This window comes from Paenibacillus sp. TCA20 (genome assembly GCF_000732325.1).
Lineage (GTDB): Bacteria > Bacillota > Bacilli > Paenibacillales > Paenibacillaceae > Paenibacillus > Paenibacillus urinalis.
Genome location: NZ_BBIW01000010.1, coordinates 1 through 54817, shown reverse-complemented (window position 1 = coordinate 54817; position 54817 = coordinate 1). Strand labels below are relative to the sequence as shown.

General features: G+C 40.2%; 80 protein-coding genes and 1 tRNA gene (1 of these 81 cut by a window edge). All 81 read left to right on the top strand.

From position 1 onward, the window contains the following. Positions 1-277: the 3' portion of a hypothetical protein gene (locus tag TCA2_RS18240; RefSeq protein WP_047913048.1), read on the top strand. It extends 149 nt beyond the left edge of the window; 277 of the gene's 426 nt are visible here — the last part of the coding sequence; its start codon lies beyond the left edge, outside the window; it ends in the stop codon at positions 275-277. Between the two features lie 35 nt (positions 278-312). Then, positions 313-678 (top strand): hypothetical protein, encoded by a 366-nt coding sequence (locus tag TCA2_RS18235; RefSeq protein ID WP_047913047.1) that lies wholly within the window; start codon positions 313-315, stop codon positions 676-678. Between the two features lie 62 nt (positions 679-740). After that, the gene (locus TCA2_RS18230) at positions 741-974 is read left to right on the top strand and encodes a hypothetical protein (RefSeq protein ID WP_047913046.1); all 234 of its coding nucleotides are present in this window, start codon (positions 741-743) and stop codon (positions 972-974) included. Positions 975-1060: 86 nt separating this feature from the next. Further along, the gene (locus TCA2_RS18225; RefSeq protein WP_047913045.1) at positions 1061-1315 is read left to right on the top strand and encodes a LysM peptidoglycan-binding domain-containing protein; all 255 of its coding nucleotides are present in this window, start codon (positions 1061-1063) and stop codon (positions 1313-1315) included. A gap of 550 nt (positions 1316-1865) precedes the next feature. Further along, the gene (locus TCA2_RS18215) at positions 1866-2102 is read left to right on the top strand and encodes a hypothetical protein (RefSeq protein WP_047913043.1); all 237 of its coding nucleotides are present in this window, start codon (positions 1866-1868) and stop codon (positions 2100-2102) included. A gap of 209 nt (positions 2103-2311) precedes the next feature. Next, positions 2312-2584 (top strand): hypothetical protein, encoded by a 273-nt coding sequence (locus TCA2_RS18210; RefSeq protein WP_047913042.1) that lies wholly within the window; start codon positions 2312-2314, stop codon positions 2582-2584. 1 nt (position 2585) lies between these two features. Continuing rightward, positions 2586-2837, top strand: a complete 252-nt coding sequence (locus TCA2_RS18205) for a hypothetical protein (protein WP_047913041.1) — start codon at positions 2586-2588, stop codon at positions 2835-2837. Between the two features lie 96 nt (positions 2838-2933). After that, positions 2934-3143 carry a hypothetical protein gene (locus tag TCA2_RS18200; protein ID WP_047913040.1) on the top strand — a complete coding sequence of 70 codons (210 nt, stop codon included), beginning with the start codon at positions 2934-2936 and terminating at the stop codon, positions 3141-3143. 531 nt (positions 3144-3674) lie between these two features. Next, complete coding sequence (locus TCA2_RS18195) at positions 3675-4202, top strand: DUF2493 domain-containing protein (protein WP_238546448.1); 528 nt, start codon at positions 3675-3677, stop codon at positions 4200-4202. Beyond that, a complete protein-coding gene (locus tag TCA2_RS18190; protein WP_047913039.1) occupies positions 4199-4684 on the top strand; it encodes a hypothetical protein in 486 nt (161 codons plus the stop codon). The genes TCA2_RS18195 and TCA2_RS18190 overlap by 4 nt, the downstream gene beginning before the upstream one ends. Next, positions 4677-4901: a hypothetical protein gene (locus TCA2_RS18185; protein ID WP_047913038.1), complete on the top strand. Its 225-nt coding sequence runs from the start codon at positions 4677-4679 to the stop codon at positions 4899-4901. Before TCA2_RS18190 ends, TCA2_RS18185 begins: the two co-directional genes overlap by 8 nt. 66 nt (positions 4902-4967) lie before the next feature. After that, positions 4968-5348 carry a hypothetical protein gene (locus TCA2_RS18180; RefSeq protein ID WP_047913037.1) on the top strand — a complete coding sequence of 127 codons (381 nt, stop codon included), beginning with the start codon at positions 4968-4970 and terminating at the stop codon, positions 5346-5348. A 223-nt stretch (positions 5349-5571) separates the two neighbouring features. After that, on the top strand, positions 5572-6087 hold the full coding sequence (locus TCA2_RS18175) for an RNase H family protein (protein ID WP_047913036.1): 516 nt from the start codon (positions 5572-5574) through the stop codon (positions 6085-6087). A gap of 13 nt (positions 6088-6100) precedes the next feature. Beyond that, on the top strand, positions 6101-6322 hold the full coding sequence (locus TCA2_RS18170) for a hypothetical protein (RefSeq protein ID WP_047913035.1): 222 nt from the start codon (positions 6101-6103) through the stop codon (positions 6320-6322). Continuing rightward, entirely contained in the window at positions 6322-6579 is a 258-nt protein-coding gene (locus TCA2_RS18165) for a hypothetical protein (RefSeq protein WP_047913034.1), read from the top strand. The genes TCA2_RS18170 and TCA2_RS18165 overlap by 1 nt, the downstream gene beginning before the upstream one ends. Beyond that, positions 6549-7010: a hypothetical protein gene (locus TCA2_RS18160; protein WP_047913033.1), complete on the top strand. Its 462-nt coding sequence runs from the start codon at positions 6549-6551 to the stop codon at positions 7008-7010. Before TCA2_RS18165 ends, TCA2_RS18160 begins: the two co-directional genes overlap by 31 nt. Positions 7011-7064: 54 nt before the next feature. Continuing rightward, complete coding sequence (locus TCA2_RS18155) at positions 7065-7346, top strand: hypothetical protein (protein ID WP_047913032.1); 282 nt, start codon at positions 7065-7067, stop codon at positions 7344-7346. A gap of 142 nt (positions 7347-7488) precedes the next feature. Continuing rightward, complete coding sequence (locus tag TCA2_RS18150) at positions 7489-8496, top strand: hypothetical protein (protein ID WP_047913031.1); 1008 nt, start codon at positions 7489-7491, stop codon at positions 8494-8496. A gap of 138 nt (positions 8497-8634) precedes the next feature. Continuing rightward, complete coding sequence (locus TCA2_RS18145; protein ID WP_238546453.1) at positions 8635-10500, top strand: DEAD/DEAH box helicase; 1866 nt, start codon at positions 8635-8637, stop codon at positions 10498-10500. A gap of 11 nt (positions 10501-10511) precedes the next feature. Next, positions 10512-11327 carry a hypothetical protein gene (locus tag TCA2_RS18140; protein WP_047913029.1) on the top strand — a complete coding sequence of 272 codons (816 nt, stop codon included), beginning with the start codon at positions 10512-10514 and terminating at the stop codon, positions 11325-11327. A gap of 43 nt (positions 11328-11370) precedes the next feature. Further along, entirely contained in the window at positions 11371-11718 is a 348-nt protein-coding gene (locus TCA2_RS18135; RefSeq protein ID WP_047913028.1) for a hypothetical protein, read from the top strand. Then, positions 11718-12059 (top strand): hypothetical protein, encoded by a 342-nt coding sequence (locus tag TCA2_RS18130; protein WP_047913027.1) that lies wholly within the window; start codon positions 11718-11720, stop codon positions 12057-12059. Before TCA2_RS18135 ends, TCA2_RS18130 begins: the two co-directional genes overlap by 1 nt. A 14-nt stretch (positions 12060-12073) precedes the next feature. After that, on the top strand, positions 12074-12601 hold the full coding sequence (locus TCA2_RS18125; protein ID WP_047913026.1) for a hypothetical protein: 528 nt from the start codon (positions 12074-12076) through the stop codon (positions 12599-12601). Continuing rightward, positions 12573-13244 (top strand): hypothetical protein, encoded by a 672-nt coding sequence (locus tag TCA2_RS18120; RefSeq protein ID WP_047913025.1) that lies wholly within the window; start codon positions 12573-12575, stop codon positions 13242-13244. Before TCA2_RS18125 ends, TCA2_RS18120 begins: the two co-directional genes overlap by 29 nt. 11 nt (positions 13245-13255) lie before the next feature. Continuing rightward, positions 13256-13681 (top strand): hypothetical protein, encoded by a 426-nt coding sequence (locus TCA2_RS18115; protein ID WP_047913024.1) that lies wholly within the window; start codon positions 13256-13258, stop codon positions 13679-13681. A gap of 7 nt (positions 13682-13688) precedes the next feature. After that, positions 13689-14504: a ThiF family adenylyltransferase gene (locus TCA2_RS18110; protein WP_047913023.1), complete on the top strand. Its 816-nt coding sequence runs from the start codon at positions 13689-13691 to the stop codon at positions 14502-14504. Positions 14505-14588: 84 nt separating this feature from the next. Further along, positions 14589-15806 (top strand): glycosyltransferase family 2 protein, encoded by a 1218-nt coding sequence (locus tag TCA2_RS18105; protein ID WP_052512170.1) that lies wholly within the window; start codon positions 14589-14591, stop codon positions 15804-15806. 194 nt (positions 15807-16000) lie between these two features. Beyond that, positions 16001-16723, top strand: a complete 723-nt coding sequence (locus TCA2_RS26290) for a 3D domain-containing protein (RefSeq protein ID WP_052512168.1) — start codon at positions 16001-16003, stop codon at positions 16721-16723. 48 nt (positions 16724-16771) lie between these two features. Continuing rightward, complete coding sequence (locus TCA2_RS18095; protein ID WP_047913022.1) at positions 16772-17008, top strand: hypothetical protein; 237 nt, start codon at positions 16772-16774, stop codon at positions 17006-17008. Continuing rightward, a complete protein-coding gene (locus TCA2_RS18090; protein WP_047913021.1) occupies positions 16995-17336 on the top strand; it encodes an OB-fold nucleic acid binding domain-containing protein in 342 nt (113 codons plus the stop codon). The genes TCA2_RS18095 and TCA2_RS18090 overlap by 14 nt, the downstream gene beginning before the upstream one ends. Beyond that, a complete protein-coding gene (locus tag TCA2_RS18085) occupies positions 17333-17512 on the top strand; it encodes a hypothetical protein (protein WP_047913020.1) in 180 nt (59 codons plus the stop codon). Before TCA2_RS18090 ends, TCA2_RS18085 begins: the two co-directional genes overlap by 4 nt. 64 nt (positions 17513-17576) lie before the next feature. Continuing rightward, positions 17577-18341 carry a hypothetical protein gene (locus tag TCA2_RS26990; protein ID WP_052512166.1) on the top strand — a complete coding sequence of 255 codons (765 nt, stop codon included), beginning with the start codon at positions 17577-17579 and terminating at the stop codon, positions 18339-18341. A 23-nt stretch (positions 18342-18364) separates the two neighbouring features. Then, positions 18365-18751, top strand: a complete 387-nt coding sequence (locus tag TCA2_RS18075; RefSeq protein ID WP_047913019.1) for a hypothetical protein — start codon at positions 18365-18367, stop codon at positions 18749-18751. Next, the gene (locus tag TCA2_RS18070) at positions 18729-19919 is read left to right on the top strand and encodes a hypothetical protein (protein ID WP_052512164.1); all 1191 of its coding nucleotides are present in this window, start codon (positions 18729-18731) and stop codon (positions 19917-19919) included. The genes TCA2_RS18075 and TCA2_RS18070 overlap by 23 nt, the downstream gene beginning before the upstream one ends. Positions 19920-19935: 16 nt before the next feature. Then, on the top strand, positions 19936-20505 hold the full coding sequence (locus tag TCA2_RS18065) for a uracil-DNA glycosylase family protein (RefSeq protein WP_047913018.1): 570 nt from the start codon (positions 19936-19938) through the stop codon (positions 20503-20505). Further along, complete coding sequence (locus TCA2_RS18060; protein WP_047913017.1) at positions 20502-20744, top strand: MerR family transcriptional regulator; 243 nt, start codon at positions 20502-20504, stop codon at positions 20742-20744. The genes TCA2_RS18065 and TCA2_RS18060 overlap by 4 nt, the downstream gene beginning before the upstream one ends. 139 nt (positions 20745-20883) lie before the next feature. Continuing rightward, a complete protein-coding gene (locus TCA2_RS18055) occupies positions 20884-21285 on the top strand; it encodes a Na-translocating system protein MpsC family protein (protein WP_047913016.1) in 402 nt (133 codons plus the stop codon). A gap of 283 nt (positions 21286-21568) precedes the next feature. After that, on the top strand, positions 21569-22207 hold the full coding sequence (locus TCA2_RS18050; protein ID WP_047913015.1) for a hypothetical protein: 639 nt from the start codon (positions 21569-21571) through the stop codon (positions 22205-22207). 22 nt (positions 22208-22229) lie between these two features. Further along, a complete protein-coding gene (locus tag TCA2_RS18045; protein WP_047913014.1) occupies positions 22230-22835 on the top strand; it encodes a hypothetical protein in 606 nt (201 codons plus the stop codon). 21 nt (positions 22836-22856) lie between these two features. Then, a complete protein-coding gene (locus TCA2_RS18040; RefSeq protein WP_047913013.1) occupies positions 22857-23321 on the top strand; it encodes a hypothetical protein in 465 nt (154 codons plus the stop codon). 63 nt (positions 23322-23384) lie between these two features. Next, entirely contained in the window at positions 23385-23936 is a 552-nt protein-coding gene (locus TCA2_RS18035) for a hypothetical protein (protein ID WP_047913012.1), read from the top strand. Between the two features lie 71 nt (positions 23937-24007). Further along, on the top strand, positions 24008-24733 hold the full coding sequence (locus tag TCA2_RS18030; protein WP_047913011.1) for a hypothetical protein: 726 nt from the start codon (positions 24008-24010) through the stop codon (positions 24731-24733). 189 nt (positions 24734-24922) lie between these two features. Beyond that, positions 24923-25771, top strand: a complete 849-nt coding sequence (locus TCA2_RS18025; RefSeq protein WP_047913010.1) for a 4Fe-4S cluster-binding domain-containing protein — start codon at positions 24923-24925, stop codon at positions 25769-25771. Continuing rightward, complete coding sequence (locus TCA2_RS18020) at positions 25771-26952, top strand: hypothetical protein (RefSeq protein ID WP_047913009.1); 1182 nt, start codon at positions 25771-25773, stop codon at positions 26950-26952. The genes TCA2_RS18025 and TCA2_RS18020 overlap by 1 nt, the downstream gene beginning before the upstream one ends. A 28-nt stretch (positions 26953-26980) precedes the next feature. Beyond that, entirely contained in the window at positions 26981-28633 is a 1653-nt protein-coding gene (locus TCA2_RS18015; protein ID WP_052512162.1) for an AAA family ATPase, read from the top strand. A gap of 12 nt (positions 28634-28645) precedes the next feature. Next, entirely contained in the window at positions 28646-29008 is a 363-nt protein-coding gene (locus tag TCA2_RS18010; RefSeq protein WP_047913008.1) for a hypothetical protein, read from the top strand. Between the two features lie 100 nt (positions 29009-29108). Beyond that, complete coding sequence (locus TCA2_RS18005) at positions 29109-29507, top strand: DUF1257 domain-containing protein (protein WP_047913007.1); 399 nt, start codon at positions 29109-29111, stop codon at positions 29505-29507. Positions 29508-29543: 36 nt separating this feature from the next. Continuing rightward, entirely contained in the window at positions 29544-29750 is a 207-nt protein-coding gene (locus TCA2_RS18000) for a DUF2997 domain-containing protein (RefSeq protein ID WP_047913006.1), read from the top strand. A gap of 300 nt (positions 29751-30050) precedes the next feature. After that, complete coding sequence (locus TCA2_RS17990) at positions 30051-31637, top strand: FAD-dependent thymidylate synthase (RefSeq protein WP_047913004.1); 1587 nt, start codon at positions 30051-30053, stop codon at positions 31635-31637. 65 nt (positions 31638-31702) lie between these two features. Further along, complete coding sequence (locus TCA2_RS17985; RefSeq protein WP_047913003.1) at positions 31703-31918, top strand: hypothetical protein; 216 nt, start codon at positions 31703-31705, stop codon at positions 31916-31918. A gap of 87 nt (positions 31919-32005) precedes the next feature. Continuing rightward, on the top strand, positions 32006-33031 hold the full coding sequence (locus TCA2_RS26280) for an ATP-dependent helicase (RefSeq protein ID WP_052512160.1): 1026 nt from the start codon (positions 32006-32008) through the stop codon (positions 33029-33031). Then, a complete protein-coding gene (locus TCA2_RS26275; protein WP_052512158.1) occupies positions 32970-33995 on the top strand; it encodes an ATP-dependent helicase in 1026 nt (341 codons plus the stop codon). The genes TCA2_RS26280 and TCA2_RS26275 overlap by 62 nt, the downstream gene beginning before the upstream one ends. Positions 33996-34070: 75 nt before the next feature. Further along, entirely contained in the window at positions 34071-35126 is a 1056-nt protein-coding gene (locus TCA2_RS17975) for a hypothetical protein (RefSeq protein ID WP_047913002.1), read from the top strand. 56 nt (positions 35127-35182) lie between these two features. Further along, complete coding sequence (locus tag TCA2_RS17970; protein ID WP_047913001.1) at positions 35183-36550, top strand: CHC2 zinc finger domain-containing protein; 1368 nt, start codon at positions 35183-35185, stop codon at positions 36548-36550. A gap of 387 nt (positions 36551-36937) precedes the next feature. Then, positions 36938-37168, top strand: a complete 231-nt coding sequence (locus TCA2_RS17960) for a hypothetical protein (RefSeq protein ID WP_152557786.1) — start codon at positions 36938-36940, stop codon at positions 37166-37168. A 42-nt stretch (positions 37169-37210) separates the two neighbouring features. After that, positions 37211-37888 carry a hypothetical protein gene (locus TCA2_RS17955; protein ID WP_047912998.1) on the top strand — a complete coding sequence of 226 codons (678 nt, stop codon included), beginning with the start codon at positions 37211-37213 and terminating at the stop codon, positions 37886-37888. 13 nt (positions 37889-37901) lie between these two features. Then, positions 37902-38252: a hypothetical protein gene (locus tag TCA2_RS17950; RefSeq protein WP_047912997.1), complete on the top strand. Its 351-nt coding sequence runs from the start codon at positions 37902-37904 to the stop codon at positions 38250-38252. After that, a complete protein-coding gene (locus tag TCA2_RS17945; protein WP_047912996.1) occupies positions 38227-38463 on the top strand; it encodes a hypothetical protein in 237 nt (78 codons plus the stop codon). The genes TCA2_RS17950 and TCA2_RS17945 overlap by 26 nt, the downstream gene beginning before the upstream one ends. A gap of 185 nt (positions 38464-38648) precedes the next feature. Next, a complete protein-coding gene (locus TCA2_RS17935) occupies positions 38649-39035 on the top strand; it encodes a hypothetical protein (protein ID WP_047912994.1) in 387 nt (128 codons plus the stop codon). Positions 39036-39072: 37 nt separating this feature from the next. Continuing rightward, positions 39073-39234, top strand: coding sequence for a hypothetical protein (locus TCA2_RS27270; RefSeq protein ID WP_193746082.1), 162 nt, complete (start codon positions 39073-39075; stop codon positions 39232-39234). Positions 39235-39237: 3 nt separating this feature from the next. Beyond that, positions 39238-39495 (top strand): hypothetical protein, encoded by a 258-nt coding sequence (locus tag TCA2_RS17930; RefSeq protein WP_047912993.1) that lies wholly within the window; start codon positions 39238-39240, stop codon positions 39493-39495. A gap of 324 nt (positions 39496-39819) precedes the next feature. Then, complete coding sequence (locus TCA2_RS17925) at positions 39820-40152, top strand: hypothetical protein (protein WP_047912992.1); 333 nt, start codon at positions 39820-39822, stop codon at positions 40150-40152. After that, positions 40145-40372 carry a hypothetical protein gene (locus TCA2_RS17920; protein WP_047912991.1) on the top strand — a complete coding sequence of 76 codons (228 nt, stop codon included), beginning with the start codon at positions 40145-40147 and terminating at the stop codon, positions 40370-40372. The genes TCA2_RS17925 and TCA2_RS17920 overlap by 8 nt, the downstream gene beginning before the upstream one ends. A gap of 3 nt (positions 40373-40375) precedes the next feature. Continuing rightward, positions 40376-40708, top strand: coding sequence for a hypothetical protein (locus tag TCA2_RS17915; protein ID WP_047912990.1), 333 nt, complete (start codon positions 40376-40378; stop codon positions 40706-40708). Then, on the top strand, positions 40701-40934 hold the full coding sequence (locus tag TCA2_RS17910) for a hypothetical protein (RefSeq protein WP_047912989.1): 234 nt from the start codon (positions 40701-40703) through the stop codon (positions 40932-40934). Before TCA2_RS17915 ends, TCA2_RS17910 begins: the two co-directional genes overlap by 8 nt. A 12-nt stretch (positions 40935-40946) precedes the next feature. Further along, the gene (locus TCA2_RS17905; RefSeq protein ID WP_047912988.1) at positions 40947-41189 is read left to right on the top strand and encodes a hypothetical protein; all 243 of its coding nucleotides are present in this window, start codon (positions 40947-40949) and stop codon (positions 41187-41189) included. An 8-nt stretch (positions 41190-41197) separates the two neighbouring features. Beyond that, positions 41198-41869: a hypothetical protein gene (locus TCA2_RS17900; protein ID WP_047912987.1), complete on the top strand. Its 672-nt coding sequence runs from the start codon at positions 41198-41200 to the stop codon at positions 41867-41869. 87 nt (positions 41870-41956) lie between these two features. Continuing rightward, on the top strand, positions 41957-42469 hold the full coding sequence (locus TCA2_RS26270; protein ID WP_052512156.1) for a hypothetical protein: 513 nt from the start codon (positions 41957-41959) through the stop codon (positions 42467-42469). 103 nt (positions 42470-42572) lie between these two features. Then, positions 42573-43037: a hypothetical protein gene (locus tag TCA2_RS17890; protein ID WP_047912986.1), complete on the top strand. Its 465-nt coding sequence runs from the start codon at positions 42573-42575 to the stop codon at positions 43035-43037. Between the two features lie 14 nt (positions 43038-43051). Beyond that, positions 43052-44314 (top strand): DUF6094 domain-containing protein, encoded by a 1263-nt coding sequence (locus tag TCA2_RS17885; protein WP_047912985.1) that lies wholly within the window; start codon positions 43052-43054, stop codon positions 44312-44314. 11 nt (positions 44315-44325) lie between these two features. Continuing rightward, positions 44326-47571 (top strand): DEAD/DEAH box helicase, encoded by a 3246-nt coding sequence (locus TCA2_RS17880; RefSeq protein ID WP_047912984.1) that lies wholly within the window; start codon positions 44326-44328, stop codon positions 47569-47571. A 184-nt stretch (positions 47572-47755) separates the two neighbouring features. Continuing rightward, positions 47756-48229, top strand: coding sequence for a hypothetical protein (locus TCA2_RS17875; RefSeq protein ID WP_047912983.1), 474 nt, complete (start codon positions 47756-47758; stop codon positions 48227-48229). A gap of 373 nt (positions 48230-48602) precedes the next feature. Next, positions 48603-49496 carry a hypothetical protein gene (locus TCA2_RS17865; RefSeq protein WP_047912981.1) on the top strand — a complete coding sequence of 298 codons (894 nt, stop codon included), beginning with the start codon at positions 48603-48605 and terminating at the stop codon, positions 49494-49496. 32 nt (positions 49497-49528) lie between these two features. Continuing rightward, entirely contained in the window at positions 49529-49834 is a 306-nt protein-coding gene (locus TCA2_RS17860) for a hypothetical protein (RefSeq protein WP_047912980.1), read from the top strand. Positions 49835-49899: 65 nt separating this feature from the next. After that, on the top strand, positions 49900-51237 hold the full coding sequence (gene dnaN, locus TCA2_RS17855; RefSeq protein WP_047912979.1) for a DNA polymerase III subunit beta: 1338 nt from the start codon (positions 49900-49902) through the stop codon (positions 51235-51237). Between the two features lie 99 nt (positions 51238-51336). Beyond that, positions 51337-51555, top strand: coding sequence for a hypothetical protein (locus tag TCA2_RS17850; RefSeq protein WP_047912978.1), 219 nt, complete (start codon positions 51337-51339; stop codon positions 51553-51555). A gap of 5 nt (positions 51556-51560) precedes the next feature. After that, positions 51561-51794: a hypothetical protein gene (locus tag TCA2_RS17845; RefSeq protein ID WP_047912977.1), complete on the top strand. Its 234-nt coding sequence runs from the start codon at positions 51561-51563 to the stop codon at positions 51792-51794. A gap of 558 nt (positions 51795-52352) precedes the next feature. Further along, a tRNA-Ile gene (locus TCA2_RS17840) sits at positions 52353-52424 on the top strand. 816 nt (positions 52425-53240) lie between these two features. Further along, the gene (locus tag TCA2_RS17835) at positions 53241-53528 is read left to right on the top strand and encodes a hypothetical protein (protein ID WP_047912976.1); all 288 of its coding nucleotides are present in this window, start codon (positions 53241-53243) and stop codon (positions 53526-53528) included. A 51-nt stretch (positions 53529-53579) separates the two neighbouring features. Further along, positions 53580-53810: a hypothetical protein gene (locus TCA2_RS17830; protein WP_047912975.1), complete on the top strand. Its 231-nt coding sequence runs from the start codon at positions 53580-53582 to the stop codon at positions 53808-53810. Between the two features lie 63 nt (positions 53811-53873). Further along, entirely contained in the window at positions 53874-54707 is an 834-nt protein-coding gene (locus TCA2_RS17825) for a hypothetical protein (RefSeq protein WP_047912974.1), read from the top strand. Positions 54708-54817 lie beyond the last annotated feature (110 nt).

Here is a 54817-nt window from a genome sequence, read left to right as displayed (position 1 = left end):
TAGGTCGGCTCGTTCTCGTATTATTCAGAGCAAATATGATTCTATTCAAGAGAAGAAACAACGAGCTGTTTGTGCTGTCTTCTCCGGAACTCTTGTTGCTATTGATTCAGACAAGTCTGCAGATCTTAATGTTCAAGTAAGATATAATCCTTACCGTTCTCGAGAATTTCATACTCTTGATGGATCCGTAATTGATCAAGCTGAGCTTATTCATTTTGAGGATCAATGCGGTTGGATTAGCACTGCCAATCAGAATGATTCTATGCTATTGTTTTAAAGGTAAATTATTCTATTTTGAGGGGACGGATTCTTTTGACAGTAAGCAATTTAGATTTAGATTATTTCCTGCATGACTTGATTGATGAATACCTAAATCATGGTCTAACTTCCCACGATGGAGCTACTGTAATAACTGTTGATCCAATTCATAAGTATTTCGAAGAAGTTGTAAATAAGCTCATTCCATTCATAGAATATGACATCATAGATCGCCTGGATTATATTGTTTTGACCAGAAAAGATAATGGTGATGATGAGATTGTTATTTTCGAGAAGCGCAATATGTTCAGAGCATTTCCAGACTCGCCTGCCAAATTTAATTATAAATTATTAAGCGTTCCAATATATCGATATGAGATATCAACAGTAACTGTCGATATTGGCGAGATGGATGAATAGTTTTACCTTCGGCTGCCACTTAGGCAGTCTTTTTTATTTCTAATTCAAAGGAGATTTTCTACATGCAACCACCTATTCTACACCCAGTAAACAAAGTTCTCATGATTCCAGGACGACTATACAACATCAAGGACACCAAAGAAAGAAACATTCAGGCGTCTTTTTCTAAACGAGAAGGTGAAAACTTTCACTTTGATTATGCTATCTCTTTCGATTTAGCTTCTGGGACTACTCTTCTCATTGATCTTCTTCTTCATGAGGATGAAATTATCTCTTGTGAGCAATATCATTTCTAGGCTATCTAACGATAGCAAGGGCTTTATGAGGACTGTCTATATAGCAGTCCTTTTTCTTATTCAATCATAAACTGGAGGTTTTACCTATGAAAACTAAATCACTTGCTATCGCATTCTTTATCACTCTCTGTACTACTATTGGCATTATTGCATGGCAGCCTGATCCTGCATATGTTGACTATGTTGTTGATTCTGGCGATACACTTTGGAGTATTGCTGAGCAAAGTGACATTGATACAGATAAACGTGCCATCGTCGCCTATATGATTGATAAAAGCAACTTACATAATCCAGGTGATCTTAAGCCAGGTATGATCGTTCGTATACCAATGCAAAAATAAGGGGGGCCTCTCCCCTATTCTGTCTGCGGTAATCAAACCGTACTGATGAGCTGTACTAGCAGCGAAACAGAATATGATTGGAGGTTATAATCATAGATATAAACCAGACGTATAATACAATTGCTGTTATCATATTCGAGCTGTTTCTTTTCCTATGCTTTATCATCGCTATTCCCGCTCTCAGAAATCCTAAAATCCCGCTAAAGCGCAAGTTTGAGGTTATAGGAGCAATTATACTTATGATGTTCTTTATTTATTCGGCTTATCTAATGGAGCTATCTGAATCCGCTCAATAGTATTTCATATGATTTATAAGATATTTCATATGATTTAAGTCTTATATCATATGCGATAACAGTTATATCGTATGATATATTATATAATTCCTATTTCATATGATATATTAAATACTTATACGATGCGATTAGGTAATTAAGCTTGGCTCTTTCATTTATCAGGACGTGTTTTCGTACTATTGATTAGTACTATTAATATGCTTAACACAATTGTATAATTCTAGCAAACTACTAGAAGGAGGAATTATATGTAGATGCCAAAAGATCCTAAGATTCAGAAGGAAATTGAAAGAATAAATAACGCCTACGATTTAATACTTGGTATGATAGGTGGCGAGCTTTATCAGCGAGGACTCGATTTTGAAATTCGCGAGTATCTTCTCGGAGTTCCTATGCTAGTTGTTTTTAATGAAGAAGGCACAGTAATAGATCGAAAGTTTGAATACGAGTTTGATGAATACTATAACGAGTTAGAATCAACCACAAATTAAACCTAAGCCTGTTCCTTAATGGAGCGGGCTTTTTTATTAGGAGGAAGACTTATGAAAAATGTATTTATTTTCGACGATCCGGAGTTCCAGCAGATGCACTGGGATTTCGATCCGACTGGCTATGAGCAAGACATTCATACATACAAACCATGTGGATGCATAGATGACCATTTCTGTTTAGAATGCGTCCCTTTCTAAGGAGACTAATTATGTTTAATTACACTAGCTTAGATGATCACATCTATTGTTTACAGCGCACCCCTCTCCCCGCCCAGCTCAGTATTGATTTAATCAGAGCTGATACATTCTATCTTCAAGATAAGGATGACGAATGCCGTCAAATCCTAGGTGAGATCGAACAAAAGTGTGCTGAACTAAACATCAAGATTTATCGTCCGATGCCGATCAGCTTTAAAGCAGCCGACTGGTATCGACAACAAGCTTTAGAAGCATATCAAACTCAAATAGATTGGAGCGAATAAAATGTTAACTGCTGTCGCACAAGAGAAAATGACCGATGATCAAGCCAAACAATACCTTGATAATATGTCCGCTTATATCGAGAATGCTTCATTTGATATCGAAACTGAAAGTAATTTGCTTACTCATTGGGTGTCCGAACAGATCAAAGATATTCCTGAAAGCGCACTCAAATTAATGCTCGTTGACTTATTTGTCAAAAATCAGCATCTCAAACAAGAATGCATCAGACAATCAGCATCCCTCTTTTTCTAAGTCGGCTTGGCGACTATAAATAGGCTTTTGGCCAAGCGCGGGCTCCCAACTCGGGAGTATAGCAGTACCATACTATATTTAAAGGAGTGTCATATCATGGATAATAAACAGATCATCAGATATTTTATGAAGCCTATTCAGAATAACTTTGCTTTGGTTGTCGCTACTCGGAGTAAAGGAGATATCATTATCGAGGAAGGCCCTAAGCCTTTCGTGAAAGGGAAGTATACTTTCTATTCCCGTGATCGCCAGGCTCTCGAAAATAAAGTAGAGGAGGTGCTGTCATTAGAGACTGCTCACTCCTAAAGATTCGTTTCCCTATATGGGATAACTAAACCATTGCATAGGGTTTTAAAGGTTTTATGCTCTGCCTCATTTGGACAGACCTCTCCCGAAGGCCGATTATTTATGTATCTTACTAATGAATGTTACTCTCAATAGAATGAACTGACGATTCTATACGATAGCTCATTCTATTAAAGGTAGCTGCCGTTTTTGCTCCACCTTTTTATTTTTCTATCTACATCAGAAGTAAGCTAACTCTTGAATTGAATGTAATCTATCTATTCTTAAGTAAGCTTGCTTCTATATATAAAGAATTACCGGAAAACATAGGGTATATACACCCAATCCTAAAACGTTCACAAATTGTACACATACTGTTCGTGTAATGTTCTATTCCAGTGGAGGGAGGCTAACTAAATTGACTGTTTTCGGTATCGTGCTTGGTATCTATGTAGCATGCCATTTAATCGGTGACTATCGCAAAATCCGTCGTTTTGTACTAAAATGTAAGGCAATACAACAAAAATATATGAATTGAGGAGACATTTTTCGATGTATCTTGTACAATACAGAGACGACACCAACTATAGCGAACTTAAAGTGCAGTACTGCAAGGATCCATTAGACGTAGAGAAGATGTGGAATCTGGATGATTCGGCCATATCTATCGTGGATGTTATTGAAGTGGATGAATACTTCAGACTTGTTGTAGCCGGGTCACGCGACTTCGATGATTACGCACTGCTTAGCAGACATTTGGATCATCTCTTGCAACACAAGAAGAACATCGTGATTGTTTCAGGAAATGCTATAGGTGCAGACATGCTAGGAGAGCGATATGCCAATGAAAGAGGATACTTTATAGATACATACATCCCTAATTGGCGCCCTAGGGGTCCGAGAGGTCCTGTTGATCGTTCTGCTGGACATAGGCGAAATGCTGATATGGCCGATAATGGCGATGCTCTTGTGGCCTTCTGGGATAGCATTAGCAAAGGAACAGCAGGCATGATTAATATCGCTAAGAATAAAGGATTACAGGTTCGTGTAATACATTACAATAAAGAAGGTGTCGTATGAATAACAACCTTAAAGAATGGCTGAGATCACGCCCTTCGGGCTATCCTGAACTTTCTCATGATTTCCACGTTAAATTCCAAGCTGGTCTTGGAATATTCGCTACATATGTATCAGAAGATTTCTTTGATATTCAAGAGCAGCCAATGGATCGAATGGATGTTTCTAATCAAGATGGATATTATTATTCTATCCCTTACTTTCATGGTGATTCGTTTTCTTCACACAGTGGCGAAATACCTCTACTTTATGTACTTAGAGTCAAAGATCGTGGGTTTTTCTACCCGCTTCGATTCGACTTTAATGCGACAGTAGTCGAGCGTGATCGTGTCGATTTTTGGATCAAGGTCTATGATCAGACAGGTTCTCGTACTACGAGTCGAGAACTGGCGTATCATGAGAAGGGTGTAAATTATACGATGATACCCGACCATGACAAAATGAAGCTTTCTGACTTTATTAAGGAGGTGGAGTCTGGTGGATGAGAATCTTTATCTTATTGATTCCCTGGCTTATCAAATTAACGGTAAGAGTGGATTGCTTCTTGGACATATGATGGCCACACATCAGCATATTGCAAGATCTGAAGCTGTTCATCAAGCGAATAAGAGGGAAGCCAAGGATCCCAAGCTTAACCGTGCCAACTATAGAAATGCCGTTCGTAATGTACTTGAGGATCGTCGCACTAGACGTTTCAAATAAGCAGTCTAACGACTGCGGGGGCTTTTTGAAGTTAAATAATAAAACATACTTTGGAGGAATTTAATCATGCAAGCTAACATCACAATCAAAGGTCTATCTATCCATGTCGTTAACCCAGTAGAAGGTTCAGATAAAGAAAGTCAGTTTAATCTTAAAGCTGATGAGATTTCAGTTTCTTTGAAAGAAGCAACTGTCGATAGTATTGGAGATACTTTTAAATTAATCATTCAAGAGCAGATCAAGGAAGCTAAGAAGGCTAAATTCCAAGAGCTTAAAAAAATGCCTTCACCTTCTAACAAAGAAGAGAGCTTTGACCCATTCCAAAAACCTGAATTAAGCAGCTATGTCAATGTATTTGGTGGAAACATTGATGATATGCCCAAGGAAATCTTCGACCAGCTTCCAGATCATGTCAAAGATTTATATCATCTTTTTCGGAAAAAATGATGCTCCACTCTACTAAATACTATATATGAAATACGATTTAGACTCATATCATATGATGTGGGTCTTTTTCTATTTCTTGAGCACTCAAATCATATGTAGTATGAAATATGTCATATTAAGAATGCAAAATCAGGCAATTTGTTGATAGATTTGGTGATTCAAATATTTTGATTTATCAAATGTTTCAGCAAATATCATTATTTTATATAGGAGGTCGCTTAAGATGAGTGGCACAAAAGGAAAGAAAGAATTTGACTGTTTGCGCATTGAAATGTGGGTATCCGGTACTGCTAACACCAATAAGGATGGAGGCTATTGTGTCATGCTTCATTCTGCTATGGGTGGCCAGCATTATAAAAAAACTCTTGGTGGCTATGGCAAGGATACAACTGTAACTCGAATGACGCTTAAAGCAGTTCTTGAAGGACTTAAAGAAATAAAGAAAAAAGCCTTTGTCCATATCTATACCGGCATTCCGCAAGTCAGTGCGGGGCTAAATAAGCTGATTCATCAATGGGCTAAAAATGATTTCAAGAAAGCTAATGGCGATCAGCTCAAACATGAGGATTTATGGCGTCAAATTCATGCTCTTTTGGAGTCAAAGACTATAAGCTATAAAGTCCATTATATGGCCGACAGTCCAGCTCCTGAGAATAATATCGAAGCTATTCATATTTCAAGTGAATATGCAATGAAAGCAAAACAAACGATATATGAAACAGCAATGGCGGTTTCATAAGAAGGAGGGCAATATGCTGCCACAAGACAAGAATCGTCCAGGATGGGCAAGAATTAATGCTCGTGTTGAGTTTATTTATTTTGGAAAGCTCTATTTGGGTGTAGTAGAAGACACAAGCTATACATTCTGTACTTTTAAGAATGTTATCGATCTTAAGACAAATAAGCCTGCAAACATTCCTTTTACGATCGCGTTTGCTTATATTCAGAATCCGATTGTAAGGGCGGTTGTCTAATGAAAAGATCATTTATGGATGTTGTTGGTCCTGGATTAGATTTCATTGCAGACAGATTACTGGTTTGCATATTAATAGGTGCTTTCCTTGCGACTTTAGCTATTTTACTGGAACCCTTCGGAATCCTAATAATCTTAGCTCTTGTCGCTTTATTTGCATTTTATATTAGATGGGATCTTCGAAGACAAAGTATTGAGGAAATCATTATAGAGGAGGAAGAAATTCAATGGGAAGACAAGTCAAAACAACATGCCTAAAATGTAACGAGACTGTAACAATAGATTTTGGTAACTCTAATTACTCTGAAGCCTTAAAGCTTGCAGATCAGCTAGATAAGACGCCAATGGAATGTTCCGGCTACCATGTTGAGGTAGGCGGTTGGAAGAAATATTGGCAATTAAATCAGATTATCGAAGAATTATATACTGAGGTAGAAAAGGATATATGTGGTGATATTGCAAGGCGTATCACTGTGCAACTATTAGATAGTGAAAATCCGGAGAAGGAGTACGAATTTAAGACCGAATTAGAGACGGATCAATTCATACGAGGGCTTATAGATGGCGGTTTCAGCAGTGATTCATCCCTAAAAGTAACGTATTACAATTATATAAAAGAGAAGCTTGGAAGCTATGTAGCTCCTGCGAAAACATCACTGCTTTATTTGGCTGAAAGTCTCGCGCGCTGATTGTCGCTTACGCTCCTATGGCTTTTTAGAATTAAATTTACGGAGGGAATTTTTATGCTTATCAATATCGTTAATAAAATTGTCAATGCAGGTACCTTAAATGCTATAACAGAGGCGGTTAAGCCCCTTGCGCCAATGCAAAGATATGAGGCGCTTCGCGCTGCCTCAGAAGAGCTTTCTGATCAAGTAGAAGCTCAGATCGCTTCTAAGAGCACGCTTCTTGCTATGTGGACGATGTCAAAGCTTGCTATTATTGATGATTTGGCTCTGCAGGAGGAAAGAAGAGCACATAATGTATTGCATTACGATCGAATCAAGGAAGAAGTGGCTCTATGATTTGGTATTTCATTTTCGGTTTCTTTGTTCTTATAGGGCAGTTTTGGCTACTGCCCGCTGTTATTTTATTTGCCCTGATCAATCACTTTTGGAAGACTCAAGTAAAACTACCTAATCCTAAAAACAATCGGAGGAAATTTTAATGTTAGATAAAATCAAAAATGATATTCAAAACGCAATTTCTGTTGAAGTCGGCATGATGACTGGAAATGGCACTTATCCTGTAATGGTGCAAGATATCGCTGAAGGATCCATTACAAAAGGATGGTCATTGACGTATTACCCAAAACTACTGAATACCAATGGTCCTGAGCGCTTATATGACGGAAGAGAAGCCTTTACGACACTTCGAATTGCTAATTTCGGTTCATTATACCAGGCTATCATGGGCATTGATCAACGCTTCCTGAATGGCGATTCGGTTGAAATCGGAGGGAATAATCGCAAGCGTGCCACTTATGAACTGCATGGCGCTCGGTTCTCAGCAGTAGAGTATGAAAATAGTGTATCCATTTCACTCACAATTACTCATGATAAATCTCCTCTACATATGCTTAACATCAATTTTCGAGTAGTGGATAGCAACAAAGCACCAGGTAGTCGCTATTTAATCGGCATGGAGGACCATTGGGATCGCAATACAGATGTATTTACTGAAGAAAATGCTTCACTCACACCGAAAAAACGACGCATGCTTCAGGTTCACCAAGATAGGGCTAATGGACAAGTAACGCCTTACATTAAGACGATAGCACAACAAGGAAATCTTCCGAATACTTCGTTTGTTCATCCGGATGTGTCCCCATTCGAATACGTGCAGGATGTTCGAAATAAGTACAAGGCACTTGCCTACATTCAAGAGCAAACCATTATAGAAATTGCAATGGAAAAAGCTCTTCAAATTGTGAATCAGCAATCGAATCAGCGGTCTCAGCATCAATCTTTTGGCTTTGGATCCCAAACATTCGGCTCTCAGCCTCCTGCTTTTAGCGCTCAGCATCCTTTTGCAGCTCAACCACTCTTTGGTCAGCAGTCGTCTTCGCAAGCGCCACAGGCTCAACCACAAGGCTCTGCATCCCCAAATAGCTTTCAGGCGCAGTCTATGCAGTGGGGTGCTCCGGTTGATTCTGCAGGAAAGCAAATTTTCTAACTAGACATTGCAACTCAGGGTTCCGATGATTATTTAAAATCGGGCCTTGCATGCAGTGCCTAATTGTTTAAAATAGTATTGAACAATGGGTTAACGTGATATAATGTAGGATAGAAGGGAGGTTTCCTCTTGATACAAGTGCGCAGCCAATACGATAACGTATATATTAAAATATTGGATAACATAGATACATTCGAATATACTTTGTCCAGAGTTCGATCTTTGCCTGGACGTGCGTTCAACATGGAAACTGGCGAGTGGATGATCTCCCGTGACAATGTTGGTGCTCTTTTGTTTAATTTTAACAATCAGATTATCTGGATGACCCCGCTTAACGAAATCGTTGCTGGATTAGACATCTATGACGAGATTGTACAGAAGCACTTACAATGGGAATCCGAAACAGAGTTCAAGAAATTTAAGCTGTTGCTATATCCATATCAAAAAGTGGGTGCAAACTTTCTTCTTGATCGAGGATCCGCTGCCGTTTTTGATGGTTGCGGTCTTGGCAAGACTCCGCAATTGATCGGCGCTTTTGAGAAAATTTTTGAACGTGGTGGCAAGCGCGGACTGATCGTCACACTTAATTCTCTTAAGAGGCAATGGGCTAAGGAAATTGAGAAGTTTACGGGTAAGCCAGCTATTCCAGTAACAGGCACATCCAAGCAGAGAGAGAAGCTCATACGTGGCTTCGCTTCACATAAGAAGACACAATATTTGGTGATCAACTATGAAATCCTGCGGGATGAAAAACTTCGCAAACTTATTACTAGTATTCCTTTTGATGCCGTTGGATTAGATGAGGCTCAAAAAATAAAGAATGGTGTAACAGATACCTTTTTGGATCTCAAGCCAAGCCAGATAGCTTCCGCCACTTATGAGCTAAAATATATTCCTCATCGGTTTATTGCTACTGCTACACCTATGCAGGGTAAAGCAGAAGAGGTGTGGAGTCTGTTCTACTTCGTTAATGAACATATACTCGGTGATTGGTATGCTTTTCGTGAAAGATACTGCGAGTATAGCAAGCGATATGGGATTACAGGCTACAAAGAGCTTGGAGAACTTTATTATCGCATTGCGCCTTACTTTATACGGAGAACGAAAGAGAACCCAGAAGTACAACAGCAATTGCCTAAAGTTACAGATGATCCAATCTTCCTTGATATGACCGATAAGCAAGCACAACTTCATGATTATCTTCTGGATAAGTACATGGAAGTTAAAGAGACAGCTAAGAAGATTTCCTCTAGCCCGGATCAGTATCATTTTATCGCCGGCAAAAGCATGTCTAAAGAGGAGGCGAAGGAATATTACGATGCATTAGCTCAAGGCTATCAAATATTTATGCTGAGTGCTTGTGATTCTCCGCAGCTTCTTACAATGTCCGATTCATCCATGGCGCAAGGCATACTGAAGGATATCTCTTTGTCCGAGAAAGACCTTAAATCACCAAAGGTGGATCATATTGTTCAGTTCTATGAGCAAATGCTTTATGATGAGCCAAAGTCTAAGGTTGTTATATTCACTCAGTTTGCTCGTATGGCTGAGCTTATTCATAGCAAGCTCAAGCAATCGGTGGTATTCCATGGAAAGATGAATGACAACGCGAAGGAATTTGCTAAAGAGCAATTCGTTAATAATCCGAACATTAAGGCCATTGTGTGTACCGATGCTGGAAGCACTGGACTGAATTTGCAGGTTGCCAACTATATGATTCATGCTGACTTGCCTTGGGATCCTACTTTAGTTGAGCAGCGGAATGGCCGCATTGATCGCACAGGCAATAAGTTTAGCAACATCAACATCTATTATTTGATCATGAATAACGGATACGACGAGCATCTGCTGAATATTCTCGAGCGTAAATCATCGATGGCCAATACAGTTATTGATGGCGGCAAGTCAACCGCCTCATCAAAGAACATAAGCAAGCTTGCAATGGAAAACATGATCAAGGAAAGAAAAAAATCTTCTCAGGGTCTTGTAACTGTTGGAGGTTAGGAGGAATCTTTATGAAAGGAATGCCGGTTGTTGTAAAGAAGGTCCCATATTTATATGGGCCTGAAAAAGAGAAGGTTTACTTCGCTCACCAATTGATTCACTTAGAAGCAATGGGCAGGTCAGATTATTGGGGTGAAGAATTTATTCCTGATGGAAACTATAGCTTTAAGGTCGAGCCCGATACTTTTTATAACTTGTATAATTACACCGGTCGTCTTGATCATAAGCGGGTTCACTACTATGATAAGCGCCAGAAGCGTAGAGTCTGGCGCTCTCTTTATGACCTGCATCTACAGTTTAATCAGCATGGCCAAGTGCATGTGCTTTGCAAAACAAGTGGTGTTACTAAGCAGCAGGCTAGAAAGATAATTGTCCGTGAAGTTATTAAATTTGAGAAGACTAGCTATGTTCGCAAACATATATGGCCAAAGGTTATCCATAAGCACCGATTAACTCATATATTTAAGAATTTTGGGGATCGAGGTCATTTATGGGTCTCATCTACCTGGGGAGAACCTATTGATACCATATGTGAAAAAAGGTTCGGGCGGATTACAAAATCGCCTCTTGGCATCGGCAAATTCTATACATATAAGCCGAAGTTCAAAGTAAATTTTAGTTCTTGGATAAATTCCAGCTCAAGTGATTTGAAAGGTGAGTATCAGAACCCAGACATTTCTTATATTAATTACAGTGGAGGATCATATTCGAGATCAAGTTGTCATGACAATGATTTGCTTTTAGAAATTGAAGCCCAGCTTGATCTTAATAACTTGATGAAGAAGTACCACGATCAGCAACGATACGAATCTATATTCAACACATAAAAATTATCTCTTTTGAAATTAATGTTTATTGGGGTGAACATTCATGGAATTAATGACAGCCTATCATTATCGAGACCCCGGTGAGTTTCAGGCTTCAATCAATTTGCAGAAGGCTAAAAATGGGGATTTCATTGGCTTCTGGACTACAGAAAAGGGGTTAGTTATTCGGCCTGCCAATATGACAGATAGTCATCTTTTAAATTGTATTCGCCTAACTGAAAGAAGAGTGCAGGATATTGATCTTCGCGAGCTTGCTTCTCAAATTATGAGTAAAAAATACAGGCGCAATAAAGCTAAAAATATAAGGATGGATGTTATTGCTGAATATCTTCGCAAATCCAAAACTTATTTATTGATGATTGAAGAAGCAAAAAACAGGGGGTTGATCTAATGCCTAAAGAACAATTTTTTAATTATAGTAGTGTACTAGAAATCGCATTATCTACTCAGTCAATTAATAGCAATAATATCCAGTATCAAGAAGAAGAATTGAAAGTTGCAAATGTCATTTTTAATAACAACTCAGTATCTGATGAGCAGCTTGATAACATTAGCTTTGAAGGCATTAAACGACTATTCGAAGAGATTAATTATACTGCCACCCTTGAAGATGGGGAGGAGTATACTCCCAATATGCTGAGAGACAGTATTTATCAACATGTATATATGCGCGAATTTATATTTGAGCTAAAAAAGATGCAGCGAGTTCGACAACCAGTAAAATTTTTTTAATAGAGGTGTGATCCATGCACGAAGTTACCCCTTTGTTCGGAGCTGAAGAACGTGATTATTGGCTTAATCAATTAGATATTCTTGCACTCTTGAAAATTCGAAGGATTAATAATTTTGAAACTTCATCGGAATTTAATAACTTAACAACTCAGCCTGGTGATGGATTAGTTCAAACATTATTTCGCCTAACTCTTCACGATCTTATATTTCCCTACGGAGCAGTATTTGGCTATTCCGATGATGATCATGAAGATACAATTGCGAGAATCGAGTTTTATTTTCGTGAAGATTTAACAGAAACAGAATTAAAAATACTAGCTCCCATCAAAAAGAAGTTTGAAGATATTCTTGATGATATTTCAGGTTTTGATTTTGATGCCTCGTGGGAAATCGAACAAGAAGATATATTGCATATTAAATATTATTATTTTGTTGGTGTGGGGTTGGGTGCTATAAATTTTATGAACTTACTTAAAGAAATAAAGCCATATTTAACAGAAGGAGGCAATGGAAATGTCAGTCAAGATCGAGCTTCATCCTGAAAAGATGCCGCTTTTAATTATTGAAGATAATGGAGTTAAAACGACGAAATATGTTTATGCGGATCAAATTATTGATATGCTTCAATCATCAACAGGAGGGAAAGAATTTACATCTGATAGAGTGGTTCTTACTTCTCCTGCGCTTCCACAAAACACAGCCAAATATGCTCAATCTGAAAAAGGAACAAACTATTTATTTATTACAGTAGAAGAAACTACCCATGATGTTAAATATCATGATTTTAGTTTCGAATCGATACCATATCCAAAAATGGTTTTTGCTTTTGCTGTTGCTGGTAAAACACTCATATCGGCATATGTTGCAGCTTATAAAGACTTAAGCCTTAGAGACACGTCTGAGCTATACCGATTCCCTTATTCTAATGTTTACGATAGTGGAAAGCTCTGCTACTGGACTAATGAGTTGGTTCATGATCTTGTGCAGTTGCAGACATTCCCTTATCAATGGCGTGAAGTGCCTAATAATGATCATATTTATTTTTCCGGAGAAACCAACAAAATTAAAGACACCTTGTATAATGTCTTTGACATGTTTAAAAACAAGCCATTTGATTACGATATCCTAACACCAATGAATACGACATTTGGTGATTGGTCTAGATTATTTATTAATAACAACTAGGAGGAATTATCATGGATTTTATTCAAGAGCAAGAAAACAATGAGGAATTAGAAAAACAAAAGCAGCTCGATTATATGATGAAATCAGTGGAGCCAGAAGAACCAGAAGACGAGGCAGAAAGCAAAGACGCTAATGTTGAGTATGATCTCTTTGGTGAGCCTATTGCTGCAGCAACTCCAAAATCAAAATCTTCAAAGCCTAAAGTCAATGCTACAAAGCCATCACCGACTGATCCTGTCAAATATGATACGAATTGGGTATGTCTCGTTTACGATAAGCGCATTCCCGTTCCAGAAGACGGATTAACATTGGAAAAAGTGCGACAGTACTTGGAAATGGAGTATCCTCAATTTTCTAAAGACCGCACTGAAATGATGATTGATAAGGAGCAGAAATATATCATTCCAAATGTAACCAAAGCACCGAAAAAGGGGTGATTATATTATGATCAAGGAAATCAATGTAGCTGATTCTTTATCAGGATTTTCTATTGTTCAGATTGGCGTCGGAGGTAATGGAGGATATTTAACCCAGCGTCTTTCAAAAATGCTTAAATCTTTCCTGCAGACGAATCCAGTTTTTCGCTTTACTTATACGCTTATTGATGGGGATCGATTTGAAGAGAAGAATCTCCTGCGGCAACCATGCATCGAAGAAGATATTGGTTTTGTAAAGTCTCAAGTGTTAGCTGATCGTTATGGGAATGTTTATGACTTTCCGATTCATTATAAGGATGAGTACATTGAATCTATTCAAAGTATTGAAGAAGCATTTAGCATTGGGGGTCATCGGGTAAAGATTCTTATCGGCTGTGTTGATAATCATGCAACACGCAAGATCATGCATGAATACTTTCATAGCTGCACAGGCGATATTATCTACATTGATAGTGGAATTGATCCTTACGATGAAGATGATCCAGCTTCAGGATATTCTGGACAGATTGTTTGCGGTCTTAAATTAAGCGGAAAAGTAGTGCTACAGCCGGTTGGAGATCTATATGAAGATATCTTAACAGATACGGAATCAAAGCTCCCTACAGAGTCCTGCGGGGATATTGTGGCTAATCAACCGCAGCGCATGATGACAAATGAAATGGCAGCTCTCGTTATGGCTGGCTATCTAAATAACATATTAGGCTCACGCACTCTTATCAGTCATGTAACAAATTTCAACGCAAGACTATTATCAACACGCTCTGAATATATTACTGCAGGACAATTCGCTTTAGCAGAAAATGTCCGTTTAGTTACAGCATAATACACAATAAAAGCCGGTGGCTCTCATTTTGAGGGCTGCCGGCTTTTTTATTTCTCAATTCTTATAACAACGGAGGTTAGTTCATTGAAGACTTTTTTCGAAGTGATGCAGATTGTCATTTTCCTTTGGTTAAGCTATTGGTTTGTCATTGGTCTATTCGGCTTCGGCAAAGCAAAGAAGTTAGCGAATCATGCGCCTGAAAACCGATTTTTGCTTCTAATTCCTGCGAATAACGAGGCGGCTGTCATATCTGACATCTTGGAAAATCTTAAGCAAATAGACTATCCTGATCATCTATATGATATCTGCTTAATTGCTGACAACTGTCAAGACAACACAGCAGAGATAGGTAGATCCAAGGATGTAATGGTCCTTGAGCATTTTTATCTCCCAGGGGAGAAAAAAGGAAAGCCCTATGCTATTCGTTATGCGATTGAAACAGTCGATCTGAATCAGTATGATGCAATCTGTGTATTTGATGCAGACAATCTTGTTTCGAGAAATTATCTTGAACAAATGAACAATCACCTTTGTGCTGGAGAGAAAATCGTTCAATGCTACATAGACACGAAAAATCCTACAGACAACTTTGTAACGATCGCATTCGATACAAGCTTTCGTGTAATGAACAGATCATGGCAATTGGCCAAATCACGTCTTGGACTCAGTAACGTGATCGGCGGCACTGGATTCTGTGTAGAGATGAACGTATTTCGTGAAGTAGGCTGGACAGCTAAGAGCTTGACTGAAGACCTAGAATTTACAATGCAGGCTCTCCTTAGAGGCGTGAAAACAACGTGGTGCCACCATGCTAAAGTATACGACGAGAAGCCTACTGGCTTTAAAGACAGCTGTATTCAGCGTCTTCGCTGGTCGAGAGGGCATTGGGATGTATGCTTTAAATATACTGCCCCCCTGCTTAAAAGAGCATTCATAAAGGGAGACCTATCTGCATTTGACAGCGTTCTTTATCTGCTTAATCCAGGAAGAATTGCTGCCGCTTTTATCATGTCTTCATTTTTCTATATAGCTTTGGTTTTTGGCCACACTTTATACGATACGATTATTCCTATGTGGGTTTACACATTTATGCTTCTTTCTAATTTTATGTATATCCATATCTCATTAAAGGATGCAAAACATAAGGTGAATACCTTTAAGGCTTACTTCTATTTAAACCTAATTAGCCTATCTAATATTCCGCTTTATTTTTGGTCATTCTTGACTTTTTCTAAGAAAGTTTGGGTGACAACAAAACACACAAAGTCCTCAAGCCTTCAGCAAGTGGAGGATCTTGTTTAAATCTGTAATATTAATTCGTATAACAGAGCATTTTTGACCTATTCTAATATCACAACCTAATATCTCCAAGATTATCGCCTATATTGTAACGCATTACATTATATGTAGTACTTTTATTTTGTAATGCATTGCAAAACATGGGGTATAATGCTATGATATCTTACGACAACCGAACAAAGCGAGGTGGAAACAGAATGAAACATCGTAATTTTTATACGATGGGCGTCATTAATGTCCTACTTGCTGCCGCACTTGTTACTAGCGTTCAAAGAGCGGATAGTAGCTTGCAAGAAAAGAGAAACACGATACATGACTTAAACCAGACTGTAGCTAACCAGAAGCTTCTGATCGACACTCAGCAGGAGGTGCTGAACGATCAGGAAATTTTGAAAAAGCAGAACAATGAATTGGCCTATCAGCTCAATACCGTTAAGGAAAAAAGAGCAGAAGAAAATGAGCAGTTCAAGGAGCAGCTGGAAGTGCAAAATCGTTTGTTCACTCAGAAAATTGAGAAGCTTTCGAGCGAAAAAGAACAAGCAAAGCAAAGTGCTAATTCCCAGACCAGGCAACTGAATTGGGATGAAGGCACCGGTTCGTCTTACATTGCCACGTACTATGATGCAAACGAGGCATCTACAGGTAAGGGACCCGGCCATCCGGCTTATGGAGTGACATTCTCCGGTCGGAAAGTAGAGGCTGGTGTTACGATTGCAGTAGACCCGAGATTGATCCCAATTGGATCGTGGGTCGAAGTCATGTATCCAGACGGCAGAGTAGAGAAGCGGCGCGCTGACGATACTGGTGGGGCTATTAAAGGCCACAAAATTGATATCTATGTGCCCGATGCTTCTGACCGTACTAGATACGGAAAGCACGAAGTCAAGGTGAGGATTATCTCTACACCAGAGAAATTATAATCACTGCAAATTATGAGGAGAGGGCGATCTGCCCGAGGAGGAACTAACATGCCTATAGATGGACAGGGTGATTTGTTTGACAATCTTATACCTGCATCAAGAGAAGAGAAACCTTTCGTATCTCTTAGAAGAGAAGATCTGCTTCAATCTTCTTATGTAATCAGCAATGTATTACTCAACGTTCTCATTAAACGAGGAATCATTCGCGAAGATGAATTGAATGATCTGCTTGACGAAGCATGGAAAACATACAACGAGCAGGTGAGATTGCATGGCAACAATTAATAAGATACAGTCTGTGGTTACGCATTTTTCTGAACAATTAAAAGACGGTGAGTACCTCAGTGAAGTTAAGATTGCTGGCAAAATTACTTCTGTCAGTTTGACGCCTTTATTACCTATTTTCGATAATGAATCTTCGATTCGATCATTTGTTATTGACGACTACATAGGTGAGATCCGAGTGATTATCGCTGATGATGTATATCAGAATTTCAAAGATATCATCGAAGTTGGCAGCTACCTGTGTATTGACGGAATTTTAAACGTAATCGATAAGCTGCCTAAAAAAGAGTTTTCAGTTGTTGCCTATGATATGGAGCTACTGGTATGAGAAATGTGTTTGTTTTGCCAGACGGCACCGAACAGCACTTCATGTATCCTGTTGAACGAGATATAGAAATTGGTGATCGCTTCGCTGCACATTTTAGCGATAATTCAGATCACATACTTACTTTAACTTCTATTGTTCATGAGGAAAAACGTATTCTCTACAAGCTTTCGTATTAGGTCGCTAACGCTCCATAGGCTTTTTGAAATTATAAATTAAATTACTCTTGAGGAGGACTTTCACATGTCTAACTATCAAAATAATGGTCAAGGTCAACAAGGAAATAACAATCAGGGGAACAGCATGCCTTCCCACGCAGAAATCGAGCTCATCGTTAATTTGGCTACTGTAAAGGATCCAAACAATCAAAACGGCGATCGCGTACATGCTTATGCAAGAGCTGTTGGAGATTCTAAAGTTGCTAATGCAAGTGTAGCTGTTAATCACCAAGGTCAATCTGAACCGGATTATTGGAATCTTGAAGTTTGGGCGAACGGCGACCGTGACGGTAACTTTAAATTTCTGATGGAACACTGCTATAAGGGTCGCCAACTCTTCATCAAAGGTATTCCAATGCTGAAGAAAAACACAGATGGCCGTATGTTTCCGACCATCAAAGTTAGCAAAATCCAAGGTCTGGGTTCTAGCAATAACAATCAATCTGGTAATGGATCTAATCAACAACAAGGCGGCTTTGGTCAACAACAGCAACAAGGCGGAGGATTCCAGCAACAGGGTTATCAGCAACAGCCGCAACAAGGGTTTGGCCAGCAACAAGCTGGAGGCTTCCAACAGCAACAGCCTCAGCAAGGTGGGTTCCAACAGCAACCGCAACAGCCTCAACAAGGCGCTCCTGCTTGGGGTAATCAACAAGGATTTAACCAGCAACAAAATGGATTTGGTCAGCAACAACCTGCAGGATTTGGCGCCCCACAACAAGGAGGCATGCCTCAAAACCAGCCGCCACAAGGTAATTTCCAACCACCATTCGGCGCACCGCAACGCTAATCCTTTTAAGCAGGTGATGCATTATGTCTCAGCATAAACCTGCAGAAGCCATTTCACGCTTCCTGCACGGCATCTTCTCATTCTATCGGGATAAGGGGATGAACGTGCAGGGAGCGAAAGGGCGCATGTATGAAGAATCTTTAACCAAGATTCACAACATGATCAAAGATGATAAGGATATTCCGGATCATGCCCAGGTGATTTCTGCACAGTTCTTTTCCAGAACGCTTCAGGCCCGAGGCCGAGCGTTAACAACAGAATTAGAGTCAGCCGTAGCGGCTGGAGACGAACATTTGATTGCAACACTCCGCGCCGCTATTGGCGACCTGCACAAGATAAAAGTAGGGGTTGATGATTTTATCGTCAACTATAAAGGAGTGTACAATCATGGCAGCAACAACGAAGGCTAAAAAAAACGATGAGAAAGAATCGGCTAAGCCTAAAAATCCGGTTATGATGGATAATAAAGCAATCCAAGCCGATTTTAATAAGCGCTTTGGCGAAGGCACTTTCTTTACACTTGAAGGAAATGAGCGCACTCAAGTTACTCCTATTCCTTCTGGTATACCGGCATTCGATTTTGCAACAGGCATTGGAGGGGTTCCTTCTGGTCGTATAATCGAGATTTACGGTCCAGAGTCATCCGGTAAAACAAGTTTGTGCTTAATGCTTGCAGGAAAATTTCAGGAGTTAGCAAAGCTTCCAGGACCCTTCTTCGGAAAGAAGGTAGGGTTTATAGATGCTGAACATGCTTTAGACCCTTATCATGTCTCTAACTTGGGCGTAGACACTTCGGCAAATGGGATGTTGATCAACCAACCAGAGACAGGGGAAGGAGCCTTTGATCTAATGGAGGCTATGTGCTTATCTGAGCAGTTCGGTCTTGTAATAGTCGATTCAGCAGCAGCGTTGGTGCCTCTTGCAGAAGTTGAAAATGATATGGAGTATAATCCGATCGGACTTCAAGCTCGAATGTTAGGAAAAGGGCTGCGTAAATTGAAAGGTCCTGCTCAAAAAACGGGAACTACTTTTATTTTTATTAATCAACTTCGTCAAAAGCCAGGCTTAAAAGGAGCAGTAGTAAATACAACTCCTGGCGGTCTTGCTCTTAGATTTTATGCATCAATGCGTATCGAAGTAAAAGCTACAAAGATCGAAAAAGGCGGATCTGAGGTTGGCCTGGCAACTACTCTTCATTTCAAGAAGAATAAGGTCGCCGTTCCGTTTACAACCGCTGAGTATGATTACTATTGGGTCGGTGGCGTTGATCGTGTGAAGAATATTATGGATGTCGCTTGTGATTTAGATATCATTCATCGTAAAGGAGCTTATTATTTTTATGGTGCCGACCCTGATGATTCAAAGAATCCTTTCACAGATGGATCTGGTAATGAACTCAAGTGGCAAGGGAAAGAGCAATTGCTTCAAGCTTTAAGAGTTAGCCCAGCACTGTATGAATATACAAATAATCTTGTTCTTGGAAATATTCCAAGCGATACTGTTTTTGTAGATGAATCTGATTCAGATGAGGAGCCCGATGATTTGGAAGGCGCAACTGAAGAAGAAGTATTACTCTAAATAAGGAGTGGTTGATATGGCAGCGGCCGAAAAACCAGTTTACTATAATGAATTGCTTAATGATATGCCGCAGGAGTGTATGCTGCAACAATCTCATGACATGTTGCGTCAAGATATACAAAACTGCAGATTATGTCCGTTTGCTAAACTTACCAAGCCGCTGCCTCTCAACAATTTTGATGCTTCAATTATGATCGTCGGGGAGACTCCCGACGATGTTTTGTATGATGGCAAGCGAGGCGGAAAACTTGGTAAATTATTGGTTGAAATGGGTATTGATCTTAAAGACGTCTATTTAACTTCCCTTACAAAATGCTCAGAGTCCCAAGACTCCGCCAAATGTGCCCATCATCTTACCGGTGAGATTTTAACAGTTCGCCCCTCTATTATAGTTTGTTTAGGATACAAGATTTCTAGTACAATTATGCAACAACCTCAGTTTGGTCAGTATGTTCAGATAGCGCCATATACACATGCATTAGCAACATATTCATTTGCTGATGCAGAAGAGGCGATTGTTTTAGACACGCTTCGGGGGCAGTTTAACTATATTTTAAATGTTTTACAGGGGATGAGGACAGCATGAGCAAGGACTACACTATCAACGAAGCAGCCAAGATCCTTGGCGTTCATAAGGATACGATCAAGTACTGGGAGGAAAGAAATCTAATTCCCAGAGCTAGACGTTCTATTAAAAACAGTCCACGCCATAGTTATCGCATCTACAATGTGGATGAGATCAGGGCTATCGCTAAAATACGAGGCATTTACGATGTTGAATTGGACGCCGCGATACACAACTTTCATATTTGGGAAAGAAAGTAAGCCTCGTTATAAATTTTTCATGGAATTTCCAATATTTCGTTGACACTATACGACAAAGTATTTATAATCAAAAAAGTAATCGATAATCGCAGGAAACAAGAGGATTCTTGCGGGATCGAGCAGAAGCGTGGTTTTAGCAATGGAAATAAGACAGCTAGAGAAGAATCTTGCTATGGAATCCGCCAGAATCGGAAAGAAAGTCATTGGGCGGGGTCCTACAGAATGCAGAGTTCGCATTATAGATTCCATGATTGTAATTCGTTGCAGGCTAGAAATGACGCAGTTAGAAAAGCTAATGTACAAGCATCTTGAAATATCAAATGTAACGCATGCCATGATTGAAGACTATAAAAAAATTCTTCTCCCTATGATTAGCGTCACACTTGCTTCGATTCACTCAGATCTTGAAGTTACAGACTCTTATCTGAAACTTAATACAGAAGGCGGATTCTCTGTTTTTATTTTGAATATGAATATGGACATTGAAAAATTAATAGCACAAGAAAGAGTGACCGGCTCTAAGTCGGTCACTCGAACTTAAGATAGCAATTAACTGAAAATAAATGTTCAGTTGAGGCTGGTCAGTTTACTCCTTTCTTTCGGGATACTGTCCAGCCTTTTTTTAACCTTGCTTTTTCCTTTGTATCGCGCAAAATCCCTAGGTATACAGAGTAAAATGCCTCTTTCGCGAGATAGCCGTTGCAAAAATGTAACGCATTATATCTTTTCACTTTGTAACGTGTTATACTTTATCGTAACAAGTGAAATTGTATTGCGTTGCTTTGTGCCAAAAGGCGATGCAAAATTGCGAGGAGGATGAAGTCGTGTCTGAAAATTATCTGGAAAGTCGCCTGACGAAGAATGAAATGTTAGTTTATGAGTATATAAAGCTTAAAACAGAAGAACAGGGATCCGTACAAGAATCTATGATTCAAATGGCTGAAAGCATTAGCGAAATGTTTAAGGATCGCATCTCTGTCCGAAAAGTTCATTCCGTGGGCGGCGCAAGTTCCAAAAGCAAAAAAGGTTCTGCCATTAGCACCGCAACGATTTCACGCGCGGTTAATCGTTTGAAAGCTGAAGGCATAATTGATATTAGACAGTCGCCTGATAGCACGACACCACACGAGTATGTCTTCTTAGGCTTGCCTAATGAAGAAGAACAAGTGTCTGAAATACTCAATCTGGCTGACAAATTGAACAGTCATTTACAGCGGTTTGAAAAGCTTCTAGTGAATCGTGATAAGGAGATTCATCAGTTGAAAACGGAGAAGAAGCAGCTGTATGTTCAGCTCGATGCAAAGAATGAGGAGATCCGCGCTTTGAACGAATCATTAGCTTCGCTGCAGAATGAGTTGAAACAAATCAACACAGATGGAGTGAATCCGTTTAATGACGGTCAATTCGTAGGAATCACGGACATTGGTGATGGCGTTCGAGCCTATCTCGTAAAGACACACTAAGTTCGAGGGGGAACACGTCCACATGCTTAATCTTTTGACCAAATCAAATCGCACATCCGATACTTTTGCAAGATGGGTTGCAAGTGCCGTTATGAGCGGAAAAAGCAGCACGATTGAGAATTTTAAGGAGCAATTAATGGTTCAATTTTCAAGCAATCCATCCTTTAGCGGTTTAGTGAAGGAGCGGATTGAGGATGAATTTTGCGATAACCTTTCTATGATGCTGGATAATTATGAGAGACCTTGTTTGGATGAATCATATTACCGCATCGCTATGGTCAAAGGTAAGTTATTACATGTTGAAGTGGACTGCGAATTTTGTTGCAGAGTTGGAGTGACTTCGCATCAATTCCTTGGCAGGGAGCTTTCAAAAGAGTTTATGCCTTTAGATAACCTGGAACATGTGCGGGATTGCTATTTCCGCGCATGGAACGGGGAAACAGTAGACTTTATCAGTCGCGGCAACACGGGAGAGTCTTATACAGTTAAGCTGAGCCCGGTCTATGATGATAATGGTGCTCTTTGCTTTGTCGAAGCTATTTGCCGTTTCACGAACCCGATCCCTATTGATCAGAGTGTTCGTGATGAAATGGGAGAGTTTCAGCCTACTCAATATGTATTATGGTAATGTAGTTAGGAGTGATTACATTTGGCTATTATCGACATCATATTGCGTGAAAATTTCATGGCATGGAATCGTTTAACCTTTGAGTATGAACAGGAAACAAAAAACTTAAGGGTACCGTCTGAAAATACAGCAGAGACACTGCTTGATTTTAACGTCAGACTGGATGAACTTAACACAAGAGCGGTCTATGACTTCGGCAGAATCCGTAAATTAAAAGATATTATGGATAGTCTGCTCGAAAGTGTTTTGAAAGATTTGTATGCCGGTCCGAATGACGCTGCAAGGAAAGCTGGCGGAATCCAACATGCCAGGGCGTTTCCAGTAACTGGATATCCTTTTGAAGCCGTAAATCTTTATGAGCTTCAAGACAATATCTTAAGCAATTATTACTCAATGCAATCTACAGTTAGAGCTCTTGAAGGCAAGATGGGCGCAAAGATTACAAACAATGCGCTGCTTAAAAATGAACTGGCCTCAGCAATGTAGACTCGAAAAGAAAGCGGTCTGGTCCTCCAGTCCGCTATTTTGATATATGCAAGGAGGAGCAATATGTCTGAATGTGAGCACGCCTCTGAGTGTGAAAACGTGGACAAGTCCTGCCGCCGATGTTTCAACTACAACATGTTTCGTCCTAAGAAAGAAGTACGGCGGCTTGGGCAGCGCTCCGGTGCCAAAAAGAGCGATAAAGAAGGAATGGCATTTGAAGAGCGCGGTACGAAGAAATACAACCAGGCGATAAGACAAGCAAAAGACGTAGCGCGTCGTCAGTTCGCATCAGGCGCTCTGTATCACTCTCTAGGAGACATGATTACCGAAGAGGATCTTACAGCTGCTCTGGCCGAATTTAAAGAGCGTGGAACGCTAAGCAAGTCCGGAGAGAAGCAAATTACGATCAAGAAAGAGTGGCTTGATAAGCTGGAAGAAGAAGCGCGACTAATGAATCGTGACTTCTACTTCCTTCCGTTCACATTCAAAGGTCAAAATACCGATTATGTCGTTATGACATATGATCGTATGCTTGCATATATTCAGACGATTCAAATACTGAATCAGAATTTGCGTCATCTTCAGGATCAACTTAATGCAGCGCAGGCCGACTAACGCCGGCGGGGGCTTTTTGATAGTCTTTTTTAATTACATCATAAAATCAAAACACAGGAAGGATGTTAATAATGAATACACTATTAGATTCAGCTTATATGTTTGAGCATGATGATATCATGAATGCAGTCGATGAAATGCTGGAAGCCGCTAAAGAGAACGGCGGGGTTACTCGTGAACTGAACGACATGGATATTCGTCGCATGATCATTCGTCGAAAATACTTGCTCCAGGAAAAAGAAAAGACTAAGCAAATGGCAGATATAGTAGCATCTGAATGGAAACAAAGAATCAATCGTAAAGATGAACAGATCGAACAGATCAATCAAACGATTGAGAGTTATGTCAAAAATCGAGGCGAGAGTCTTGCTCTTGATGTGGCCACCGTTGGGACGCGCACCGTTAAGCACAAGATCGAGATTGCTGATATTGATGAGCTTACTCAAATGCTTGAAAAGCAAAACATGAAGGAGCAGTTCTTAAAAGCTCCTGTTCTGGATGAAACAGCTATTAAAAATTACTTCATAAAGACGCTCGATGAGGCAATTGAAAAGCTAGAAGAAGATCGTAAGAAAAAGTTAGACGATCTGGATCAGCAATATTCAGACGAAACAAAGGATATTAAGAAGGCTGCTGACAAGAAGCCGATCCAATCTAAGTATGCCGATCTGAAGAAAGAAGTAAGAAATCAGCATGATGCGAAAGTTGCCGAAACGATTAAGCAATTTCAAGAATGGATTCCAGGCTGCGTAAACTATGTGCCTGCAGATAAATCCTTATATGTAAAAATGAATTAGTGTTGTGGCGCTGCCTTACGGTGGCGCCTTTTTTAATGCATTAGCGTATCAGAAGACGCATGATCATAAATTCGTGCTTCTTCTAATGCAATAATTCATTTTTCTTTGAAATACTGCAGATTTTTCTTGTTTTTCCCTATGTTATAGTTTATATTGAATGTAACGCATTACAATTGTAGGAGTGAGGTAATGATTAACTCAAGTTACATACGCCATTTGGCAGGCGTTCATGAGGTAGATATGAAACGTCAAGAAATGCGTTTTATTGGTGTGACCAAAGATGCAACTACAGCAGGTCCAGGAAAGCGCTTGGAACTGTTTTTAAAAGGATGTATACGAGGAATAGTTAACCCTTGCGAAGGCTGCTTCAATCCAGCTACATGGGAATTTGGAGGGCTAAGGAGAGATATGAAAGTCGATGAAGTGGTATACATGCTTGAGCGAGATGCATGGAATCTACAGATTACTTTCTGCGGGGGAGAGCCACTTCTACAAACACGGAATCTTATTAAAGTCTGCACCGAATTAAAACGCAGGAATCCTAGATTTCATATTGTGGTTTACACTGCTTATGTTCTCGAAAATTTGCTCAAAAACGGCATCACTTATCGTATCCGAAATGTAGATGAAGAACCTGTTAAAGAAACGCTTCTTGCCTATAGTGAAGATTGGAACGATGAGCAAGACCGTTTTACTATAGCTACGCCTGATCAAATCAAAGAATTAATGTCTGTAATTGATCTGCTTGTTGATGGAGATTACCAAGCTAAGCATCGTATTCCTACTGAGAAGTATATGAACGAGGGTATGTTTGTTGGCTCTAGTAATCAGCGCGTATTTGATACGCAAGCGACTCTGAAAGAAAACTCTTTTATCTTTCTGCATGCAGACGAATGGATGGAAGAGCACCTTCGCCTGAAACATTGCAAATGCTGCGGTCATGGGCTCGAAGATCAACGAAGAACATTCTGTGATTCAACATGCTCAAAATTATATCGCAAGCGTGATAAGGCAATGGCCAAAATGGGCGGTGCTTAATGGGTGATGATCTCGACTTATCCGAATTACTTGTGACACTAAGTGATGGCAATCGTTCTGTTGATATTACTCCGGGTCTTGAAGCGCATGCTGAGGCAGTGTCGCGATCTGATCCGAATAGCGCGTTTAAGGCGCTTCAATCGATCGCATTAAATAATACCGAGCTTGCAGAGAATCTGCCTGCAGCATTTCGTATTCCAAGCGATCAGCTGTTAATGAGTTATGCTGTAGAGCTATCTGGACTTTTATCAATTCAACAACATTACAAAGAAATATTGGAGGTACTTCACATGCCAATTCCGAATCCTCATAATCCGAATGAAATGGATTACATTGACTATTCGATTGTTAACAAGACTGTTATGAACCCTGACTATTTATTCTCTTGCGAAACAATGAGGCTCCAGAAGATGGATCTTTCTCTGGAAATTGAGCCTAATGATGAAGAGAATATTTATTTTGTGGCTAAGCTTTCTGATACTAAAATCAAAGCGAAAACTTCTAGAGAGCAGTTTGAGCAACTAATGTCTGATCTGGCGCATAAAACTGAGAACAAGAACAAACGTATCGAGCAAACAGACTTATTCCGAAACACCCTCGGTGAGGCGATTGATCTTCATATTGAGGGCCAAAAGCAAGTTGGCAATCTGTATTTCAAGATTGGCAATAAAGCATTCGTTGGAGGACTAGGCATTATTTGGGACAGAGAAAAGAACGAAGATATCGGTATTTTTGAGTCCTTGGAAATTGAAGTTAAGGACAGCGGATCAAATCGATATATTGTCCATGATTTAACGCTCCCTATCGGAAATGATAAAACTATCCTATCTAATTTGGAACGATATGAATTTATTTTTTATAACCTTGATGAAAAGTTGCTATACACTCTCAGCGCCAGCGCACAAGGTTCCACTTCTTTCCCTTCAGAGCTTGCATCACATTCATTGCAATTGAATGCAGCTTCTCTTTATCTTGATAAGATTGTTGACTTGTCAGAGGTGGATCTTATAGCAAAGGCTGTAGAATCTCGTAACAACCTTAAGTCTGTGGAATCCAATGATCCTTTCTATGCGGACTACAAGGATACTTTTGCTTCCGATCGACATGCCATTTTGAGATTAAGCAAGCAAAAAGCAGAGCAAGAGAAAGTTCAAAGCATCTTTTCTGATATCGAATTTTAATTTATCTAGTCTTGAGGAGGACTAATTCATGTCAACTGCTATTCAACAATCATCTGTGGATCAACTTACTGTGCTTCTCAACTCCAGGCACAGAGCTATTCTTGTTAAAACTTTTGAAGAGCAACGCTTCATAGAAAATTTGCAACATATTGCTCAGCAAAAAGGTTATGCGAACATGTATTATTGGTCAATTACTTCTGGTCTTGTAGATGGTATTACCGGGAAACCAGCCGAGGGACCAAAGGCTGATAATCCTATGAAGCTTTTTGATATTATTGCTGAAGCCAGGGAGCAAAACATTTATGTAATTCGTGATTTTCATGATATTTGGACCAATGCTCAAGCAAAGCGTAAATTACGGGATTATCTCGAATCGAAAACTGAATTTTATAAACCAATTATCTTAACTTCTCCCGAAGCATCTATCCCACTGGAACTTGAAAAGCTTATAACGCTAATTAACTTTGATTTACCTGATCGGGATCGTGTTAAGTTTCTGCTGGATGGCAACATCAAGTTTTTGGAGAGCAAAGACCTTCCCACACCTAAAGGTCGAGAGTATGAAGCAATTATCCATGCCTTAGTTGGCATGACCGAGCATGAGATTTCAAATATTCTGCGCAAGACAACCTCTAAACATAAGGCGATCGTCCTTGCAGAGATTGTAGCTGAAAAAGAGCAAGTTATCAGAAAGACAGGCTTGCTCGAATACATCACGAAGCTTGGCGATATGGATAATGTAGGCGCGATGGATCGTTTTAAAGAGTGGACGGAAGATGCCTACTACGCATTCCATCCTGATGCGCAGCAGTATAATGTTGATCCGGTACGTGGTGTAGTCCTTGCTGGCGTGCCGGGTACTGGTAAATCCTTGGCGGCTAAATCTATTGCTCATCAATGGAATCTTCCGCTGCTTAAGATGAACATGTCGGACATCATGGATTCCAAAGTTGGCCAGTCCGAGAAAAATATATCTCGTGCTCTAAAACTGTCTGAACAAGTATCGCCTTGCGTTCTCTGGATGGATGAGTTTGAGAAAGGTTTGTCGGGCATGTCGAGTTCAGACAAATCAGACTCTGGTACGCTATCCCGCGTTGTTCAAGAGATTTTGACTTGGCTCTCTGAAAAAGAGAAACCGGTATTTGTTATTGCTACTGCGAATGATATTACAAAGCTGCCACCAGAGCTTACTCGTGCGGGTCGGTTTGACGAAATTATGTTTGTTAGTCTCCCACACACGGAAGAGCGTGCCGAGATTTTGGCTATCCATCTAAAGAAACGCGGGTATTCAATCACGAACGATGACTTTGAACATCCCAGCACACTTAATAAGCTAGATATTCTTAACCTTGCCGAGAAGATGAAAGATTTCACTGGTGCCGAGATCGAACAGGCAGTTTCTGAGGCTGGTCGCCGTGCTTATGCTGCTTTTAGAAAAGAGCAACGTGAAACGCATTACATCACTGTATCTGATCTTGAAGAACAAGCAAACAAGATTGTTCCACTAGCGAAGCGTAATCCTCAGCTTATTAATGACCTGAGAGAATGGGCTAAACACTCTGCAGTATGTGTTTCTAGCACCGAGCATGACTTCCTTCATAGCGGCGGAAAAACGGAAGAAACCAAATCTGGCGCAACATTCCGTGTCTTTGGAAATAATGACATTGAATTTTCTCAATAAGGATGTGAATGTATGCCCTATGATCGTGAAGAACAACGTAAAAAGGCAATGGAACTTTCTAAGCCACTCCACATAGATCCAAGAAAAACGATCGATAAAGCTATTGAATATGCACTGAATGAATTGAAAGAGTACGAACAGCATATGCAGAAATCACACAGTGAACTAAGCAACAATGTTATTTGTGCTCATGTAGATAAATCATTTATGAAAGTACTTGATAACCTTGTGACTACAGCTACGTTCCTGATTGAAAAAGATTATTCCGAAGAAGAGCTGAATGAGATGCCTGCGGCTGTTCATAAGGATGTTGTTGCATCTCAGCAAGTCAGGGCAGAGCTGCTTCGGAAAATAGCCAAGAAATACAATCTTTGAGTTTTTGGGGAACCATACGGCGCGAATTGGGTGCCGCAACGGCAAGCGCATGACGGAGGGGTTAGGGCGCACTTAATATATCCTAGGAGGAATTATCAATATGTCTCACTTTCAAGCTTACAAATGTGAAGTAAATAATGTCGAGTTCGTTAAGAAGGCTCTTACTGAAATGGGCCTTGGATACAAAGAAAACACGACAATCATTGACTACTACAAGCAGTCTCGCAATGTAGTTCTGGCTGTTGTCGATACAAACGGAAAGCTGCAGCCAATCGGCTTCCAAGAGAACGCTGTTGACGGAAAAACCAAACTCGAATGCGTAGCTGACTGGTTTATGACTGGCTTCTCTGAAAAGCAATTCACTAATCAAGTAGCTCAGCTGCATGACAAGTACATGGTTATTGATATGTGCGAATCTAACGGTTTCTCTGTCGATTTCGAGAGCATCACTCATAGCGATGCCGGAGAATTGGAGCTAGTCGCTTCTACTTGGTCCTAATTAATAAAACTATTCATTAAATCGGAGGTATTCAACATGCAAGAGAGAAAAGTAAAGTTTACTATTGGTAAAGAAGGCGGCGTGGCATTTGAAGTTTTGAATGGTGAAGGTGCAGATTGCACGAAGATCACCAAGGATATCGAAGTTCATTTGTCTCAAAATGGCACAATGGTTGATGAAGGCAAAAAACCTGAGTATTACGATGGTGGCGGCATCACTGATGTGTTCAACAGCCTAGACTAATGAGTGACACTATATTTTGGACTTATGTCTATTTATCTTTTTCTGTAAGTGTTCTGATTGGGCTTTCGAAGGTTTTGCCTCGGAAGCCTGGATCAGAGCGGCATCGAGATAGAGGAGCCCTTCTGGCTGCAACAATGTTTATAGTAAATATTATGTATACTGCCGCCTTTGGCTGGAACATGAGAGCAGTATCAACAGCAGAATCGGTTTTAGACATAATTAACGGTATATTGATGGGTGTTGGTTTCATGATGATGTACAAGGATGTAGTTTTTATTAAAAAAGCGAAGGAGACCGATCGTGACCGAACAAAAAAGAACTAGACGCACTACAAAAAGTCAGACGGTTGCTAAAGAGCAAGAACTTGATCTGACAGCACTACCGGATATTACTCCATTTGTGACAAATCCGGATGGAAATGTATATGCGGTAACGAATCTCACAGAGGAGTTTATAGCTGTCTTGTTTGCCTGGGTGAGCCGATCACCAAAGTCATTCAAGGAACACTTACTAAAAGCTATTCAAGATGGGCTCATCAATGCAAGCGATTATCAAGGTAAGGATTCCTTCGAGAAGCTTTCAAAGAAAGCCCAAGACTTCCACGAGAAATGGACTGTGTCTTATGGCCACAGCAGTGTAGCGGAACATGCCAATGCTCATGTGGGCATTGAGAAAGTGTCCAGACTGGCTTCTGCAGAGCTGGAACTGTCTAACACCTTCTATTCCATTACTGAGTATTCTCAGCGCTATCAGAAGCCTCAGAGAGGCGATTGGTACAATCCGGTGCCCAAGTCGATTCCTAATCCTAATGGGATTACTAGAGACATGGTGTCTAACCCGCTTTGGCAAGAGTTCCAAGACTTTATGAACGAATGTTACGATGTTTTCGAGCAATTAATTGATGGCGTATTTAAGCATCTTATCGAAAAAGATAAGGGCAAAATTTTTCCTCAATCTTTTGGATGGCAAGAAAAATATGAAGCTAATCTCATGAAGCTTGCATTTGAAGATGCGCGATACGCACTTCCACTGGCTATGCATACTCAGCTGGGCATGACGGCAAACGGACGTACTTGGCGGGATGGCATCGCCAATCTCTACACAAGCTCCTATCCAGAGGTTATTAAGCTTGCTGGCGATCTGAAAACGGAGATCACTAAAGTTCTCCCAACATTGCTAAAGCATGCTGTACCTTCTCAATATAAAGTGAACAGCAAGCAGCGTATTAAGCATCGTTTTGCTGATCAACCTGGTGCAACCAAGGTAAGTAATCTGGCGACATTAATCAAAGGACCTTCGCCTAAAAAGGCGATAGAAACAATTGTTGCCGAAGCTATTGTGCAAGAGAGTGGCATTCCTTATGAGGAAGCTATGCGTCGAGCAGAGAATATTACTAATCCAACTGAGATTATTAAAGAAATGCTTTTTGAAATCGGCAAGCATGACACGCCACCGGATTCTTTCCGTGGGATCGACTTCGCCTTCGAACTTCTTGTGTCTGAGGCTAACTGGCATCAGCTGCTTCGTCATAACAGAAAGACTGACTTTATTTATAACCAGCCTTCTCCTTATAACGGCGTTACGATTCCGCCTCGTATTGTTGAAGCAGGTTTGCAAGGATTGCTCTTTGATCTTGCAGAGAAAGCTGAAGCGCTTCATGACAAGTTACTAAGCACAGCAGGACATGACTACACAGCTCCATATGTTGTCTTAAACACTCACCGCCGCCGCATTGTGGCTCACTTTGATTTGTGGGAGGCTTACCACCTTATCAATCTGAGAACAACGGAAGAAGCACAGTGGGATATTCGAGAGACATTTGAAGAAGTCTATCGCCAGCTTCAATTGCTTTATCCTGATCTAATTGATCAAGCAAAAAGAAGATAGCACCCTAGCACCCTTTATGCTAAAATAGTAATGCATTACATTTTGGGATAAAGGATGTGAAACGAATGGCGAACATCGAAAAAATGGAAGCAGTTTTCGAGGATGTTCTTAAACGCTATGTTGGCGCAGAGAAGAGTTACGTAGGTACTCTTGCTGGCGGCGGCACCGATTATAAACGTAACCTTGAAATTACTGATCAGCATGCAAATGCGTTCCGTAAACGATTTAAAGAAGCAATGCAAGAAGAAGCTGCCGAGCCGACAGAGCCGGTTGCTCCTTAACAGATGATGAATATGAACATAAAAGCCGCCTAACCGCGGCTTTTCTACATAAAGGAAGCTTTATGATTTATTTTAGGAGGGACATGAATGGCTACTGAGGAGAGAGTAATCAACAATGTTATATCAATGGATAAGGTTAAAGAGTTACTGGATGAGTTAAATCCCGAGCAGCGCATGGCAGCTGAAGCTATCTATGGACCGGTATTGGTTCTTGCAGGGGCTGGCAGCGGCAAAACAAAGACACTGACAAATCGGATCGCTAATATACTGGCGCATGGTGAAAAGGCGTCCAGCATCTTTGTAGCCACGTTTACGAATAAGGCTGCCAAAGAAATGAAAGAGCGTATTGCAAAAGCTGTTGGTGAGGAAGCAGTACGTGACCTATGGATGGGAACCTTCCATTCACTTTGTGTTCGTATCCTGCGTAAGCATGGTCATCTACTTGGATATGAAAGCAACTTTACGATTATGGATACCGGTGACTCTCTTGATCTGATCAAGCGTATTTATAAGAAACTAAACGTTGATGAAAATACAAAACCAGGTTTGGCCTTACATTATATTGACCAAGCTAAGAATAACTTGTTTACTCCTGAGTATTGCCTTCATGAACAAGCTGAAAGCGCAAATGACCAAATGTGTGCTCTTGTTTATCAGGACTTCCAGCTCCTTGCTAAAGAGATGAATGCGATGGATTTTGGTGACTTGATTATGAACGTTGTAAAGCTTCTTGAGGAATTTCCGGATGCTTGCAACTACTGGCAAAATCGTTTTAAATTTGTTCTTTCCGATGAGTATCAAGATGCAAACCATGCACAATATCATTTGCTTCGCTTGCTGGCATTTCCACATAATAATTTATTTGTTGTTGGAGATCCGCAGCAGTCGATCTACAAATTTAGAGGAGCTGCTGTAAATCTGATTCTATCGTTTGAATCTCAGTATTTCCCTTGTACGACCGTAAGGCTTTCTACAAACTATCGCTCGAACCATGTTATTGTTCGTGCCGGCAATGAACTGATGAAACAGAATAGCCACATGAGATTGGAGCTTGTGGCCAAACAATCCGGAACTCAATGTACATCCTATCCTTATTATGAAAACACAGAATGAGCATGCTGAAGCAGCTTTCGTTTCCTTTCAAATTCAGAAGATGGTTAAAGCTGGCACTCATTCATATGGTGATTTTGCGATTCTTTACAGAACTAATGATCAGTCTGCACCGTTTGAACAAATGTTCATGCACAATATGATTCCTTATAAAGTCGTGGGAGGCACCGGCTTCTTCCAACGAGAAGAAATCAAAGATATCGTTGCTTATTTGAAATCGATCGTCAACCGTAAAGACGATGGTGCTCTAATTCGAATTATGAATAAGCCTTCTCGCGGCATTGGTGACACGACGATCAATCATATCGTTGACTATGCAAATGAACATAAAGTCAGCGTTTCTCGAGCAATAAAAAATGTCGATGATATTTCTGTAATCAAGAAAGGCCCTAGAGGCAAAGTCAGAGACTTTCTTGGCATGTTGGATCATTTTGATTCAATGAAGCACATGGATATCAGAAGATATGTTCATTATGTTCTTGAGCAGAGCGGTTACATGGCGATGTGGACTTCGAAAAATAATAAAGAGGCAGAGGAGAAAGTTGATAATATTAATGAGTTCCTTCGATTAGTCGAGCGCTATAAGGATGAAAATCCAGATAAATCACTCACCGATTTTATGCAAGAAATATCCCTGCTCATGGATTTCGACAATAAAGAAAAGGAAAACGCCGTGCGCATGATGTCTATTCACGGAAGTAAAGGTTTGGAGTTTCCAGTTGTCTTTGGCGTTGGAATGAATGAAGGCATTTTCCCATCATTCCGCAGCTATTCTCCAGAAGACTTGGAGGAAGAAAGACGCCTGGCATATGTTCTCGTTACAAGAGCTGAAAATCAGATCATGTTGACATCTACTCGAGAACGTACAAACTATCGTGGGGGCAAAACCTCTCAGGATCCTTCCCGATTTTTAGATGAACTTCCTGAAGAGCTAGTGATGAGGCACGAGCTAAAACCAAATAATTAGCATAATTTTAATCTAATGGTTTATAATCGAGTGGGGGAGTAAAAATAACGAAGATATGGGAAGGAAGGCCTAAGTATGAGTGCTGCACCACAAAAAAAGGTGGATAGGAAGACCCTACTCGAACATTTAAAAACCATGGCTGATGATGTTGGAGATATTCATGTATCTCCAACCGTTCTTAGTCAGGAATTTGAAGTCTCAACCGCTTCAATCACACATCATTTACGTGTGCTTTCGGATGAAGGGAAATTAGTTGATACTGGACGAACAGGACCACATAAGAAAAAAATATATCGTCTGTCTTCTAGTTTAATGAGTCAAAAAGAAGAACCTAAGTCTAAATTGGTATATCCTGCAATAAATGATGAAAACTTTATGCAAAAAATTAAAGACAGTATGAATCATCTTAATTTACCAAAATCCATAATCTCAGCAGAGAATGAAACTAAAAATAATGAACATATAGATGAAAATACAATTATTAAAGAAACTTCGAATTTTGAAAATAATGAGCAGATAAATGAGACTCCTGATTTAAAAAATGAGGAAATTTTAAAACAAAACATTCCTTCACAAGATGATTATTTAGATAAAATTAAAGACGAAGACGATAGTAATAATCATAATGAAGATGATTCTTTTACACGTTCTATAGTCGAGAGAGAGAAATCATTAGATGATCAAATTAGAGAGTTTCAGGCTAAATCAAGATCATCATCTGCTCAAACAATGTTGGAGAAAGATGATCGAGAAATTTTATCTGTTGCTGTTGAAAGCTTAACTCAAATACAAATGTTTTTTAAAGATTTAACTGATCAATTATCTACCATCGAAGAGAAAAAATTTATTCAAGCTTTGATCGAAGAGAGAAATCAAAATCTCGAACAAATTAAAAATTTACAAGATCAAATCACTACCATGAACGAAACAATTAATGAAATGAGTTCGAAGAAAACTAAAAATAATGATGTAGAGCAAAAAGCAAAAAACATATATCAAAGTTTACTTTTTACTGTTGATAATTTTGTTGAGCAACCAGCCCATACTATGTTTTTACAGAAAACAGAACTACGTAAAGACATTGGCGAAAAAGTTAAAGAGCTGTTCTTACTTGCTGTCCGCAAGGAGTAACAGGCCGCCTTACGCCGGCAGGGGCTTTTTGAAAATTAAATAAGGAGGTGCACCTGGTGTCTGCATTTTACCCAGATAATTTTAAGTCAGAATTGAAAGAGAAAGCTGATATTGTCCAAGTCATCAGTCAGTTCGCAACACTTACTCCTATGGGAAGTAATGTATTTGGGATATGCCCATTTCACAACGATCATTCACCTTCGATGCAAATTCGTCCAGATACTCAGACGTTTTATTGTCATGCTTGCGGAGCTGGATCGAAAAACCATAGTACGGTACAAGCATCCGATGTTTATGGCTTTTTAAAAGGCATCTTAAATGTGAATATGGGCGGTGCGATCGAATGGCTCTCCAGTTTTCTAAATATTCCATTGCCGCCGATGAATCCCGAAGAAGCTAAAAGAGAGAATATCAGATCTCAGTGGGTGCAATATTGTGAAGAATCTGGCAGGCGGTTTCATGACCGCTTGCTAGAGAGCACTGAAGGACTTAATTATCTATACAATCGGGGTTTCGATATTAATGATATCAAACTTTGGAATTTAGGATTAGGCGATGATCAAGTTTATGATTTTCGAAATACCAAAGATCGCATTGTCTTTTCACTTTATGATTATTGGGGCAATTTGGTCAGTTTTACGGGTCGAGTATTGCTTCCTGATAATGTTTTCAAAGCAAAAAATGATCAGCTTAAGTCGGATAACAAACCGACTATTGTTAAATACTTAGATCGAATCGGCCTTAAGAAAGACGATCCAAACTATGCTAATCACCCTTATCCTGAGTTTGTAAAAGGCGATCATCTATATGGTATTCACATTGCTAAAGATTTTATACGCAGATTTGGTGTTGCTATTATTGTTGAAGGTTGGACTGATATAATTAAGCTTCATAAATACGGGGCGCAGCATGCCGTTGCTACAATGGGCGTAGCGCTCACATTAAATCAGGTCAAGTTATTAAAACGGGCAGGAGCAAAGAGTGCGATAATCATGCGTGATGGTGATCCTGCAGGTGAAGCTGCCATACAGCGTGATTCTAAAATCTTAAAAGAAAATGGTATTGAACCACTTGTTCTTGCACTCTCTCCAGGACTTGATCCTTGCACTGTTTGTGATAATTTTAATATGGTTGATGACTCATTTGTTCGCTTTATCGAGAGATACACCATACCCGTTAACCAATATCGACTAAAACGAATTTATCAAGAAACACATGACGAGATTGTATATCATCAGTCAAGAATAAGCGGCTTACAAAATGAGCGCATGCGGAAAGTAATTGAAGTACTCAGCAGCATCGAAGATCCTGTTGAAAAGGATATTTATGTTCGCCAAGCATCCGAATTGTTTGGAATCAACTATGAATCTATCCAGGCACATGTTTCGCACTATCAGGAGAAAGGTGTGTTTATGGTCAGATGAGCATCAAGATCGAAAGATATCTAATGCATTGCAAAGAGTGCAATAATACATTCTGGGCTTTGATGGATATGAGAAATAATCTTCCTGATGTGTGTATGTACTGTGGGGCTGCGAATAGCAAGGATCCACATAAAGAGCCAGATACGGTTGATTTTGTGTCGCGCGAGGCTGACTATTATGAGGTTTCCATTGATCAGAGAACTGGAATCCCATTTTTAAAACATCATGAGCAGGTTCTTCGAAAAGCTGAAATGCTGGCCAGCATTTCACACGAAGATGGAAGAATTGATGATGGCTTTCGTACAAGAGAATGCGTACTTTCAATGAGAGAAGAGCTAAGAAAGATGCATGAGAATGCCGAAAAGATAAATAAAAGGAGGGGACGTCATGGCCGTAACATTAGCTCAGCTTCACGTAATGAAGCCAGGAACCGTACTGCAAAAAGGTAAAAGAAAGCGCATATATCTTGGGATGGAAGGGATTATGGTCTTTTATAAAAGGCCATCTTCCAAACAGCTACATGGTGAGCATATTGGCTACTTCCGTAAATGGCTTTTGAATGCTGAAATTCTTCCGGATCAAGATATGTCTAAACCTGATACCAAAATACCTTTGTAACACATTACTTTTTCATAATATAATAAATGAGGTGCAATACACATGGACTTAAATGTATTGGTTAATCAAGAGCTACTAAAGCTGCAGGAAGAAGGATATGTTGAAACAATTATCAAGGAGCAGCTTAAGAGTACGATAAAGTCAATTATCGAAAGCTCTCTTCGCTCCTATAGTACTTTCGGCAAGGAATTAGAAAAACAAGTAGAAGAATTACTCAATGTTAATCTTAAGTCGCTCGACATTCCATCATATAACCATGTCATTCTTAATATTATCAAACAGGAAATCGATCGTTCTATTCATGATGTTGGTTCTACTAAAATAAAAGAGCAGCTTGAAGATATGCTTGGAACCGGCAAAAATGAGTACAAGCTATCTGAATTGATCCAAGAAATGGTTGAATTTGAAATGGAGCTTGGAGAGCTTGAGTATGATGAAGTCACTGAGATATCAGTTCATGTACATCAGACCGCCGGAGGTCTTACTTGGGTTTATTTGGACCCGGTAGAAGATAAATCTAAATATGAATGTAAGTATAGAATAACCCTAGATGATAATATTGTATCTGGCGCTATGATTGGCGAGAACTGTTTCGACAACAGTGTTATTCTGGGTGGCCTTCACGGTCTTGAAGAAACAATTTTCAAAATGTTTACTAATGGATCAAAGCTCATTATAGATGAGTATAAAACAGAGTTTACCAACCCTTCGTTTGAATAAAGGAGTTTTTGCATTGTACGATAAAGTAAATTGCCCGTATTGTGGCGGGAAAAACGATGTGCGTGATGCTCTTTCCGATGGGTGGTTATCGTCAGATAATACAACCGAATGGTGTTGCCAGCATTGTGAAGAAGAGTTTATGTTGCATGTAGAGTTTCACCCGAGCTTCACTGCAACTAAAATCATCCATTCAGAATGTGATGCTTGTAAATTCGTAACAAGCGATATCAGGACTAAGGACAATATTTATCCTTTTCCTGAAGCATTGCTCGAATTAGGAGAAAAGTTTTGCCACTCTTGTTGGTTAAAATACATGAGCAAGGAGATGGACCTTAAATATGGAGCTAACAAAAACTCAACGTGATCAAATGAGACATGCTCTTGGGTTAAATTATCATGAGCATGAAACACGAAATCATTATTTTACTCGTGCGAACAACGCAGATTGGAACGATCTTGTCCATAAAGGCTATGCCAGTAAGCGCCCAGGCTGGGATGATGAAGATGCTTATTTCTCAGTGACTGATCAAGGGCGTAAAGCTCTTGGATTACCTGAAAAAAATAAGAATACTTAAGAAAAAGGAGTTTATATGGAAACATTACATCTCACATATGATCCCCTTACGCTTGTAAGGATTGCTCTCGAAAGGCATGTGGAGAACAACATACAAGGGAAATTCTATAAGGCTAAGCAATTTGCCTGCTATGATTTTTTGAACAAAATGGATGACCAAACTTTGGAAGTCATATTGCAAAATTTATGGAGAACGAAGGTTTAGAGGTCATCACATTAGAGAATTGGAAAAAAGATGCGCGCTTAATATTCGATGTAATTTTCCAAAGAGAAGATTATAAGAATTTAGAAATTAATTTTAAAAAAAGAGGATATGGTTCAACCGGTTTAGGTGTTTACGATAAGCAGGCTAATAAGTTTTATGACTGCACATGGACAAATCACTTTCCAACTATAATGACGATAGTTGAATCTGAATACCCTGATAAATTCCCTGCCTTGCGTGAATTTTACGCAATGCCAAGTATTGACCAACATGAGAATTATACAAGGGAAGAAATTGAACGATTTGTTATGGAAAACTTCGAACTCATCGGACAAACAAAACAACTAGATGATTATTTAAAGGATTGAGGCTGCCTACCTCTTTCCTCTGGGGGAGATATAAACCTTGTTTATACTAATAGAATTAGATCGGGATTGGACAGTAGGTCTTGACTGGTACAAGCACAGTAAAGGTGTACGATTAGGCTATTTCGCCATACACATCGTTTTTGTAAAGCATTCTGAATTTGTAAATAGATTAGCCAAGCACTATGCAGAGGAGCGATAACAGATGAGCCAAGAGGGGCAAGTGATTAAACATTTAGTTGAACAAATGAAGGCACTTAATGCAGATAATGCACACACGCAGCTTCAAAACATTGAACAGACTCAAGGACTGACTGTTGTTATATCTATTTATGACAATTTAAAGCCGGCACACGAAGTATTGGATGAATTATATGAATGGGCGGAAGAAAACAACGAAGAAGTAAAGGAACTCATTGAGCAACTGGAGCAAGATATGAGTTGGAACGCTGAGACGGATTGAGGCCATCAGCCTCTTTCCCTGGGAGGGGAGAACACATTGAAGAATTTTGACATATACGAGTATTTAGCTGACTTTGTTAGTGATGGGAAATCAAAAGACGGAGATGAAATTCTTATAAACATTGATGGTCGGAAGATATGTGTAGTTACTCCTCAATTTAAGGAAGAAGAAATCAGTTTCAAGATTGTAAAACGGTATTAGGGAGGGGAGAACAACAGATGATTAAAAATCAGCGAGTTGTAGTTGAGTACTTAACCAATACCGGACATGACTTTTTTAATAAAGAAACAAAGGAAAAACGAAAGTATGGTGGAAAGGTAGACTATGAGTAAACAAGAGCACCTTATATCAGCAGATAAGCTGAAGGAATGGTTTTTAAATAATGACAAAGCTGAACCTTTTATGGAATCTGAGTATTCTGGTGATGCATTCGTAGACCTTTGCGCAGCAATTGATTCAGGATTGCTCAACCCTGATCCAGTACCCACCATTAAGCCGGGAGATAAGGTGCGATACCACGGATGGCAATACAATCTATCTAATGTTGCAACAGTAGATCATTTGATAGAGAGAAATGGCACATATGCAACCATAATACATGACGAAGCACCTTATATTGTTCCACTTGAACATTTGGAGGTAGTAAAGGATGAATGAAGAAGTAGAAACAATCGGTGATTACCTTGAGCGAATGATTACAGAAGGTTACATTGACAAAGACTGTCGCCCGATAAAGTGTCACATCTGTGAAAACACTGATATAGAAGGACGTAATTATATGTACGAAGATTTCGCGCTTATCATTGAATATGAAATGTTCTGCAAGCCTTGCAATGTATCAATTGGGCGATGGTCTTATGGAAACTGGGAGGCGTAAAAATTGAGTAAAGAGAAAAAACTCTTATATAGGGTATATGGTCAAAGCAATAACACTACAGCAAAGGTGTCAGTTGATAAAGAGATGACACTTGAAGAATGCAAAAGCGCTGCTGCTAATGAAGTCTTTAAAACCACATATCACCAATTAGACAAACTTGTTGCTCTGCCAATTGGAACTAAAGATGATTATGATCGAGGAATTATTCTTTTCTGTCCAAGGTGCGGGGAACCTGTTGAGGATATGGGTGCTTCGGAAGCGAATTTTGATTGCTACCAATGTGATGCCAGTATTTATGTAGATATAAGTGTATCCCAGGAGGAGGAGTATGAATGACTTTCTCTTATTTTATAACAGCATAAGTCATAATTTTTCCTGGACGCTTGATATTTACCACTCAAGCATAGTGGGCTGGATTATAACCATTGGCTATAAACCTGCACATGAAATGCATGGCCAAAATGTAATTCATGTTCAGGATGATTGCGATATGCAGCTCTGCTTTGCGAAAGCGCAGATTGCGCTTAAAGAGTGGCTTTGTGAAAATAATGGCGGCTATTAAGGGCGGTGAATTATGAAAGACAAGGACGAAGTGTGCGAAGATCACGGCCGGCTTCGTTGTGATATATGCGCCTATGTTGAAGAATTAAGAGAGCGTGCTGAAAAAGCAGAGCGTAAAGAGGAGAAGCTTAAAGAGGCGATAGGGCATGCTATTTCTCAATACCCTCAGTTCGATTCTAGTGCTATTTATGGGATAATGATGCACGATTACTTGGTATCTATTATGGCCATTCTATATCCCGAAAATAAGGAGTGAATTATATAGTGGCATACAATAACGGCAACGGAGGAAAACGCTCCAGCTTTGATCCATCTAAATATGAGACTGTTAAACGAAGAAAAGAACGCTTACGTATTGATTATCCCAATTCCATCATTTATCCAATGCAAATATCTGGCGTTAACTATGCTAATCATTATGTAGTCTATATTTCCTTAATCTGGCTGGATAAGGAAAAGCGCATCCTTTCACCCGAAGCGGTTACTGCAGTAACAGAACTATGTAAGTCCGTTACTCCGGATAACGCAGCGATCGTTGCTTCAAGTATTGGTCTGCTCTTAGGTGCAGATTCTATCGGCTATTCTCTTTCTATCGCCGGTGGTCGCCAAGCGGATCAATATGCTTGGGTAGAAAACTGTGAAGAGTCGGCTAGTGGCCGTGCTTTAGATAATCTTGGCTATCACAGCGGCAGCGCAAGCCAAGAGGAAATGCAAAAAGTAATTGAGACAGAAAATATAGCAAAAAGACGCATTGATATTGAGAGTCAAATCACGTTTTATTTGCAACAAATGTACAATATGGATATCAATGTCCAGAATGTCTTTAACCAATGTGCGAGCGCAGTAGGCCACAGCTTTAATTATCTAACCGAATTGGACATTGATGAATTGCAAACTGTTCATAAAATCGTTAAGAGCGCCATGCCAGCGGCATAATTCGACACAATTCGTATATCCTATATCATATGAAATATTGACCTCAGCCTCATGCTTATTTATAATCATGACTGAGGAGGTGTACATATGGGTGCACAAGATTTAATGAGAGCGGCCGCGAACGCAAGTGGGCAGAGCCGGCTTCAGCCGCAAAAACCGAAAATGGGAACTGCAGCAGCTCAGCCACCAACACCTGAGCCAGAACAAGAAGAAAGCAATATTCGAGAGGATATTATTGAAACTGCCCAATCTCAGGTTGCAGCAACACGACAGACTGAACAGAGGGTAGTTCGTCCACGTCTTCCTAGGCAAGAGACAAGCACTGCCAAGCATCGGTTTGTTAAGCGTCCAGAGCTGCCTGACGATCTCTATCGTGAAGTTCCTTCAACCAGCAGTTATCAAATCTATAATAAAGATATTGATAAATTTATTAAAAATTTTTCATCGGAAAATTCTCAATATCGTGGTGGGGCTAAAATCACCCCTTCTATGCTGATAGAAGCTGTTCTAGATTTCACTTTTTACGATATGGATATCCGACCGGATGGCTATATTGATCTCGAAGAGCTACGTGAACATATGCGCAGCAAATTGAAGTAAAACATTGCATAATGTAAGACGTTACATTTTTCTGCCTGTAACGTCTTTTATTATGCTCAAAACATGCTATAATAGCTTATGTTACTGAATGGAGGCCCATACTATGGAGCTTATGAAAGCTTATTTATATAATCAATTCCCTTTTCAAACTACGGACATTTCTGCAAGAACGATTTCAAACCTGCTGACTTGCAATTGGTTTGAGGATGATCGAAAATCGGCAGCTTATACAATATTGCATCGAAGACTGTTAATCAGTTCACAGTGGTACAAGATTACATTACGCTTTAAAAAAGAAGGTCCTGAATTATTGTCATTAGATACGCCTGCCCCTTTTATGGTTGTTCTCAGTGAAGTGAAAGAGGCAGACAATAAAAATTCTCGTTTTGTAGATAAGCAGGTTTATCATTCTAAAACTGTTGGCACTGTATCAGGATACCTTGAGAAAGGTATACCTGCAGAGCTAATTGATGCAATGATTGAAGAGTTCAGGATCAGTGTGCAATACGGCATTCCTATGGTTGAAATCGCTTCTGCTAATAGTAAACTTTCAGAAATACCATTTTGAGGAGGAGATTGATTATGAGTTTTCCATCACAAATTAACGCTGCCTTGTCTGGACATACGGCAAGGCGTTTACATAGTTTTCTTGAGTTCCCTGAAGGCAAGTCAATTACTGCCCTTGATTTTAAAGCTTTTAATGGCAAGACATTAGATGAATTAACTTACTTTGCGAGTGAACGCTACCTATATGGCGCCGAAGCAAGTGAGTATATGGCGAAGGAAGCCAGTACTTTCTTTGAAAGAGTTGCCCTTTCTCATTACAAGAGAGAGATGAAGATAAGTAATGATGCTTTTTCGCTAGCAGTTGTTGATCCTTATATTCACCCGCAATTCATTGAAGATATCTTTATGTCCTATGATCCTTTTCAAATCCCTGACTTTGAGGCTGAGATACGGCAGCAACAACAATCGCTTCAATCTACTGCAGATAATTATCTCGATCTGAATCAGCTTGAAATGACGGAGGAAGAAGTTGAAAAGCGCAAAGTAGATATGGAAGAGCGGATTCAGAAAGCAATCGAAGATAGAAACATTGCATATCGTAAGGCATTACGTGAACAAGAGAAACGTACTTCTGCCTTGCGTGATGATAAGCTCCTTTTAACGAATGCTGCTCGTTATTTAAAGCCTGGCGGCATTCTTATCATGCTTACTCCGAAGGAATTTATTGATGCACATATTTCATTTAAGTTGGCCAACGCCTTTGAAGATATTCAAATTTTCCGCCTGGATGATAGCGAATATGAGAAGCACAGAAAGTGCGTTATTATCGCTAAGAAACGCCTAAGAACAGAGAAGCAAGATACGCTCCCTTACGAGATCATGCAGACGAAATACAAGCCTTACAAGGATATTCCGGTTATCTCTGTACAAGAGAAACCTCTATATAAAGTTCCTGAAGGAAAGAAAGAAGATGTAGTCAGCTTCCGGATCGGACCGATTACACCAGAAGAAGTTCAACAAGTCATGAGAAAGTCTATGCTCGTCGAAAACTATGCTGTTCAGCATGGAATAACCCTGGATAATATCACACCAAAACCACCCACGCAGCTGCATAAAGGACATGTATCATTAACCCTTGCAAGTGGACTGCTAAACGGATATATCGGCACTGGTGCGGATCGCCACTTGGTTAAAGGATCGGTTGTCAAAAAGAATAGTGAGTTTACTGAAGAGGAAGAAACGGATCGCGGAACTGAGATTAAGACCGTAGATCGTGAATACTTCCATATCGGAATCAAATATTTAGATCGGCACGGTGATTTTCACAAATTATTATAGGAGGTTGTGTCATGGCCACAAGAGTATCGGACAAACTCTTTGAACTCGTCCTGCATAATAAAGGTCGTGGACCTAGAATCAGTACTTTTATTGATTTGATCGTCCTCGAAAGAATAGGTAGAAGCGCCAATAATATGTATTTGGTTAATACCATGAATGCAGGACCGAAACAAACACTTTTAGCTTATGAGATGAATGAGCATAAAAGCGGAACGATCTCTCCATTAGGTGAAGGGGTAAGCCGGGATGAAATCATGAACGTCTTTGTTCCAGAGAAAGACTTTTATGACTCATCGGAGCAAAAGATTGATGATATCGTTAACACTCTTTATGTAGCAAAAGCTGCCAAGAATGATATCAAGAAGAAGGAAATGCGCATTTTAGAAAACAAGCAACGCGTTGAATCAGGCATACAGCCACTAGGGCCACATCCTGAACTTATCTTAGCTTGGGATGGCGATATCTTCTCAGAAGTGTATCGAGTACTGAATGATCGATATAATACGCCAATGCTTCCTGAATGGAAGGAAGAGATCGTGCAGGCTTGTTATGATCATGGTCTCCTGACTAACCTTGAAGTAAAGAGCTATGGTAAGGATTATGATCTTGAAGCTGCTTTGCTTCGAATCACTGAAGAGAACCTGGAAGCCATTATTTCAGAAGGTATTCGGTCTTATTCCATGCCATTCGCTATTCTGGACGATGGTCCAACTGAAGAAGAATCTGTACTCAAGAACTGCACGACGTTGGATGTGTATCTCGAGAACTTTGCAGGAGAGCTTGGCCAGCGGATTCAGGAAAACTCTGTATTGCGCTTTGATCCTACAAAGGAAGAGCATCATCGTTCTTTATATCATGCGAATCTTCATGCAAACACCAAAGGTGTTACCGGATTGTTCCCGCCACAAGCAGATGTCGTTATGGGCTGTGCTAATACGATCAAAGACGATGAGGATGACTACGTATTTGTCGTCGGTGAGATGGGATCTGGTAAATCACCAATGGGCGCCCTAATTCCTTATGTTACTCATGCTATTCGATCAGGCATGGAGAAACCTAAGCCTTATCGTGCACTCGTATTTGTGCCAGCAATAATGGTCGAAAAATGGAAGCGGGAGATAGAGGAGCGTATTCCTGATGTGAAAGTATATCAAATCAATAACTGGCGGGATGTACATCGCTTAAGAAATATGCCGTATCGCCCGACAGAGATCGAATACTATGTCATGAGTTCTGATGCAGCAAAGCAGACATATCCGATTGAACCGGTTATGGATTTCCGCAAAGGATATGTCAAAAATCATGACTATGAAGAAGTCATTGCACAAAAGAGAGCGGGTAAGAAAATCCGCATTCGTATGACCAAAGAAAATTCCTTTAGAAATGGTGCAGCGATAACACGAACTGCTATTGGCCCTGAAGCTATGTATTGTCCTCAATGCGGACAGCCGATTAAGAAGACGAAAGAGAAGTACTCTGATGAGCATTACTTCCAGCTTCGCCGCGGTAAAGACAAATGGGCTTGGAATCAAAACCGTGAAAACTACCGCTGTCGCAATAAAGTCTCAAAAGATGCTCTTCCTAAGCATCAGCGTCTTAAGGGCGATTCTCCTGATCAAGAGTGCGGCTTTATTTTTTGGAGTGCTAAGAAGCTCCCTGCTCGCTCTCTCGAGAGAAAGGTATCTCCTGCATGGTATCTGAATAAACATCTTCGTCGTGGATTCTTTGAATACTTGATCGCAGATGAGGTTCATGAATACAAGAGTGGAGACTCGGATCGTGCGAATGCCTTCGGTCAGTTGATCAATCATACAAATAAGCAGATTTTGCTGACAGGTACACTTCTCGGTGGTATGGCAAGAGATATCTTCTATCTTCTGGCTAGACTGGACGCGAAGAAGCTGAAATTGGAAGGTATTACGTATGATGATGAAAGCCGCTTCGTTGAGAACTATGGCGTATACGAACGTTCTATGACAGAGTTCACCGATGATCGTAAGGGCAAGAAGAGAAAGAAGCAGTTGCCTGGCGTTTCGCCACTTGTATTCCCGCGCTTCTTAATGAGTAACTGTGCCTTTATCGAGCTGGGTGACCTAGGCTATGCACTGCCGCCGTATCGTGAGATTCCAATGTTCATCGAGATGGAAGACGAGCATCGCAGAATGTATGACGAGTTGGAAGAAAACATCATGGATGCGATGGGGCAAGGCGGGATGAAGCATCTTTCCTCGTATATCACAAAGCTCTATCAGTATGCAGATATGCCATTCAAACACGAGCCGATCACATATCTTGATGAGCATGACAAGGTTAAGGAGCTATGTCAGCCGTATAATTTCCCTGAAGATTACACTCCAAGTAAATATTATGCGCTCCAGAGCCTTCTGGAGGAGCAGATCGAGGAACGCGGCCGTAAAGTACTTGTCTATGGACGTTTTACTGGCGGAGATAATGGAGTCGATACGTGGCTGTATGAGCGGCTTAAACAGGATGGCTATAATGTTGGTATCCTACGTTCATCTGGAACCTATGATGGAATGAAGATGCCGAAGCAAGAGGATCGGGAAACCTGGCTGCGTAAGAATATGGAACGCTATGATTGGGATGTTCTTGTAACCAACTCTCGTCTGGTCGCTGTTGGTCTTGATCTGCTTATGTTCCCTCATATTCATTTCTATCAAATGGATTACAGTGCTTATAACTATATGCAGGCTTCACGCCGATCTTGGCGGATTAAACAGACTGAGGAAGTTGAAGTTAGTACGTCGGTCTATCGCAATACAATCCAGGCAGATGTGCTAGAAAGCATTGCGAAGAAGATTGATGCGGCAATGGCTCTGCAAGGCAAGTTCTCTGAAGAGGGTCTTCGTGCAATGGCAGACTCTGGCGATGGCATCAATGCACTGGCTAAGAAGCTTATGAGTGAAGGAAGACTGGATAATATCAATTCCATTGAAGATCGATGGAAACGAATCAATGCTTCTTATGAGCAGCTGCAGAATAGCTCCTATGAGGGCTACGACTCTTATGAAATGAATCCACTAGGTATAGATAAAGTGCGTGAGATTCAGAAAGGTCTGGTTAATAAGATGCGTATTGATGTGGCTTCGGGCAAAATCACTCAGAATGATCTTAATAGCTACATGGACCACATTGAAGACATATTCCGTGTTGTTGAGGACGTGCGTGAATATAACAAAGGACTTCGCAAGAATGAGAGAATCGTGGAAGGACAAGGCGCTTTTGCCTTCTTTTAAACTATGGATCTAATGCAGAGCTACCTTGAGAAGAAATATTTAATTAATAATATTTGGATGTGCCGCGTTCGCTGCGTCGAATGCGGCAGGTCTGAATACTACTACGAATATATAAAGAAATATTATTGTTTTACCTGTCGATTAAAATATTTCGCTGCTTAGCAAAAAAAGGAGTTGCTACTAAATGTCAAATGTAAAAATTCCAGATGGAGCAGTTCGCTGTTCTGTTTATGAGGCTTTTCGAACGATGAGGGAAGACGGTAAAACAATAGTCGCTGTCCTGCAAGATGAGGACAATAATAACTATGCTGCCCACTGTTTTTATCCATGGCAGCTCAAACATGAGCAGGAGTATAAGTGTTCATTTTCTGAGTTATCCGAGTATATCGAAAAAGGTAAATGGTATGCTATTCCTTTGGAAGGCGCCGATGTATCTAATCCTATCTATGATGGGGACTTCATTAATGTTTATCTCGCTGGCGGCATTGTAGACCATGTTTCGAAATTCGAAACTAAAGAAGAAGCCATGAAGCACCTTCGTGAGCATTATTCTGAAGAGCCTTTCGATCCTGAAATAGATGATGCAACGATATGGAAACGGGAACCGGATGGATCCTATGAGATCATCCATAATGAAGATACGGTGGAGACAGCATAAATATGGAAGCAGTTTTATTAAAGAAATGTCTTCATTGCGAAGATGAAATCACGAGACGTAAGCATAAAAACTTCTGCTCGGATTCATGCAAGTATTTATATACCGGTAATGAAGAGGAGGAAGAAAAATGCTGATGCAAATCAAGACAAAAAGATGGATCAGACAGAGGTTTAAGCCTTGGGTGAACAAGAATAAGGGGTCTGTGGAAATATGGTTCACAGCCAATAATAAAGCACATGCCGTTGCATTTGAATGTGCCAAGCCTATATTTTGGCTGCCGAGGATAGATAGAAGACCGAGACTTATTCGGTTCGGCTTTCTGCTGTTTTCGATAATATATTATAAAAGAACAATTGAATAGGGGGAATCTTGGATGGCAAAAGCCAAGAAGCGCCAGGACCTATATCAAATTGATCGTTTTCTTCCGGAGCAGCTCATGAAAATGCAATCTAGCATTTATGAATATGCCAAGGCGATAAGCGGTCTTCCAAGTAATCATTCGGAAGTATTTGAGAAGAGGGGGTGGCTTTTGCCATTCCTATTCTCCTATGATGATTTGCTTTGGGGTAGATGGAACTACTGGCATGAGATATTGCAGAAGAAAACGATCAAAGGTAGCGGACCGATCCCTCAAATTGAATGGAAAGAACGAGGTGGAGAAGGTGTCGAAGAAACTCAAAAGATGCTGCGCAAATGCCTTGATCATCACGAATCAACGATCGATCACTTTGCAGATTGGCTTATGTGGGGGCTGGCGGCTTCACCGGAAAATCAAACGCTCAAGATATCACCTGAACTGAATGAGCATTACTATCGAGAGTTCGATATATTTTTAGTTCAAAATTATCCGACCGATTACTTGTCTCACACGCTCTCAGAAGAAACTGGTAAAGGATATAAGTCTGGATTAGGCTACTTTCCTACGCCATTCAATATAACGTGTATGATGACACAAATGACGATGGGTGGAGATCCTGAAGAGGAAAAACGCCAGACTGTATACGATGGCTGCGTGGGATGCGGAGCTACTATACTTCCAGCATCAAACCATACTCTTCGAATGATTGCCCAAGATATCAGCCAGATCGCCGTGAAGCTCTGCAAGATTCAGACGTACTGGTATGCTCCATGGTATGCCTTCCATCCACAATGGCTTAAGGGCTTTGAGCAAAGCAAAACGATTTCTCTTGTTCCTGCAACACCTGGCAAGAAAGTTCTTGAAGGGCAACTTGCATTTGACTTAGACTGGGCAACTGCCCCTGTATAATAAACAAACTAACTTATTGGAGGAATTTTATTATGTCTAACCCTGAATTGGTAGTACAAAAACTAGAAAAACAAGCAGTGATTTCTCAAGATCAGCTTCAAAATCTAATTGATACATTCCCATATGGTCAAAACGAAGGTTTTGTTCCATTTTCGGCAGTGTCTGATGACTTCTCCCTGTTTGGTTTTATGCGTAGCGAAATTGCAATGAGCGAGCGTGTTAATGAAGGCATGCTTTCTGCTTTTGAAGAAATGCTTCTACAAGAAGGAGCAAAAATTCCCGCAGGAGCCATTAAACATGTTTCTCCGTTCGGTATTCTAACAAACATCATTGGGTAGAGGCCGTCTTACGACGGCAGGGGCTTTTTGGATTTAACGGAAAATAAATTAACGGAGGCTTGAAAATGACTATGACACTTACACATGATATTGAATTAGATAAGAAGGTTGACCTGCAGCTGGCCGATGATGCAAATAAAGTAAGAAAAATCACAATTAAAACGGCTGAGCTCTTAAAAGCAGTGAAGCGAGCGGCATCGATTGTAAACCACAACCATGCGAACCTTGTATTGCGCAACATATTCTTTGCTATTACCAATAATGAAGTTATCTTACGAGCTGAAAACGACAGCTATTCTGTAGAGACAACAATTGATCCGGCGCATTGCGTGATTGAAGATGATCCTAGATCCGTTTTGTTTCCAGCAAAGCGTTTTCTGGATATTATCAGTAAAATGAGCGGGAAGAACACGACCATCTTTATTCGAGATAGCCACATCCGGATCAAATCAGGTCGTGCCAATATGGATATTGGAATCCAAGATTCAGACGAGTTTCCAGCATTGCCTAAGATCAAGAAAGGCAATACTTTCGAAATCGCTGCTGACGCCCTTCTGGATATGTACAGCCGCACAGTGTTTGCAACTTCTAAATTGCAGAGCATGCCTGTCTTGCAAGGCGTCTTGCATGACATCGAAGACCAAAGATTTCGCTGCGTTGCAACGGATCGGCATCGATTCGCACAGGTTTATCACCCGACAGCTATTGAATGCGAACCAATGCGTGTCAGTGTTCCAGCAATAACAATCAATGAGGTTATGAAGCATCTAAAGGAAAAGAAGTCGGACACTATCAAAGTTACCGTCAAAGATACTCGTGTGATATATGACATGAACGATACTGTTCTTTATTCTCAAGTATTAGAAGGCACATATCCTGATACAAATCGAATTATTCCTACTGGAGCTAAGGCTAGTGTTACGGTTCCTAATTCCGAGTTTTTAGGTGCGGTCAAGCGAGCAGCCATCTTCTTAGATGACTCTGGTTCTTCTAAAATAACGCTCATGATTGATGGTGAAAAGAACCAGATGCGTATTCAATCATTGGATAGTGATGAAGGTACAATGTTGGAAGATATGACAACACTTAAAGGCGAAGGTGAATTTGCTACATCCACAATGAATGGCCGCTATCTGCTTGAGTCTTTGAACAAGATTAGCGGAACCGCTCATGTGGAAATTAAGATTACGACAGGTCTGCCTTTCCTCTTAAGAGAAACCAATGCGCTTGAAGGGAATGTAAATGTCGTTGTGCCTGTGAAGCATAGACTTGATAGTTCCACAGGAATCGAAAACTTCATGCCTGACTATAGCGATGGAGAGGGAGATCCTTTTGCTGATCGTGCAGATGGATACGCTGAGCAGGCCTCTGAGGATACTGAAAGCCAAGAAGGGGCAGCTTAATCAATTTATCTCAAAATAACGCTTGATTTTAGCTTGTAACGTGTTATAATTCAAAATGTAATGCGTTACAAGCTCACACTAAATAGGGGGCTAATAACGATGACAGCAATGACAGTTGAAGATATGTATGCAATGAAACCAGCAGGCAGTGTGATTCCTTTTTTTAATTTCACCGGATATAATTCGGGTGATAGTGTTCAGGCAGCTGACGGGGCTTATGATTTCGACAACAAGGTTTATGTTGTAGAAGAGGGCCGCATACAGCACATCTGGCATAATGAAGAGAATCAAATGGCATTTGAATTTGAAGGGATTTGAAGCACATGAACTTGGACGTTCAGCGTTCAATATTTGCAACAAATGCATTCGCTTCGGAATTTCCAGAACAGCATATTCAGCTCTGGAAAGAGTTTGAAGAAAAGGTTCCACAGATAAATCGGATTGGCTATTATGGCGCAGACAATGTGGCTTATATACGCTGGCTCCGTGAAACGAAGAATGCAGTCTTTAATTCATTTTTACAATCCAATATTGCAACAAAGCAATTTGATGCATGATATAAGAATGTGGTGGCGGAAGAGAGACGCTAATAGCGGTAAGATGAGGACCGCGTGCCTGTAAATACAAGCATAACCTAGTCAGTGCAAGGGAGAGTGGCCCTTGCCCACATTCTTGCTCTCAATGGACATATGATCCGCGTCTTTACGCAGAGCATCCGAAGATAAACGGATTCGATCTATTTGGCTTTGGCAGTCAGCGGAACTTATGGGAAGCTGTTAAATGAGCAAGTATGCTGGATCGTATGTCGATTGAGGGTCTTTTATTCACCCTTTTTTTCCCCTCATCAAAGAATTATAAAGGGTAGGTTATCTGATTCAGCCGTAGGAAGTCTGGAGTTATTCGTTAGTAGGTTTGTAGGCGCTGCAGAGCCGAACACTGAGGACGGTATCCTGGATGGACTATTCAAAAAACAGACGGCAGTATGCAAAAACTGACGTAAACAACAGCCAGGACCGAACCTGTAACAAAAGGCGATGAAGAGAGGCAACAGGTGGGCCCTCCGCGACAACCTAGGGGTGGATGAGGGTTGTCATGATCATACTGTATGTGAGTCTGCCATGATAGCTTATCAGGGAAAGCACATGACTGATAATCATGAAATGCGGTTCGATTCCGATGTGGTGGCGTTACAGTATGATTCACTTATTTAGCTATGTAGGCGCACTGATGATCTTGTCCGGTTCCGTAAGCCACGCTGAGGCGGGTAGACTGGTCTTGTATCGAATCTGATAGGATAAACAGTGGATTAGAAACGGGCAGCTTAAATGACCGGCAACGCGTGGCTTGCCGGCATCATAAGCTGGAGTGTTTCGGCTCCGTTTGCATCCCTTGCTTTGCGACAGCAGTAAGTCACACGAAACGCAGAGACCTTGGTGACTTTCAGTGCGCTACATAGATTGTGTCCGGAATAGCTTAACGGTAGAGCGATCGTATAAACCCATACGAGAGATCAGAGGTTCGATTCCCGTTTCCGGCTTCTGCATTTAACATACAAGTAAAGACCGTAGATCAGCTTTGAACCTTCTTAGCGTTCAATTCTCACAGGATCAGGTGAAACAAGTGCCAATGTGCAGGGTAGGATTCTCGAATCGGTTGCTTTAAGTTTCCGTTTATCGGATCGGGTGGATGCTTGAACAGTAAAGTTCATGATCGTGAAAACACCTTTCATCTTAAATGCTTAAAGACCTGCAGCTTGTATGTTAAATGGAGAATTTTGTGGGGCAGATTAAGCCTCAATGGATTGGACGAGGGTAGAGCTTACTATCAATTTCAGGTAGGATCTTCAGGCATCGAGTACTTGGGTGTCTGAAGACTATCTTTAAATCCTATATGCCGAAAGGCCAAGGCTTAATATCCCTAACGAAAACTTTCCGAGGCTCACAGGTGATCTGCAGTCGGGTAAGCGGTAAAGACCGGCGTACATAGTTTAAAGGGGGCGTCCAATGAGTAAGCCTGAGATTAGGCTACGTAATGGAAAATTAGCCACATATAAATCATCCAGGCAAACACGGATTCCCGATATGGGTATTAACGAATTGACGGAAGTCCATAGTTTTCGTATACCTTGTCCAGTATGCGATCACGATGAAGATAATATTGCCGTTTCGCAAGATGGTATTGTATTTCTAAATAGTCAAATCGTCTGTCGCTTTTGTGGAGTTTTCTTCCGTCCAGTGGTAGACCCCGTATTCATAAAAGAGCAACGGATGGTTCGCTCGATTATATCTTAAGATGAAGCCGCCAAATAAGTCGGCTTTTTTTATATTGAAGGAGCTGAGTTGATGGATCTTTTTGATTTTGCTGATCAACAAAATAATAAGCCGGAGGTCTACTTTCCCAAGTTAGGAGATCGGGTCTTAATACCCTCAATCGAACAATTTGGATATGTAAATTATATAGATCAAAAGACTCTTTTTAAAAATGAATATTTTCCCATTCAGGTATTACTTGATGAGCCAAATGATTATTCTGTACTAATTCGTACCAATCTTACCGATATTGTGAAAAAATAATCTTGCCATTTCAGAAAAATAGTTTTATTCTTACTGTTGAGAATTGACGAGGGGAGATTAGAAATGATTAAGAATATTGATGCCAGTGATTTGGATTCTCTTATAAGCAAGCTAAAGAATACTTTTTCTTTCGGTGACTGGGATAAAATCCTACTTTTAGCTGAATCGCTTATAGAGAAAACTAATGTTATTGATAATATTACAAAAATGACTGGTGTTAATTTTAATCAAGCAGAGAGAAGTCTAGTTTATTATTATGGTTTTGCTTATATGGCCATTGGAACAGTCTATGAGTATAAATGCGATTACCCGAAAGCCAGAGAATGGGCACTTAAATATAGTGATTGGTCATCCATTATATCTCCTACTGCAGAAGATATAAAATGGATAAACCACTGGACAAAACTTTCTGAGATTAATGTGATCGCGGCAGAGCTACTTATGGGAAAAGAAGAAGCGCTAGATCGAATTGCTGATTATATATTAGAGAATCCTGAAGAAGCCTTAGCTGGCTTGGTCACAATGCTTGAAGCTGCAAACATGAACAGTATGAATATTGATCATGTGTTAGATCGTATACCCGAAGATTTCTGGAAAAATGATAAGACACTTGGTGTAGTGAATATGTCCTATCAGTACAGATATTTCCGTCAATTGTCCCTTTACAAACAAAAATGTAATGAGTTACATTTTTGTTTAGAAAACCTCTTGCGCGCACTCTCATTAGCTGATAAAATGAAGAACGTAGCAGACTTTGAGGAATGTGTTCATCTTTTTGAAACCCTCAAAGATCACGCAGACAGTCGTCAAGAGAAGGCATTTAACCGCATAATAAAGGGAGCGATTAGGCATGAAAAAGTTGTTTCTATCAGCATTGCTAACATTAGGGGTTCTTAGCGCAACTGCAGGCGCTGCAAGCGCTGCAGAATGTGTGGAACCAGTTGTATATAAAGAGGATACACTAGTTAGGCCTCTTGCTTTCGGCTGGGGATCTTAATAAATAAAAA

Excerpts from the sequence above, each read along its gene's own strand:
- TCA2_RS17945 (WP_047912996.1), top strand. The coding sequence starts at position 38,227 with ATGGAGCTAACAAAAACTCAACGTGATCAAATGAGACATGCTCTTGGG.
- TCA2_RS18045 (WP_047913014.1), top strand. The coding sequence starts at position 22,230 with ATGCTTAATCTTTTGACCAAATCAAATCGCACATCCGATACTTTTGCA.
- TCA2_RS17975 (WP_047913002.1), top strand. The coding sequence starts at position 34,071 with ATGAGTGCTGCACCACAAAAAAAGGTGGATAGGAAGACCCTACTCGAA.
- TCA2_RS18115 (WP_047913024.1), top strand. The coding sequence starts at position 13,256 with ATGGATTTTATTCAAGAGCAAGAAAACAATGAGGAATTAGAAAAACAA.
- TCA2_RS18000 (WP_047913006.1), top strand. The coding sequence starts at position 29,544 with ATGCAAGAGAGAAAAGTAAAGTTTACTATTGGTAAAGAAGGCGGCGTG.
- TCA2_RS18025 (WP_047913010.1), top strand. The coding sequence starts at position 24,923 with ATGATTAACTCAAGTTACATACGCCATTTGGCAGGCGTTCATGAGGTA.
- TCA2_RS18065 (WP_047913018.1), top strand. The coding sequence starts at position 19,936 with ATGGCAGCGGCCGAAAAACCAGTTTACTATAATGAATTGCTTAATGAT.
- TCA2_RS18060 (WP_047913017.1), top strand. The coding sequence starts at position 20,502 with ATGAGCAAGGACTACACTATCAACGAAGCAGCCAAGATCCTTGGCGTT.
- TCA2_RS18135 (WP_047913028.1), top strand. The coding sequence starts at position 11,371 with ATGGAATTAATGACAGCCTATCATTATCGAGACCCCGGTGAGTTTCAG.
- TCA2_RS18130 (WP_047913027.1), top strand. The coding sequence starts at position 11,718 with ATGCCTAAAGAACAATTTTTTAATTATAGTAGTGTACTAGAAATCGCA.
- TCA2_RS17865 (WP_047912981.1), top strand. The coding sequence starts at position 48,603 with ATGGCAAAAGCCAAGAAGCGCCAGGACCTATATCAAATTGATCGTTTT.
- TCA2_RS18200 (WP_047913040.1), top strand. The coding sequence starts at position 2,934 with ATGGATAATAAACAGATCATCAGATATTTTATGAAGCCTATTCAGAAT.
- TCA2_RS18215 (WP_047913043.1), top strand. The coding sequence starts at position 1,866 with ATGCCAAAAGATCCTAAGATTCAGAAGGAAATTGAAAGAATAAATAAC.
- TCA2_RS18180 (WP_047913037.1), top strand. The coding sequence starts at position 4,968 with ATGCAAGCTAACATCACAATCAAAGGTCTATCTATCCATGTCGTTAAC.
- TCA2_RS17850 (WP_047912978.1), top strand. The coding sequence starts at position 51,337 with ATGACAGCAATGACAGTTGAAGATATGTATGCAATGAAACCAGCAGGC.
- TCA2_RS18225 (WP_047913045.1), top strand. The coding sequence starts at position 1,061 with ATGAAAACTAAATCACTTGCTATCGCATTCTTTATCACTCTCTGTACT.
- TCA2_RS17920 (WP_047912991.1), top strand. The coding sequence starts at position 40,145 with ATGAATGAAGAAGTAGAAACAATCGGTGATTACCTTGAGCGAATGATT.
- TCA2_RS18095 (WP_047913022.1), top strand. The coding sequence starts at position 16,772 with ATGCCTATAGATGGACAGGGTGATTTGTTTGACAATCTTATACCTGCA.
- TCA2_RS17845 (WP_047912977.1), top strand. The coding sequence starts at position 51,561 with ATGAACTTGGACGTTCAGCGTTCAATATTTGCAACAAATGCATTCGCT.
- TCA2_RS18070 (WP_052512164.1), top strand. The coding sequence starts at position 18,729 with ATGGCAGCAACAACGAAGGCTAAAAAAAACGATGAGAAAGAATCGGCT.
- TCA2_RS18030 (WP_047913011.1), top strand. The coding sequence starts at position 24,008 with ATGAATACACTATTAGATTCAGCTTATATGTTTGAGCATGATGATATC.
- TCA2_RS17830 (WP_047912975.1), top strand. The coding sequence starts at position 53,580 with ATGGATCTTTTTGATTTTGCTGATCAACAAAATAATAAGCCGGAGGTC.
- TCA2_RS18140 (WP_047913029.1), top strand. The coding sequence starts at position 10,512 with ATGAAAGGAATGCCGGTTGTTGTAAAGAAGGTCCCATATTTATATGGG.
- TCA2_RS26290 (WP_052512168.1), top strand. The coding sequence starts at position 16,001 with ATGAAACATCGTAATTTTTATACGATGGGCGTCATTAATGTCCTACTT.
- TCA2_RS18020 (WP_047913009.1), top strand. The coding sequence starts at position 25,771 with ATGGGTGATGATCTCGACTTATCCGAATTACTTGTGACACTAAGTGAT.
- TCA2_RS18010 (WP_047913008.1), top strand. The coding sequence starts at position 28,646 with ATGCCCTATGATCGTGAAGAACAACGTAAAAAGGCAATGGAACTTTCT.
- TCA2_RS26990 (WP_052512166.1), top strand. The coding sequence starts at position 17,577 with ATGTCTAACTATCAAAATAATGGTCAAGGTCAACAAGGAAATAACAAT.
- TCA2_RS17875 (WP_047912983.1), top strand. The coding sequence starts at position 47,756 with ATGTCAAATGTAAAAATTCCAGATGGAGCAGTTCGCTGTTCTGTTTAT.
- TCA2_RS18090 (WP_047913021.1), top strand. The coding sequence starts at position 16,995 with ATGGCAACAATTAATAAGATACAGTCTGTGGTTACGCATTTTTCTGAA.
- TCA2_RS18210 (WP_047913042.1), top strand. The coding sequence starts at position 2,312 with ATGTTTAATTACACTAGCTTAGATGATCACATCTATTGTTTACAGCGC.
- TCA2_RS18205 (WP_047913041.1), top strand. The coding sequence starts at position 2,586 with ATGTTAACTGCTGTCGCACAAGAGAAAATGACCGATGATCAAGCCAAA.
- TCA2_RS18085 (WP_047913020.1), top strand. The coding sequence starts at position 17,333 with ATGAGAAATGTGTTTGTTTTGCCAGACGGCACCGAACAGCACTTCATG.
- dnaN (WP_047912979.1), top strand. The coding sequence starts at position 49,900 with ATGACTATGACACTTACACATGATATTGAATTAGATAAGAAGGTTGAC.
- TCA2_RS18175 (WP_047913036.1), top strand. The coding sequence starts at position 5,572 with ATGAGTGGCACAAAAGGAAAGAAAGAATTTGACTGTTTGCGCATTGAA.
- TCA2_RS17885 (WP_047912985.1), top strand. The coding sequence starts at position 43,052 with ATGAGTTTTCCATCACAAATTAACGCTGCCTTGTCTGGACATACGGCA.
- TCA2_RS17880 (WP_047912984.1), top strand. The coding sequence starts at position 44,326 with ATGGCCACAAGAGTATCGGACAAACTCTTTGAACTCGTCCTGCATAAT.
- TCA2_RS18155 (WP_047913032.1), top strand. The coding sequence starts at position 7,065 with ATGCTTATCAATATCGTTAATAAAATTGTCAATGCAGGTACCTTAAAT.
- TCA2_RS17925 (WP_047912992.1), top strand. The coding sequence starts at position 39,820 with ATGAGTAAACAAGAGCACCTTATATCAGCAGATAAGCTGAAGGAATGG.
- TCA2_RS17985 (WP_047913003.1), top strand. The coding sequence starts at position 31,703 with ATGGCGAACATCGAAAAAATGGAAGCAGTTTTCGAGGATGTTCTTAAA.
- TCA2_RS17905 (WP_047912988.1), top strand. The coding sequence starts at position 40,947 with ATGAAAGACAAGGACGAAGTGTGCGAAGATCACGGCCGGCTTCGTTGT.
- TCA2_RS17955 (WP_047912998.1), top strand. The coding sequence starts at position 37,211 with ATGGACTTAAATGTATTGGTTAATCAAGAGCTACTAAAGCTGCAGGAA.
- TCA2_RS26280 (WP_052512160.1), top strand. The coding sequence starts at position 32,006 with ATGGCTACTGAGGAGAGAGTAATCAACAATGTTATATCAATGGATAAG.
- TCA2_RS17935 (WP_047912994.1), top strand. The coding sequence starts at position 38,649 with ATGGAGAACGAAGGTTTAGAGGTCATCACATTAGAGAATTGGAAAAAA.
- TCA2_RS17910 (WP_047912989.1), top strand. The coding sequence starts at position 40,701 with ATGAATGACTTTCTCTTATTTTATAACAGCATAAGTCATAATTTTTCC.
- TCA2_RS18075 (WP_047913019.1), top strand. The coding sequence starts at position 18,365 with ATGTCTCAGCATAAACCTGCAGAAGCCATTTCACGCTTCCTGCACGGC.
- TCA2_RS18120 (WP_047913025.1), top strand. The coding sequence starts at position 12,573 with ATGTCAGTCAAGATCGAGCTTCATCCTGAAAAGATGCCGCTTTTAATT.
- TCA2_RS17930 (WP_047912993.1), top strand. The coding sequence starts at position 39,238 with ATGAGCCAAGAGGGGCAAGTGATTAAACATTTAGTTGAACAAATGAAG.
- TCA2_RS18170 (WP_047913035.1), top strand. The coding sequence starts at position 6,101 with ATGCTGCCACAAGACAAGAATCGTCCAGGATGGGCAAGAATTAATGCT.
- TCA2_RS18055 (WP_047913016.1), top strand. The coding sequence starts at position 20,884 with ATGGAAATAAGACAGCTAGAGAAGAATCTTGCTATGGAATCCGCCAGA.
- TCA2_RS18150 (WP_047913031.1), top strand. The coding sequence starts at position 7,489 with ATGTTAGATAAAATCAAAAATGATATTCAAAACGCAATTTCTGTTGAA.
- TCA2_RS18035 (WP_047913012.1), top strand. The coding sequence starts at position 23,385 with ATGTCTGAATGTGAGCACGCCTCTGAGTGTGAAAACGTGGACAAGTCC.
- TCA2_RS18015 (WP_052512162.1), top strand. The coding sequence starts at position 26,981 with ATGTCAACTGCTATTCAACAATCATCTGTGGATCAACTTACTGTGCTT.
- TCA2_RS18125 (WP_047913026.1), top strand. The coding sequence starts at position 12,074 with ATGCACGAAGTTACCCCTTTGTTCGGAGCTGAAGAACGTGATTATTGG.
- TCA2_RS17835 (WP_047912976.1), top strand. The coding sequence starts at position 53,241 with ATGAGTAAGCCTGAGATTAGGCTACGTAATGGAAAATTAGCCACATAT.
- TCA2_RS17960 (WP_152557786.1), top strand. The coding sequence starts at position 36,938 with ATGGCCGTAACATTAGCTCAGCTTCACGTAATGAAGCCAGGAACCGTA.
- TCA2_RS18160 (WP_047913033.1), top strand. The coding sequence starts at position 6,549 with ATGGGAAGACAAGTCAAAACAACATGCCTAAAATGTAACGAGACTGTA.
- TCA2_RS18110 (WP_047913023.1), top strand. The coding sequence starts at position 13,689 with ATGATCAAGGAAATCAATGTAGCTGATTCTTTATCAGGATTTTCTATT.
- TCA2_RS18230 (WP_047913046.1), top strand. The coding sequence starts at position 741 with ATGCAACCACCTATTCTACACCCAGTAAACAAAGTTCTCATGATTCCA.
- TCA2_RS17860 (WP_047912980.1), top strand. The coding sequence starts at position 49,529 with ATGTCTAACCCTGAATTGGTAGTACAAAAACTAGAAAAACAAGCAGTG.
- TCA2_RS17825 (WP_047912974.1), top strand. The coding sequence starts at position 53,874 with ATGATTAAGAATATTGATGCCAGTGATTTGGATTCTCTTATAAGCAAG.
- TCA2_RS26270 (WP_052512156.1), top strand. The coding sequence starts at position 41,957 with ATGGGTGCACAAGATTTAATGAGAGCGGCCGCGAACGCAAGTGGGCAG.
- TCA2_RS18005 (WP_047913007.1), top strand. The coding sequence starts at position 29,109 with ATGTCTCACTTTCAAGCTTACAAATGTGAAGTAAATAATGTCGAGTTC.
- TCA2_RS18165 (WP_047913034.1), top strand. The coding sequence starts at position 6,322 with ATGAAAAGATCATTTATGGATGTTGTTGGTCCTGGATTAGATTTCATT.
- TCA2_RS17890 (WP_047912986.1), top strand. The coding sequence starts at position 42,573 with ATGGAGCTTATGAAAGCTTATTTATATAATCAATTCCCTTTTCAAACT.
- TCA2_RS18190 (WP_047913039.1), top strand. The coding sequence starts at position 4,199 with ATGAATAACAACCTTAAAGAATGGCTGAGATCACGCCCTTCGGGCTAT.
- TCA2_RS18195 (WP_238546448.1), top strand. The coding sequence starts at position 3,675 with ATGTATCTTGTACAATACAGAGACGACACCAACTATAGCGAACTTAAA.